This window comes from Arthrobacter sp. D3-16, from assembly GCF_054408515.1.
The window spans coordinates 789932-846668 of record NZ_CP096437.1 but is presented as its reverse complement, the minus strand read 5'-3'; the positions used below and the strand labels follow the sequence as shown (position 1 = coordinate 846668).

The following is a 56737-nucleotide window of genomic DNA, read 5'->3' as shown; positions in this document are numbered from 1 at the left end:
ACGGCCAGCTGGAGCGGGACACCGATGAACACGTAGGTGAAGGTCACGCCGAGGGAGTTGTGCAGCCGGGCGTCGGTGAGCATCCGGGTGAAGTTCTCCAAACCAACCCATTCCGGGGGCTGGAGGAGGTTGTAGTCCGTGAAGGACAGGTAAAGGGACATCAGCATCGGGCCGATGGTGATCGCGACGAGGCCTACCAGCCACGGCAGCAGGAAGATATAGGCAGCCTTATTATCGCGGCTGTTCGCCTTCTTCTCTTCCGGGGTCGCTTTACCCTTCTTCCGGGAAATCGAGCTGAGCTCGCTGATGGCGCTCACTGCGGCAACCCCGTTCCGTGCAGTCGGCCCGCTGCAGCCGGCATTCCAGCCGGGCGCGGTGCCCTGGGTATGTGTTTAGCGGCCATGTGGGCTCCTTTGGTCATCGTGGCCTCCACGTGTTGGTATCGCCTGAGCGATATAGGGACGGCGCCGTTCCGGCCGCACTTCCGGAGAAGCGGACCAGGAGTGGCGATCATCCGTTGCGCCACCTGGCGGGTGGTCCGGTTTCAAAAGCGGCTCGGTACCAAAGTAAACGGTTTCTTGACTCTTGTATAGCCCTTTGTTAGTTTTTGAGAAAACGCTTTCTGTAGCGGGCGTCGCTTCAACCGAAAACACTAACTTAGGGGCAGGACAATGCGGTTTAGTCTCAAGAGGTCGTCCATGGCAGTCGCCGGGGCATCAGCAGCGCTGGCACTGGTTCTCACCGGCTGCGGCAGCAACCCGGAAGCCGGCAAAGTGGGGACGGTTGAAGATCCCGTCACCATCCGCTTCGCTTGGTGGGGCAACGATTCCCGCGCGAAGACCACCCTCGAAGTCATCAAGGACTTCGAGGCGGCCAACCCCACCATCAAGGTGCAGGGCGAGAACACTGAATTCAGTTCCTACTGGGACAAGATGGCCACCCAGATCGCCGGCGGCACTACCCCGGACGTCTTCGCCATGAGCGGCGCGTACCCCAGCGAATACGCGAGCCGGGGCGTGCTACTGGACCTGGACAAGGTCAAGGACCAGATCGATACGTCCAAGTTCGCAGAGGGCACGGTGGACCTCGGCAAGATCGACGGCAAGCAGTACACCATCACCGCCGGCGTCAACGCCATGTCCATGGTGGTCGACCCGAAAGTCTTCGAGGCCGCCGGGGTGGAGCTGCCCGACGACGAGACCTGGACCTGGGATGACTACGCCGAAATCGCCGCAGAGATCACCAAAAAGTCGCCGGCGGGAACCTTCGGGACCACCCCCATGACCAACGACTCCTTCCTTGCAGTATGGGCACGCCAGCACGGCGAGGACCTCTACACTGATGACGGCAAGAAGCTGGGCATCAGCGAGGACACCGCCACCAAGTGGTTCGAGATGAACAAGAAGCTGATGGAAACCGGCGCCGCTCCCTCGGCCTCCCAGACTGTTGAAGACAACTCCGCCCAGCCCGAGTTGACGCTGATGGGCCAGGGCAAGCAGGGCATGAAGATCTCCTGGAGCAACCAGATGAACTCATACTCGGGGTCGCCGCTGGTCATGATGAAGCTGCCCAACGAGAGCAAGCAGCCGGGCACGTGGTTGCGGTCCTCCATGGAATACGCCATCTCCTCGAAGTCTGCCCACCCCAAGGAAGCAGCCCTGTTCATCAACTACCTGGTGAACAACGTGGACGCGGCGACCAAGATCAAGAGCGACCGGGGCATGCCTGCCAACACCGAACTCAAGGCCGCCATCACGCCTCTCCTCAAGGAATCCCAGCAGAAGGAAGCGGAATACCTGGACCGCGTGGCTGAAATGAAGATCGAACCGCCGCTGCCCTTCCCCGCCGGATCGTCGGCCACCATGGAGGTCATCAACCGGCTCAACACGGATGTGCTGTTCGGAAAGACCTCCCCGCGGGACGCTGCCAAGGCCTTCATCCAAGAGGTCAATTCGAACCTGGGCTGACCCCGGCCCAGCGCATCCCGCACTACACCATCAGAACAGGAGGCAGGCCAGTGAGCCCTGATGCCGAACTGACCGATGCCCGGCCGCCACGGCCGAGCGCGATAGGCGGCTACGGGGACTGGCCTGCCTACGTTCAGCAACACCCCCGGTACCAGGCCGCTAGCCCGGCGTCGCAGGGACTTGCGGACGCGCTCGGGGTACCGGGCGCGTCGCAGCGGCCGGAGGTGACCGTCCACTGGGAGGGAACGCACGACGGCGTCACTACCTCCCAGCTCGGCTGGCAGCTGGGATTTGGTCCCCGCACCACTGGCTGGCTGATCCGGCCGGCCAGCGTTTCCGGTCCCCTGCCGGGCGTCCTTGCCCTGCACTGCCACGGGGGCAACAAGTTCGGCGGGGCGGACCGCCTGGTGGATCTGCCGGAATCCCACCCCTCGGCAAAAAGCGCCCGGGCGGGCCACTACGACGGCCAGGCACTCGCCACGGAGGTCGCTCGAAGGGGCTTCGCCGTTCTCGCGCACGACACATTCGCCTGGGGCAGCCGCCGTTTCGATCTCTCCGTTCCGCCGTGGCGGACGGCCTCTGCACTGGAGGCGCGGCAGGCGCAGTGGCGGCAGGACGGCGTCGTGCCTTCCGAAGCTGATGAATACAATGCCGCCGCTGCTTTCCACGAGGAAACCGTGGCCAAGACCGCTGGCCTGCTGGGTACCAGCCTCGCCGGCATGGTGGCCCACGACGATCTGGCGGCCCTGGACATTCTCGCCGGACTGCCGGACGTGGACCCGGACCGGCTGGGCTGCATCGGCTTCTCCGGTGGCGGTGGCCGTTCCCTGGCCCTTGCCGCCCTGAGTCCGCGGATCCGCAGCTACGTGGTGACCTGCATGATGGCCACTTTCCAGTCCCTTCTTCCCGCCTACCTTGACGCGCATTCGTGGCTGCTGCAGACCCCTGGCCTGTGGCAGCTGGGTGACTGGCCCGAGCTCACGGCAAGATCGGGCGCGCGCGACCTGCTGGTCCAATACGCGCTGGCCGACGAGCTTTTTCCAGACGACGGCATGCGCGATGCCCACCGCATCCTGGAATCACTGCACCGTCCCGGGAGCTACACCGGAAGCTTCTGGCCCGGGGGCCATGTTTTTACGGCCCGCATGCAGGAGGAAGCACTCGACTTCCTGTCTTCCAGGCTGCACGGCAAGCAAGCGGACACACCTGGTCCGGCAGATGCCGGCACACTCGACTTCCAGACCACCTTCAGCCCTCAAGGAACTTCCTGATGACTCAACAATCCGCCACCGCGGAGAACAGCACCGGCCAGACTGGCCGTGCAGCGCCAGCGCCGAACCCTGTAGCGGTTCCACGGATAGCCCTGGTGGGCGTCCACGGATTCGGGGAACGCCACCTTGCCAACCTTGCCCGGCTCGAGGAAGCCGGAGCCCTGGAACTGGTCGCTGTCGCGGACCCCAATCCTCCCGCAGAGGGACGGCTGGCAGACCCGGTAGCGGTCTTCGATGACTTGGGACAGCTGCTGGCAGCGGACCCGGGGGTCGACATCGTTATCCTTGCCACCCCCATTCAGACACATGCCCCCCTGGCCCTCGCGGCCTTGGCAGCAGGTAAGGACGTCTACGTCGAAAAGCCGCCGGTGGCGTCCCTGGCCCAGTTCCAGGAGGTGCTGTCCGCCGCAGAGACCGCCGGGCGGCTGGTCCAGGTGGGATTCCAAAGCCTCGGTTCCCACGCGTTGCCTGCCATCCGTGGCCTGGTGGAAACCGGCAGCATCGGTGACGTCCTCGGCCTGAGCGCCAAAGGACAGTGGGTGCGGAACAAGGCCTACTTCAAGCGTTCCCGTTGGGCGGGGAAGCGAAGCCTTAACGGCATCGACGTGGTGGACGGCGTGGCAACCAACGCCCTCGCCCACGCCGTAGCCACCGCGCTTCACATGGCGGGAGCACACACGCTGGCCGACGTGCAATCGGTGGAGACAGACCTTTACCGGGCACACGGCACCGAGAGCGATGACACGTCCATCATCCGCGTCCGCACCGCTGGGGGCACCACGTTGCTCTGCGGGTTGACGTTGTGCGCCCCCGAACAGCAGGATCCCTCCGTCACCGTGCACGGAACTCGCGGCGAGATCACCCTCTTCTACACCCGGGACGAGGTGGTCATCAGCACCGCGGACGGCGAGCGCCGCGAGAGGTTCGGCCGCACCGACCTGCTGGAAAACCTGCTGGACGCCCGCTCCACCGGGGCCCGGCTGCTGTCTCCCCTGCCCAACACCGGCGCTTTCACCACTGTGCTGGAGGCCATCCGAACGGCGCCGGCGCCCCAAGCCATCAGCCCCCGCCACATCACTTGGGAAGGCGACGGCGACGACGCCCATCCTGTAGTCCACGGAATTGGCACCTTGATCGAACGCGCCATCAAGGCGCAGGCCACCTTCGCCGAACTGGGAGTGCCGTGGGCTAGGGCCCTCCCGCCTGTCCGCACTTTGACGCTGGACGGCCAGGCCATCGCCGGGTACCAGGACGGCAGCCGTATCCGCGCTGTCTCGTCGCCACGGCCCTACCTGCACCCGGTACGTACCCTTCAAGGCACCGTGGTGACGGACCACCAGCCGCTGGACCACGTGTGGCACCTAGGTGTTGGCGTTGCCCTGCAGGACGTGGACGGCATCAATTTCTGGGGCGGCCGCACCTACACACGCGAAGCCGGACAATACGTCTGGCGCCCGGACCACGGCAGCATCACCGGCACCGGAACCTCCATCGAAGAAACGGCCGCCGTATCGGGTGGCCAGGACGGCCGGCTGCAGGAGACCCTGAGCTGGAACGGGCCCGACGGCGCCCCCGTCCTGGTGGAGGACCGTACCTGGACCTGGTCCGGCGTCAGCTCCTCCGCGTGGCAGCTGTCTCTGGACTTTGCCCTCTCCCCCGCCGGGGACCAGCCGGTCAGCCTCGGGAGCCCCGGTTCCAATGGCCGCCATGAAGGTGGCTACGGCGGGTTCTTCTGGCGGCTGCCCGCCTGCGACAGCGCCGCTGTCTGGACACCCGCCGGCGCGGGCGAGTCCGAGGTGCACGGCTCTGTAGCGCCGTGGCTCGCCTGGGCGGGGACGTTCGACCCGGAAACCTTCGACGCCGGCACGTCCGATGCCGGCATTTCCATCGGCAGCACACCAGAAGGCAGTGCCACCCTCGTTTTCGTGGCAGCGGAGGGTTCCACCGACCCCTGGTTCGTCCGGGTGGACGGTTATCCGGGAGTGGGCCAGTCGCTCGCGTGGGACACCCCGGCCATCACAAAACCGGGCACTCCCGTGAAACGCAGCATCACCGTTTTTGTGGCCAACGGCATCCTGGACACAGCAGACATCGAAGCATTGATCAACCGGCAGGGGAACCGTTCATGAGCCAGACAACAGCAGACACCACACCGCTTGCGGGCAGAGGGAGCGGCACCGCGATGATGGACTCCACCCCATCAGAACCTGCAGCGGTGCAGGCCGTCCGGGTGGCACCGGCCTCAACCGAGGACCGTGCCATCAAGCGGAGCCGGGTCCTGGACATTCTGGACGCCAAGGGCCAGGATTCCCTGCTGCTCACCACGCACACGGCGCTGACCTGGTACCTTGACGGCAGCCGCGTACACATCAGCCTGGCGGGCGATCCCATCGCAGCCGTCCTCGTTGACCGCGACGGCGACCACCTGGTCACCTTCAACAATGAAGCCGGCCGCATCGCTGCCGAGGAGCTGCCCTCCGGCGTCACCCTCCACTCGGTGCCTTGGTACGGCAACCTGCACGAGGCGGCTGCCGCCGTCGGCACATCCGGAAAGGGCACTCCGCTGGCCGAAACAGCCGTGGCCGCTGAGCTGCGCGCAGCCCGCCAGCAGCTGCTCCCGGCTGAAAGTGCCCGCTATGCCCTCCTCAGTGCTGATGTCGCTGCCATCATGACCGACGTGCTCTCAACGGCCCGGCCGGAAACCACAGAATTCGAACTGGTGTCCGCGCTGGCCGCCCGGGTGATTGCCGCCGGCGCCGAGCCGCTGGTCCTGTTGTGCAACGGCAGCAGCCGGAGCGAGTTCCGGCATCCGCTGGCTACCCACTCGCCCCTGGGGCGCCGGGCCATGGCGGTGGTGTGCGCCCGCCGGGACGGCCTGGTCGCCAACATCACCCGCTGGGTAAGGTTCGACGCCGGCGCCCCGGAAGAGCGCGACGCCGAGGCACGCATCGCAGCAGTGGAAGCTGACATCTTCGACGCCACTGTCCCCGGCGCCCGGCTGGACCGGATCTTCGCCGAGATCCAGGCCGCTTACGCCCGGCACGCTTTCGGCGCGGAGCAGTGGGAACTGCACCATCAGGGCGGGCCTGCAGGCTACGCGGGACGCGATCCCCGGGTAACCGCCGCCGCAACGGATACGGTGGTCCTGAACCAGGCCTTCACCTGGAACCCGTCCGGGCCCGGCGTCAAGATCGAGGACACTGTCCAGCTCACCGAATCCGGCCTGCAGGTCCTCACCGTTGACCCGCGCTGGCCAACCACCACCGTGAACGGGCTCGAGCGCCCCGCCACTCTCCAGCTCTAGGCCGAACGCTCTCGCAGTTTGAACTGCTCCCCGGAAGTTGGACTGAGAAATTCAGTTCCGACTTCCGGGGAGCAGTTTTATGCGTGCAAGTAGTTCATTATCTGAGGCGCAGCGTGAGGCGGCTGTAGCGTTGTTTGAGAGGGTATCGGGTATCGGGCGGTGGCTCGGTTGCTGGATGCGCCTTGGGTGCCGGTCAGGGCACTGTATGGGCGGTGGAGGATTCATGGGCAAGGAGTGCTGGTGAGCAGGCCGGTGAAGTCATACTCTTTCGAGTTCAAGCTGGCCTTGGTGCAGCGGTTCCTCGCGGGCAAGCCCGGTCCGGATCTGGCAGTGGAGGCTGGTTTGGCCTCCCGTGAGCTGCTGCAAAAGTGGGTCCGGGCGTATCGTCTGGAGGGTGAGGACGGGTTGCGGCCAAAGCCCAAAGGCAGACCGCGGAAACCTGATGCCCTGCCGCCAGCGGAACTGCCCGAGCTTGAGCGGTTGCGGCGGGAGAACGAGCGGCTGCGCGCCCAGGTGGCGTACCTGGGAAAACTGCGGGCCTTGAGGGAACAGGGACGACGGTAAGGTTCAGGCCGTCGTTGCCCTCAAGGTTGACTATCCGCTTGGTGTCCTGTTTGGACGTCGCCGGGCTGGCGAGATCCACGTTCTTCTATCACCAGCTCCGGCTCCATGGGCCCGATCCGAAAGAGAAGCTCAAAGCGGCGGTCACGGAGATCTTCGAAATGAACCATGGCCGGTACGGGCATCGGCGGGTCCATACGGAGCTACTCAAGCAAGGGTGGACGGTCGCGAAGAAGACCGTGCTGAAGCTGATGCAGGCACTCGGGTTGGCCTGCAAGGTCCGGCGCAGGAAGCGCTACAACTCCTACCAGGGCGACCAGGGCGCGGTAGCGCCCAACGTGCTGAAGCGGGAATTCGAGGCTGATGCACCGAACCAGAAGTGGGTAACCGACGTGACGGAGTTTCGCGTCGGTGACCGGAAGCTTTACCTCTCACCGGTCATGGACCTCTTCGACCGGCAGATCATTTCTTACTCGCTGGGCTTGTCCCCGAACCTGGCGCTCACCAACGATTCACTGCGTGAGGCCCTGACCTGCCTGCAGCCGGGTCAGCAGCCGCTGGTGCACTCGGACCAAGGTTTCCAATACCGCCATGCCTCCTGGCGCACCCTCATCGAGAACGCCGGCGGGGTCCAATCCATGTCCCGCAAGGGCAATTGCTACGACAACGCCGTCATGGAGAACTTCTTCGGCCACCTGAAGGAAGAACTCTTCCACCGCGTCCGATTCCTCAACACCGATGCACTGGCAGCTGCAATAGAGGAATACATCCACTGGTACAACAACAAAAGAATCTCCACAAAGCTCAAGGGCCTGAGCCCGGCGCAATACCGGGCCCAGACCCTTGCAGCCTAGAATCCCATTTAGCCAGTCCAACTAACGGGGACCAGTTCAGTTCCTGCGGTAAAACGCAAAACGCTCTCTCAGTTGTAGCCGTAGTCCCGGCACCAACTGAGAGAGCGTTTTGGTTAAAGCGACATCAAGTGAGAGAGCGTTACCGGGGGAGCACCAGTTTCCCGTCGACCCGGCGCGGGATGCCCAGCGGGTTGTCTTCGTGCAGTGCCGGGTGCAGGACCGTCTCGGGCGCATCCTGGTAGGCAACGGGGCGCTGGAACCGGCGGACCGCCGTCGCACCCACCGAGGTGAAGAGCGAGGTGGTGGCCGGGTAGGGACCGCCGTGCTGCTGGGCCCAGTTGACGGCCACGCCCGTGGGCCAGCCGTCGAACAGGACGCGGCCGGCCAGGTTGGACAGCTGCTCCACGAGCCTGGAAACGTCCTCGCCCGGCTGCGCGTGCACCGTGGCGGTCAGGCTGCCCGGTACCTTGGCCAGGACTGCAGACAGCTCCTCCTGGTCCGTGTACTCGATCAGCATGGTGGTGGGGCCGAAGCACTCCTCCAGCAGTTCCTCGGGACGCTCAAGAGCCTTCGCCGCGGAGGTGGAGAAGACCACCGGGGCTGCCCCATCGGACACCGCATCCTGGTCCACGCTGCCGCTCATCACATCAACGCCTTCCACGGAAGCGAAACTGCGCAGCCCGTCCGGGTATGCCTCGGCAATCCGCGTGGTCAGCATGCCGAGCGCCGGCTTGTCCTTGCTGGCTTCCGCCACTTTCGCAGCGAAGTCCGTTCCAGCCGGAATGAAGACCAGCCCGGGCTTGGTGCAGAACTGGCCGGCGCCAAGAGTGAAGGATCCGGCCAGACCCTCGGCGAGTTGCGTGGAGTGCTCCGCCAGAGCCCGCTCGGTAACGACGACGGGGTTCAGGCTGCCGAGTTCGCCGTAGAAAGGGATGGGCTCGGGACGGGATGTGGCGAGGTCGAAGAGGGCTCGGCCACCGGGGATGGAGCCGGTGAAGCCAACCGCTTTGATGGCGGGATCCTGCACAAGTGCGGTTCCCACCTCGCGGCCGGATACCAGGGCGAAGAGGCCTTCCGGCGCTCCTGCCGCGGACAGTGCGTCAGCCATAATTTCGGCGGTCCGCTCCGAGAGGCGCAAGTGGCCCGAGTGGGCTTTGACGATGACGGAGCAACCGACGGCAAGGGCGGAAGCGGTATCTCCGCCGGCCACCGAGAAGGCGAACGGGAAGTTGGAAGCGGAGAATACCGCAACCGGGCCGATGGGCCGCAGGATACGGCGAAGGTCAGGCTTGGGTGGCGTGGAGTTGGGGTCGGCGTGGTCGATGACGGCTTCGAGGTAAGAACCTTCGGTGATCACGCGGGCGAACAGTCGCAGCTGCCCGGTTGTCCGGGCCACTTCGCCAGTGAGGCGGGTTGCGCCAAGGCTCGTCTCGGAATCGGCAATCTCCACCAGTTCCGCGGCGTTGGCGTCGAGCGCATCGGCCACGGCCGTGAGCCAGGCGGCCCGTTCCGCGTCGGAGGCGGCCGCGGAAATTTTGGCTGCCTCTGTGGCGGCGGCCGTGAGCTCGGACAGGGTAAGGGTTGCAGTTGTCACTTGAGGTACCTGTTCTTCGTGTCTGGACTCATCGAGTCTGCGTTGATCTGCTTTAGCCTGCGTCGTGGAAGCGGAAGCCGAGTCCGGGCTGGTCGGTGAGCGTCAGGCGGCTGTTGCTGAACTGGACCGGCGAGGGGCCGGCCAGGATCCCCAGCTGCTCAAAGGACGCCTCCTCCACATCCTCCACCAGGGTGGGCTCGGCGAGCGTGAGCGCCAGCTGGCCGGACAGCTCGGGGAGCAGGTGCGGCATCACCTTGATGCTGTTGGTGCGGGCCAGTTCCACGATGCGCCGGAAGGACGTGATGCCACCCACGCGGATAATGTTCGGCTGGATGATGTCCACTGCTTCCGCCTCTATGAAATCGCGGAAGCGGTAGATGGTGTGCAGGTTTTCACCGAGGGCGATCGGCACGGGCGAGTGCTTTCGGAGCCTGCGGTAGGCCCAGAGGTCGTCCGCGCGGATGGGTTCCTCAAGCCACTCCAACCCGAATTCGGACAAAACATCGAGGGCGCGGAGCGTGGTGGGCAGGTCCCAGCGCTGGTTGGCGTCAATCATCAGTTTCCGGTCAGGTCCCAGGACGGAGCGGACCGCGGCCACCCGTTCGGCGTCCTCGCGGATGTCCGGCTTGCCCACCTTGATCTTCACTGCCTGGTGTCCTGCGGCAACCCACCGCTCAGTCTGGGCAGCCAGCTCTTCGAGGCTGTAATGCAGGTTTACACCGGATCCGTACACCTCCGCGGACTCCTGGCGCTGCCCCAGGAGTCCGGCGACGGAAGTGTTGGCGCGGGAGGCCTGAAGATCCCAGAGGGCCAGGTCCACCCCGGCCATCGCAATCGTGGTCAGTCCCCCGCCGCCGGCCTCGTGCAGCCGTTTCCACACCGCGTCCCAGACAACCTCCGGGTTGGCGGGCAGCCCGGTGATGAACGGGGCGATGTCGTAGTCGAGCAGGGCCTTAACCGCCTGCGGACCAATGGTGGGCGTCCAGGAAAAACCATGCCCCGCGCCGCCGTCGTCCGTGTGGATTTCCGTGGTGATCACGTGGTTTTCCGGTGCCTCAACACCCCAGCTCCGGCGCAACGGAACGGTGATGAGCCGGGTGCTCAGGCCCGTGATGCGCGGTTCCGTGCGGACGGCAACAGTTGCGGGGGAGCTCATCAGCGGCCAGCCAGCTCGTAGCCCTTGGCGAGGATGGCCTTCAGCTGCACCAACTGCTCCTCGGTGGGGTCAACCAGCGGCGGGCGCACGGAGCCGACGGGCAGTCCGCCCAGCCGCAGGCCCGCCTTGATCAGCGAAACGCCGAAGCCCGGTGTTTGGTCGCGGAGGCGGACCAGCGGTGCGTAGAAGCCTTCCAGCAGGGCGTTGCGGCGGTCCTCGTCACCGGCCATGTACGCGTCGTAGTAGGCCTTGGCAATCTCCGGGGCCATTGCGAAGGCTGCCGAGGAGTAGAGCGGGATGCCGAGGCCGCGGTAGGCGCCCTGGGTCAGTTCGGCGGTCAGCAGGCCGTTGAAGAACGCAAAGTCCTCCCGTCCGGTTGCACGGACTGCGGATACGATCTCCTGGGCCAGGCCCACGTCGCCCAGCCCGTCCTTGAAGCCGACCACCTTGGGGTTGGCAGCCAGCCGCGCCATGGACGCGGCGGTGAACTTGGCGTTGCCGCGGTGGTAAACGATCACCGGCAGGCTGCTGGCGCTGGCCACAGCCTCGATATAGGCCACGAGCCCATCGGTGGGGCCAGTGACCAGGTACGGCGGCAGCACCAGGAGTGCGTCCGCGCCGGCTTCTTCCGCAGCGCGGGCGGCAGCAATGGCATGGCCCAGCGGACCGCCGGCGCCGGCTACTACCGGAACCTTTCCTGCGACAACCTCGACGGCGGCCGTCACCACGGTGCGGACTTCCTCGATGCTGAGGGCATGGAATTCGCCGGTGCCGCAGGCCGGGAAGACGCCGCCGGGCCCGAACGGGAGGCGGGAGCTGATGTGTTCCTTGAGCATCTCTACGTCAACGGCGCCTTCGGCCGTGAACGGGGTGACGGGGAAGAACAGTACGCCGTCGAATTTCATGGTGTCTCCTTGGCTCCGCTGCCGGCGGTAACCAGCGCAGAGTTCTCGTCGTTGAGGGTGGGGTGGGACTTCAGTTCAGTGCGCCAGCTGCGCGTGGGGTGCCAGCCCAGGAGTTCCTGTGCTTTCGCGATGGAGAAGGCCGGGCTGGTGCCGGCGAGTCCTGCGCTAAGGGCCTCGCTTCCAGGCAGGAACTTAGGCATCAGTTCCGCCAGCGGCGCGGTGGCCAGGGCATCCGCGGCTCCGACGAAGAAGGTTTCCCCGTTGGGGATGGACGGCATCTTCTCCAGCAGCAGGTCCAGGAAGTCCGCCACGTCCCGGGCATCCACGTAGTTGAACAGTGCGGGCGCGGACAGGGCGGGATCGGCCAGCCGTTCGGCGAGCGTGTGGCCCTGCTGTGTCGGTGCTCCTTCCCATTCCTCCGGCGAGATCACAAAGCACGGGCGGAACGCCGCGTAGCGGATCTTCTCGCCCTGGGCGGCAGCGAAAGTCTGCATTGTCTGCTCTGCGATCAGCTTCGACAGCGCGTATGCGTTCCAAGGCCTCGGCGGGGTCCGCTCGTCCAGCGGGAACGACGGCGGCAGCCAGCCTGCGGGCGAACCGTAGCCCAGGACGGTGGGGCTGCTGGCGGTCACGATCTTCTGCACGCCCACCTCCGTCGCCGCACTGATCACGGCAAAGGCGAGCCGCGTGTTCGTGGCGAAGATGACGTCCTCGGGCGCGCTGAACGGTACCGCTATAGCCGCAAGGTGGATGACGGCGTCGGGCGTGGTCTCCCGGAGGAGGCGCAGCGCCTCCCCCGGGGCCAGGAGGTCGGCAGTTTCCTGCACGACGCCGGCCGGCAACTGTTCAGCGGGGACGGCTTCGCGGTCCACCGAGATGACCTGGTGGCCCTTGCCAGCCAGCCCGGCCACAACGCTGCGGCCCAGGCGGCCGGAGCCGCCGGTGACAAAAATTCTGCTCATGGTTGTTCCCAGCCCGCGCTTCAGTGGCCGCGGCGGAGGTCGACGCCGAGGTCAAGGTCCTCGATGCGTACGGGCAGGGAGGACTCGAGGGAGCGGTTGCCGGCGATCCCGACAGAGACGGAACGCAGCCCGTCCAGGTACCCCGAGGGACGTCCCAGCGGATCCTCGCCCGGTCCATTGAAGAGGTCCGAGAGGAGGAGCTCATCACCGCCGCCGTGACCGCCTTCCCCGTTGACGATCGGCACCTCGTAGGCCGCTTCCCAGTGGCGCTGGACCACCAGGCGTTCCCCGTTGCGGCGGATGGCGTCATCCTCTTCGATCGGGGTTGCGCTCGGGTCCACTACAGTCTTCTTGTCCGTGCTGCTGGTGACCGCGGCGCGTTCCACGACCTCCAGCTCGGCACGGCCTTCGGTGCCGTTGACCGCTACCCGGTAGCCCTCCCAGGGGCTGTGGGCGTTCAGCGAGTAGCTGAGGCGGGGGCCGCCCTGGTACTCCACCACCAGCGCGAGGTTGTCCTCAATGGTGATGCCGCCGGTGAAGACGTCCTGGTCACGGCGGTAGCCGTCGTAGTGCTCGTTGTCGAGGAAGAGCGCCTTGAGCCGCTCGTCTTCCCGCAGGTCGAGTGTGAACGGATCCTTCTCTGCAGCAACAGGCGCATCGGCATCGGGCGTGCCGCGCTCGGGGCGGGGGCCAAGGCCGCGTTCGGCGGCGTTCTTGTCGCCGTAAAACTTCAGTCCGCCCGAGGCGAACACGCGCTCCGGAACGTCGTCAATCCACCAGTTGACGAGGTCGAAGTGGTGGGACGCCTTGTGGATCAGCAGGCCGCCGGAGTTCTTCTTCTCGCGGTGCCAGCGGCGGAAGTAATCGGCCCCGTGCACGGTGTCCAGGACCCAGCTGAAGTCGATGGAGGTGACTTTGCCGATGACGCCGCTCTGAATGATTTCCTTCAGGGCGCTGTTGCGCGGCGAGTAGCGGTAGTTGAAGGTGACCACTACGTTCCGGCCGGTCTCGTGGACGGCCTGGGTGATGCGGCGGCAGCCTTCTGCGTCGATGGTGAGCGGCTTTTCAACGACGACGTCGGCCCCTGCGTGGAGTGCCTCGACGATGTAGTCGGCGTGGGTGTAGTCCGGCGTGGTCACCACAACGCGGTCGATATTGTTGTCCTGGATGAAGGCGGTGAGGTCCGCAGGATCAAATGACGCCACCGGTCCCGGTGCGCCGAGCTCCTGGATGAGCTTCTGGTAGAACTCCACGCGGCCCGGGTTGATGTCTGAGAATGCCACCAGTTCCGCGGTCTCGGCATGCTTGCCGAAGATGGCGCGGATGTACATTTCGGAGCGGCCGCCGGTTCCGATCAAAGCGATGCGGGCTTTGCCGCTCCGTCCTGCAGCACCGACAGCGGCGGCGGTGTCCGCGGCAGTTGTTGCCGCCTCTGCAGCAGTACTCGACTCGGCTGTGTTGACCATGAGGGTCCCTTTCGAAAGCTATTACCCGGCCGCCACGGGCGGCCTCTGACGTTCGACAATCGGTGCACTGCTGCACCAGCCTAAGAAAGCGTTTTCTCAGGTCGCTATTAGATTTGTACCAACCGGAAGAGGCATCCGTCAACCATTATCAGCGCTAGGAGAAAGCGTTTTCTAGTGCTTGAAGTGACGAAGTCCCTCCCATCAGGCCGAAAGTCGTGGGAAAACTTGGGAAAACAGTAGAAATCGCTTTCCCGGGGCGGTATATGCTTTGACTCAATAGACCGCCGGAGAACCCGGCAGACACTTGCCGGCAGGCAGCAAAACGGCTTAGGGCAGGGCCCCGCCGTGTTCAGGAAGGGACCACCATGGCCAGGAGATCGGCAACCGGCAGGATCGGGATCGCGGATGTTGCCGTCAAGGCGGGGGTATCCCATGCCACGGTTTCCCGCGTGATGAACGGCAACTTCACAGTGGACCCGGACATCGCCTCCCGCGTCAGGGCCGCTGCCGCCGAGCTGAAGTACCAGCCCAACCCGGTAGGGCGCAGCCTGGCGCTGGGCAAGACCGACACTATCGGCATCGTCGTGCCGGACCTGGCAAACCCAACGTTCCAGGCCATCCTGCGTGGCCTCAGCCGTGCCGCCGCCCAGGACGGATACCGCGTCCTGATCGCCGATTCGTTTGAGGTCTCCAGCGAAGAAACCATCCTGGCCGGCGAAGCCCGCCGGCGCTGCGACGGCCTGGTCCTGTGCGCTCCCCGCATGAGCGATTCTGAGCTGGAAGAGATTGCGCCGTCGCTCCGGCCCCTGGTACTGATAAACCGCACTACCGCGGCGGCGGACGTACCAAGTCTGGTAGTGGACTACGGCCAGGGGGTGCAGGACCTCGCCGAGCACCTGGTGGACCTGGGCCACACCCGCCTGGCATTCCTGGCCGGTCCGCCCCGAAGCGCGTCCAACGGCATGCGGCTCCAGGGCCTCGAAGCATTCAAGGCCGCCCACCCGGACGTGGACGTCCGGATGCTTGACGGCGGCTCGGACTTCGACACCGGGCATGAAGCCGTGGACGCGGTGCTGGAAAGCGGCGCCACCGGCATCCTGGCATTCAACGACCTGGTGGCCATGGGCCTCATGAGCGGGCTCCACGAACGCGGTCTCGACGTTCCCGGCGACATCTCGGTGACGGGTTTCGACGATATCCCCTTCGCCAGGTACACCACGCCTGCACTCACCACCGCTGCCGTCCCGATCACCGAACTGGGCGAGCAGGCCTGGCAGCAGCTCCGCGCGCTGATCCGCAAGGAAGACAATGACGCGCCCGGCAGCCGGTACCAGCCGCGCCTCCAGGTCCGCGCCAGCAGCGGCCCGGCCAAGGCTCCCCGCTCAACGGTGCACGGCTAGACCCGCGCTTCACCATCGTTCGGGCCCACTCCGGCCTCGCGGTAGTAGCCCTCGATGTGGGCAGCCACCAGCTTGGCCGCCCTCTCGCCGTCGTTATGTTGAACGGCGGCGAGAATGTCGTGGTGCTCGGCCCGCAGCCGCGCTGCGGTGGCATCCCAGTCCGGCAGGTTGGCAGTGAGCCGGGACGCGTAGCCGGTGATGGACTCCCGCAGCGATCCCATCATCGCGCTGACCACCGCGTTCCCGGCTGCGTCCGCCAAGGCAAGGTGGAAGCGAACGTCCAGCGACAGGAACTCATCCACCTCCACCGCTTCGGCATCCATCTTCTCCAGGAGCCGGGAGGCGCCGGCGAGCTCCGGAGAATCAGGCCTGGCGTGGGACACCGCCCACGATTCCAGGAGCACACGCGTCTCCACAATGTCGGCCACGGGAAGGTGTTGGGTGGCAACGTGCAGCCGCAAGGCCGAGCCAAGGGCCGCCGTGGGATCCGAGATGACTACTGTCCCTGCCTCGGGGCCGGACCCTACTCCCGCCCGTACAACTCCCATCGCCTCAAGAATCCGGATGGCCTCCCGAACGGAGGTCCGGGACACCTGGAGCTGCTCGGCCAGTGAACGCTCAGCCGGGAGGCGGCCGCCCACTGCCAGCCGCCCCTCGGAAAGCTCGTTCTCAATCCAGGACAGGACAAGCTGGTGGGTCTTCATGGGGCAATAGTAGTTGATGTGGTTGGACCACATGGCCTACAGTGTGGTTAGACCACAGGACGGTTTGTGCGAACGCCACCCGTCACCGCCCAATGGAGGACGCCATGACCCACACCATCCAGCCCAACAATCCGGAGACCACGCCCGCGCCGGACGCCACCGACATTCCCGCAACAGCCGCGCCCGCAGCGGCCGCGGCTCCTGCCGGCCAGGCCTCCGCCGTGCCGGCAGCGCTGAAGCGCCGCATCCCCAAATACTCGGACCTGGCTCCCCTGATGCAGTTCAAGAAGCCGGAGTTCAGCAAGGAAGCCCGGCTCAAGCGCGCCAGCACAGTGTGGGAACTGCGCGACATCGCCAAGCGCCGCACCCCGCAGGCGCCCTTCGATTACACCGACGGCGCGGCTGAAGAGGAGATCACCCTCCGCCGTGCCCGCCAGGCGTTCCTGGACATCGAATTCCGTCCCGGCATCCTGCGCAACGTATCCACCATCGACCTCAGCACCGACATCCTGGGCAAGCCTTCCCGCCTCCCGGTGGGCATCGCCCCCACCGGTTTCACCCGCATGATGCAGTCCGAAGGCGAGTACGCCGGTTCCCAGGCCGCCGAAGCTGCCGGAATCCCCTACACCCTCTCCACCATGGGCACCGCCTCCATCGAGGACGTAGCAGCCGCCGCCCCGAACGGCCGCAACTGGTTCCAGCTGTACCTGTGGACGGACCGCGACCGCTCACTGGAGCTCATTGAGCGTGCCGCCAAGGCAGGCAACGACACCCTGATGGTCACCGTGGACACCGCCGTGGCCGGTGCCCGCCTGCGCGACGTCCGCAACGGCATGACCATCCCGCCGGCACTCACCATCAAGACCGTCCTGGATGCTTCCTACCGGCCCGCCTGGTGGTTCAACTTCCTCACCCACGAACCGCTCACGTTCGCCTCCCTGTCCCGCTACACAGGTACCGTGGCTGACCTGATCAACTCGATGTTCGACCCCACCCTCACCTTCGAGGACCTGGACTGGCTGCGCGAAACCTGGAAGGGCAAGCTGGTGGTCAAGGGCATCCAGACCGTGGAGGACGCCCGCCGGGTGGTCGATCATGGAGCCGACGCGGTGGTCCTCTCCAACCACGGCGGCCGCCAGCTGGACCGCGCGCCCATCCCGTTCCACCTGCTCCCCGAGGTCAAGCAGGCGTTCACCGCGGACAACACCGACGCCGCGATCATGCTGGACACCGGCATCATGAGCGGCGCGGACATCGTGGCAGCCCTGGCCCTCGGCGCCGACTTCACCCTGATCGGCCGCGCCTACCTCTACGGCCTCATGGCCGGCGGCCGGGCAGGCGTTGACCGCACTCTCCAGATCCTGGAAAAGGACATGGCCCGCACGTTGGCCCTGCTGGGTGTCAGCAAGCTCTCCGACCTGACCCCTGACCACGTGCGCCTGCTGAACAAGTAGGTCCCCGCCCACGTAGGCAGCCCCCATGTCCTTGCTGGACATGGAGGCTGCTTACGTGGTTTCAGGGTTATTTCTTCCGGCCGAACTTCGGCAGGTTGGGCAGGTTCGCGAGCAGGTCTGCCGCCTTGGTGGCCGCGCGGCCCACGGTCCGGCCAATCTGCTGGGGCACGCTGTCGTCGCTGAGCGGGGCAGCGGTTCCGCCGGGAATGACGACGGCGGGACTCAGGTCAGCACCGTCGGGTGCCAGTACGCCGGCCGAGACAGCCTCTGCCGCCACCGCATCCGCTGTGACGTCCTCGCGCCTTGCTGGAGCCGGAGGCGCCTCGGAAGCGCCGTCCGGAATGGAGGCAACGGGGGCCGGTGACGTGGCAGCGGAAGCCGCAGAGCCGACGTCGAAGGTTTCAAGCCAACTGGCGATGCCCTCCAGCGGCTTGCGGTTCAGCGCGTAATAGCGCTTTTGGCCCTGCGCCCGCATGCTGACCAGCTGGGCTTCCCGCAGGACTTTCAGGTGCTTGGAAATAGTTGGCTGGCTCGCCGCCAGTTCCTCCACGAGCTCCCCCACGGCCTTGTCTCCGGAACGAAGGGAGGCCAGGATGTCCCGCCGGGTCGATTCCGCAATGACGGCAAATACGTCGTCTGTCACCATGCCTTCAACCCTAGCGACATATGCCCCGAAAGGCATCACTATTTCGCCGGCCCGGTGCCATCGGAGGACACCTCTTCAGTCGAACCAGGGATCCAGTCCGTGCAGGGGAAAAACTGCCTTCCGGGTGGCCATCACCGTGCGGTCCACTGCATCGTTGGGGTCGAACCCCACTTCCCAGGACCGCCACCAGAGCTCCACGTCGTCGCCCATCAGTCCCGGCGCCGCGGACCCGAATTTCTCCTCGACGTACCGCCGCCAGTCTTCCGGGACCGCGGTCCGCAGCGGCACCGGCCTCCCCGCGGCGATGGCAATCAGGTGGCTCCAGGACCGCGGGACCACGTGAAGCACGTTGTACCCGCCGCCGCCCGTGGCAATCCAGCGGTTGTCGCAATACCGGGAAGCGAGATTCCCGACGGCGGTGGCCGCCTCCCGTTGCCCGTCGATGCTGAGGTTGAGGTGCGTGAGCGGATCGGTCCGGTGCGAGTCACAGCCGTGCTGGCTGACGATCACTTCGGGCTGGAAGGCTGCCACCAGTTGCGGCACCACCGCGTGGAACGCCCGCAACCAGCCGGCGTCACCCGTCCCGGAGGGCAGTGCGAGGTTGACGGCACTTCCCTCGGCCTTCGGCCCACCGATCTCGTTGGCGAACCCGGTGCCGGGGAACAGGGTGAGGCCACTTTCGTGCAGGGATACGGTGAGCACGCGCGGATCGTCCCAGAAGATACTCTCCGTCCCGTCCCCATGGTGGGCGTCGACGTCGATGTACGCTACTTTGCGGATGCCGCCGTCGAGCAGTTTCTGCACGGCCAGCGCGGCGTCGTTGTAGATGCAGAACCCGCTGGCTTTGGAACGTGAGGCATGGTGCATGCCGCCGCCGAAGTTCACCGCGTGCAGCGCCGATCCGTCCAGGATCCTGGAGGCGGCCAGCAGGGACCCGCCGGCCAGCCTCGCGGCGGCTTCATGCATACCGGCGAAGGCAGGATCGTCTTCGGTTCCCAGGCCGCGGGCTTCGTCGGCCGCAAACGGATCTTCACTGACTCTGCGGACTGCAGCCACGAAGTCAGCCGAATGGACTGACTCCAGCTCGGCGTCGGTGGCGACGCCGGGCTCTGCGATGGCAAGGTGGTCGAGGTCGAAGAGTCCCAGGCTTCGGGCCAGGCGCGCCGTAAGGTCCATCCGTTCGGGCGCCATGGGGTGGCCCGGACCGAAGTTGTATGCGGTCATGTCAGTGCCCCACACCACCGTCGTCGGCGGCGCGGGCTGGCTCAGACCGGGCAGATATGTCATCAATCACAGGCTACCCGAGCCCGCACCCCTTCCAGCCCGGCCATTACGCCGGCATAAGTGGTTTACTACTGAGGGAAGCAGATTCGACCGAGGAAAAGCCACACATGACGCAAAGCCAGTCGAGGCCCCGAAACCCGGCCAGCTGGCATCCCGCGCAGGAGCGGGAGGGCCTCTGGGTTCTGACGCGGCTCCGCGACTTCATCGATGAGATTGCCAATACCTCCCCCGCCCGGCTGGCGCTGAGTGCGTTCGCCGGCGTGTGCCTCGTGTTCACGCTTCTCCTGTCCCTGCCCATCTCCTCCGCCACCGGTACTGTCACACCGCCCCACCAGGCGCTGTTCACGGCCGTCTCCGCAGTCTGCGTTACCGGGCTGACAGTCGTTTCGACGGCGGTGCACTGGTCCTTCTTCGGCCAGCTCGTCATCCTCATCGGCATCTTCATCGGCGGCCTCGGCACCCTGACGCTGGCGTCATTGCTGGCCCTGATGGTCAGCAAACGCCTCGGTGTCCGCGGAAAAATCATCGCAGCGGAATCGATGAACAACGCAGGCCGGCTGGGCGAGGTGGGTACCCTGCTGCGGATCGTCATCACTACGTCGGTGGTCATCGAAGGAATCCTTGCGCTGGCCCTTATCCCGCGGTTCCTCACTTTGGGTGAGCCATTCTGGCAATCCGTCTGGCACGGCATCTTCTACGCCATCTCGTCCTTTAACAACGCCGGCTTCACCCCGCACTCGGACGGCATCGTGCCCTATGAGACGGACCTCTGGATCCTCATCCCCCTGATGCTGGGCGTCTTCCTGGGCAGCCTGGGTTTTCCCGTGGTGATGGTCCTGCAGCAAAACGGGCTGAACTGGAAAAAGTGGAACCTGCACACCAAGCTCACCATCCAGGTTTCCCTGATCCTGCTGGTGGCCGGCACGTTCCTGTGGGGACTGATGGAGTGGGATAACTCCCGCACGATCGGGGGGATGGAATTCGGGGACAAGATCACGCATGCACTTTTCGCCTCCGTGATGACGCGGTCCGGCGGATTCAACCTGGTGGACCAGAACCAGATGGAGTCCACCACCATGCTCCTGACCGACGCGCTGATGTTCGCCGGCGGCGGGTCGGCCTCGACGGCGGGCGGCATCAAAGTGACAACCATCGCCGTGATGTTCCTGGCGATCATCGCCGAGGCGAGGGGCGACGCCGACGTCAAGGTCTACGGCAGGACCATCCCCCAGGGCAGCATGAGGGTGGCTATTTCTGTGATTGTCGCCGGCGCCACCCTGGTGTCCGTGTCCGCATTTCTCCTGCTTCACATCAGCGGTGCTTCGCTGGACCGGGTGCTGTTCGAAACCATCTCGGCTTTCGCCACGGTCGGGCTCAGCACCAACCTCAGTGCCGAGCTGCCGCCGTCGGGCGTTTATGTCCTTAGCGCCCTGATGTTTGCCGGCCGTGTGGGCACCGTGACCCTCGCCGCCGCCCTGGCCCTGCGCCAGCGCAGTCAGCTGTACCACTACCCCGAAGAGAGGCCCATCATTGGCTAGTTCCCCAGACGCCCCCCGGCGGCCCGCACACAACGCCCCGGTGCTGGTCATCGGGCTTGGCCGCTTCGGTTCCTCCACCGCCGAGCAGCTGGTCAAGCAGGGCCGGGAAGTGCTCGCGATCGAACGGGACCGGACCCTCGTGCAGAAGTGGGCGCCCCTCCTGACGCACGTTGTCGAGGCCGATGCCACCAACATCGACGCACTCCGCCAGCTGGGCGCGCAGGAGTTCAGCTCCGCCGTCGTAGGAGTTGGCACGTCCATCGAGTCCTCGGTGCTGATCACCGTGAACCTGGTGGATCTTGGCATAGAGCATCTGTGGGTGAAGGCGATTACGCCCTCGCACGGCAAGATCCTCACCCGCATCGGCGCCAACCACGTGATTTACCCGGAGGCAGACGCTGGGGTCCGGGCCGCCCACCTGGTGTCCGGGCGCATGCTGGACTTCATCGAGTTCGACGACGATTTCGCCATCGTGAAGATGTACCCGCCGCGAGAAACGGTGGGGTTCACCCTTGACGAATCCAAGGTCCGGTCCAAGTACGGCGTAACGATTGTGGGCGTCAAGTCACCCGGTGAGGACTTCACCTACGCCCGGCCGGAGACGAAGGTGTCCTCCAGAGATATGCTGATCGTGTCCGGACACGTGGACCTGCTGGAACGCTTCGCCGCCCGGCCTTAGTCCCCAACCGCACCCTAACCCCGCAAGCCCGGCCAGGGAACCGTGCGGCCGTGGGCCCATATCAGCCCAACTGCCGGGTGATCTCCGCTGCCCTGTCCGCTGCTGCCCGGGCTCCGGCGGCAATGATGGACGGAATGCCCCGCTCATCGAAGGTGGCGATGGCCCGTTCCGTGGTGCCGTTGGGGCTGGTGACGGCTTTGCGCAACGCCGAGGGACTGGCTCCGGGTTCGGCAAGCATAAACCCGGCGCCAGCTACCGTTTCACGCGCCAGGAGCAGGGACAGCTCGGCGTCCAGCCCCAGCTCCTCGCCCGCGGCCGCCATGGCCTCAGCAAGATAGAAGGCGTAAGCGGGGCCCGAGCCGCTGATGGCCGAGAGGGCGTCCACCTGTTCTTCCGGTACCTCAACAACGGTCCCAGCGCCCTTCAGGATGTCCTTGACCTTCTGCAGCTGTTCCGGGGTGCAGTTGGTTCCCGGCGAGACCGAGACAACACCGCGTCCCAGCTTGGCCGGAGTGTTGGGCATGCTGCGGATCACCGGCTGGCCGGCGGGCAGGGCAGCCTCAAGTTGGGCGATGGAGACAGCGGCCGCCACACTCACCACCACGGTGTCACGCGCCAAAGAGCCGCTGATCTCACGGGCGAGGTCGGTGATGCCAGCCGGCTTCACCCCCAGGATCACGACGCCCGATCCCTTGGTTGCCTGCTTGTTGTTGTCCGGCTCTTCCTCACCGGCGATCGCGGTGATGCCGTGATGGCGCTCGGCGAGTTCCGCGGCCCGCTCCGCACGCCGTACGGTGGCCACGATGTCAGCCGGATCCGTCCCGGCCTCCAGCAGTCCGCCGAGGATAGCTTCGTTCATGGACCCACAGCCAAGGAATGCGATTCGGTTGCTCATGGCTCCATCATTGCAGTTTGGTCCTCCCGGCGCAGAAATCAGTGAGCAAACATTCCCTGAACGGGAACTGGCCGAAACAGGTTCACAGGTTGCTCACATGTTTGACGCAGCTTCCTCACAAGTGGGATCCCTACAGTGGTTATTACCTCATTGAGGGTGCGAGTGATGCGGCAGGCATGGGGATGTCTGCCAGGGCACCGGCGTACGGAACAGGTTTTCCCCCATTTTCCTGTTGCGGCCGCCGGTGCTTCCGCTTTTAATCGCCGTTTTGGGATCCCGGCGCGGACCTTCAGACGGCAGCTTCGATAGCCTCCGGTGCAACGTGGGGAGCAGGCTCCAGCGGCCCGGAGAACACCAGCTGGTCGAGGCGGCGGAGGATCAGCCCCTCTCGGAGCGCCCACGGGCAGATCTTGATTTTCTTGAACTTGAAGAGCTCCAAAGCTGCCTCCGCCACGAGCGCCCCGGCAAGGAGCTGGTGCGCCCGCGCTTCTGAAACGCCCGGCAGGTGGAGCCGGTCTTCGGCTTTCATGGCCGAGATACGCTGCGCCCAGACCCCGAGATCCGACCCGTGCAGCTCGCGCTTGACGTAGGGCCCTGCGGCGCTGGGAGCGGCACCGGCGATCCGGGCGAGGGACCGAAAGGTTTTGGAGGTTCCTGCGACGACGTTGGCCCGGCCCAGCCCGTCGAACTCACGTACCGCGGGCTTGAGTGTGGCACGGATATAGCGCCGCAATTCCTTGACGCTCCTGGCTGAGGGCGGGTCCTCGGCCAGCCAGTCGCGGGTGAGCCGGCTGGCTCCCAGCGGGACCGACGTGGCGACCTCCGGCAGTTCGTCTTGGCCAAAGGCCATCTCGAACGATCCGCCGCCGATGTCCAGGTTCAGGATGGGACCGGCACCCCAGCCGTGCCAGCGCCGGACGGCAAAGAAGGTCATGGACGCTTCTTCGCTTCCGGTGAGTTCCTGCAGTGTGACGGTGGTTTCGTGCTTGACCCGGGCCAGGACTTCGGGGCCGTTGGTGGCCTCGCGGATGGCGGAGGTACAGAAGGCAAGGAGGTCCTCGGCCTTGTGCCGCGCCGCGAACTCCCAGGCTTCCAGCACGAATTCCGTGAGCTCGTGCTGCCCGGCGTCACTGATGCTGCCGTCCGGCTCCAGGTACTGGACCAGGGACAACGGCCGCTTGTGCGATGCAAAGGGCACCGGCCGCGCGCCGGGGTGGGCATCCACCAGGAGGAGGTGGACAGTATTGGACCCGATATCGAGGACGCCTAGCCGCATGCTGCCATTATTCCCCGGCCCGGTCCTTCCAATCCAACTGGCACGTCATTGATGCGGACTTCCACACGCAGGCCGGGGAGGACGTCAGTTTTCGGTGGGACCGGCCGGGGCGTCATCGGGAAGGTCATCGGCACGCTTGAAGTCGCGCTTGATGTTGGCGACGCCTTCGGGGTTGATCTCGAAGCCGTAGGCCGCGCCCGGGTTGATGACCATGCCCAGCTCATCGCCAATGTTCGCGATAATCGCTGCACCCTGGGTGCCCAGGACGTTGGGAGCTGCCTCCAGGTACTGCTGGTCAACCCGGCTGGGGTGCGAGAACACCGCCAGGACAGGGTCGCCGTCGGCGTTGGCCAGGACCAGCGGCTCCACCTGGGAGTCCTCGCCCTCGATGCCGTCCGAGCTGATGATGTAGACCTCGCTGTTCAGGAAGGACAGGATGACGTCCACGGGACTGGCATCAGGCTGTCCGCCCTTGGCGAGCTTCTCCTCGAGGTCATTCAGCGGAGTCTGGTCGGCGATGCCGGGCTGTTCAGTCATGTACCTACTCGACCACGTTGTGCCGTGCACCGCAATTCGCAGCTACTTCTTTGCCGTGGCCTTTTTCTTGGCCGGAGCCTTGCGGGCGGTGGCAGTGCGCTTGACCGGACCCTTGGCCCGCTTCTCGGCGAGGAGCTCAACCGCCTGTTCCCGTGTGAGTTCCTCCAGGGAGGTAGCCCGCGGGACGGTGATGTTGGTGATGCCGTCAGTGATGTAGGGGCCGAAGCGGCCTTCCTTCACCACAATGTTCTTCTCCGACACCGGGTCCGGGCCGAACTCGGCCAGCGGCGGCACGGCCGCACGGGCGCCGCGCTGCTTGGGCTGGGAATAGATTTCCAGCGCCTGCTCCAGCGTGATGGTGAAGATTTCCTCTTCGGAGCCAATCGACCGGGAGTCCGTCCCCTTCTTCAGGTACGGGCCAAACCGGCCGTTCTGCACCGTGATGAGGTTGCCTTCGGCGTCCTCCCCGAGCACGCGGGGCAGGCTCATCAGCTGCAGCGCCTCGTCGAGGGTTACGGACTCCACTGTCATGGACTTGAAGAGCGAACCCGTCCGAGGCTTGGCCTTCACCGGCTTCTTGGGCGGCTTGGGCTTGCCGTTCTTGTAGTACTCCACCGGCTGGTTGGCGATCTGTTCCTCGGTCATCTCGGGGATGATCTCGGTGACATAGGCGCCGTAGCGGCCGTTCTTGGCAACGATGGTGTGTCCCGTGTGCGGATCCGTGCCCAGGACGCGTTCCTCCGGAGCAGCCGTTTCCATAAGCTCAATGGCTTTGGCGGCCGTCAGTTCATCCGGTGCCAGGTCCTCCGGCACGTTGGCACGCGCCGATTCCACGATCTCCCCAGTCTTCGGGTCGACGGTGGCAGCGGAGCTTTCCAGGTACGGGCCGAACTTGCCAACCCGGAGCGTGATGTCGTCCGTGATGGGAATGGAGTTGATTTCCCGCGCGTCGATCTCACCCAGGTTGTTGACGATACTGAGCAGGCCCGGATCGGAGTCTTCCCCAAAGTAGAAGTGCCGAAGCCAGGAGGCGCCGACGGCCTGGCCGTTGGCGATCTTGTCCAGGTCGCCTTCCATGTCTGCCGTGAATTCGTAGTCGACATAGTCGCTAAAGTGCTGCTCCAGCAGGCGGATCACGGAGAAGGCGATCCAGCTCGGAACCAGGGCAGAGCCTTGTTTCCGCACGTAGCCGCGGTCCTGGATGGTGGAGATGGTGGACGCGTACGTAGACGGCCGGCCGATGCCCTTTTTCTCCAGCTCCGCCGTCAGCGACGCTTCGGTGTAACGCGGCGGCGGCGAGGTCTCGTGGCCCACCGCGACGATCTCGGAAGCAGCGAGGGCGTCGCCCTTGGCCACATTGGGGAGGCGGCGGGCTTCGTCGGAGTCCTCGTCGCCGCGGGTCTCGTCCTTGCCTTCCTCGTAAGCTGCAAGGAAGCCGGGAAAAGTGATCACAGTACCGGACGCGGAGAATTCGGCGTCACGCCCGTCGGAGGCAACCGCACCCAGGCGGATAGTCGCCGTCGAGCCCTTGGCGTCTGCCATCTGGGAGGCGACGGTCCGCTTCCAGATCAATTCGTAGAGCCGGAATTCGTCGCCTGAGAGCTGTTTCGCCACCTGGGCCGGAGTGCGGAAGGAGTCGCCCGCAGGACGGATGGCCTCGTGTGCCTCCTGCGCGTTGGCTGCCTTGCCGGTGTACACACGCGGGGACTGCGGGATGTACTCGGGACCGTACAGTTCGGAGGCCTGGCGCCGGGCAGCCGTCACGGCTTCATCGCTCAGCGCGGAGGAGTCCGTACGCATATAGGTGATGTAGCCGTTTTCGTACAGCCGCTGGGCCACCTGCATGGTGCTCTTGGAGGAGAACCGCAGTTTGCGGCCCGCTTCCTGCTGCAGGGTAGAGGTGGTGAAGGGCGCGGCCGGGCGGCGGGTGTACGGCTTGGTGTCAACGGAGCGGACGCGGAAGTCCGCGTTCTGCAGCCCCGCCGACAGGGACGTCGCCAACTCCTCATTAAGGTGGGCAACATTCCTGGACGTAAGCACGCCGTCGTCGTTGAAGTCGCGGCCGCTGGCCACCTTGGCACCGTCCACGGCGGCCAGCTTGGCCTTGAAGGAACCGGCGTCGGCACCGAACTGCCCGGTGAGGTCCCAGTAGGAGGCGGCCTTGAAGGCCATGCGTTCCCGTTCGCGGTCAACCACCATGCGGGTGACCACGGACTGCACACGGCCGGCGGACAGGCCGCGGGCCACCTTGCGCCACAGCACCGGGGAAATTTCGTAACCGTACAGGCGGTCCAGGACACGGCGGGTTTCCTGGGCATCCACGAGCGCCGAATCAACATCGCGCAGGTTGCCCATGGCGCGCTGGATGGCTTCCTTCGTGATTTCGCCGAAGGTCATCCGGTACACCGGGACCTTGGGCTTGAGCACTTCCAGCAGGTGCCACGCGATGGCCTCGCCCTCGCGGTCCCCATCGGTTGCGAGATAAAGTTCGTCGGCGTCCTTGAGCGCAGCCTTGAGCTCGGTCACCTTTTTCTTTTTGTCCGCGGACACCACGTAGTAGGGCTTGAAGTCGTGGTCAATGTCGACGGCGAACTTGCCTACCGAGGTTTTCTTCAGTTCGGCAGGGAGTTCGGACGGCTGCGGCAGGTCGCGGATGTGACCAATGGAAGCCTCTACGATGAAGCCCTCGCCCAAGTACTTGGCGATGGTCTTGCTCTTGGCCGGAGACTCCACAATCACGAGTTTCTTGCCGGTTTTGGCCTTGCTTGGCACGGTGCTCCTACAGAAAAAGGTTTCTCGGGCAGATGCGCCCATACTGGCCTAGTTCACCATATTTTGAAGAATTGTGCGCATCCATGTGGAAAAGACGGGGGTTCTGCGGACTGCTTTCCGCGCCTCAGTCCGTGGCCGGGATCAGGAAGCCGTCCCGGACCAGGTTGGCCACATCGGCGAGCAAACCGCTCCGGAACGAGCCGGCGTTAAACCCCTCTTCCCCGGCAGCACCGCCGCCCAGCAGCGCCTCCAGTGCGCCGGCAATCTGGCCGGCCGAGAGGTCGCCGTCGCAGGCGGAAATAAAGCCGGCAAGTTCAGTGCTGAGCAGGTTGGTCCGGCGGAGGCCTGCGCCCTGGCGGAGCAGGATCACACCGGGGTGTTCGGCGCCGGGACGCTGGTGCCGTTCCTCGGTGACGTCGTCGGCCACCAGCAGGTGCGCGTCGCTGATATTGTTCGCTGCCAGCCAGTCCTGGCGTTCCAGGGCCGCCCCGAGATGGGGGCCGATCGGCTGCTCAATGGGGTAGGTGATTTCCTCGAACCTTTTGAACGCGGCTTGTCCCGGGGACAGGGGCCGGCGCAGCAGCACCATCCCGAAGCCGATCCCCGCCACGTTCCGGGACTCGAAGTCATCGAGATAGGCCGCGTAGGCGTCACGGTAGTGTTGCCGGTCCCGGCTTTCGGACGCGTCGCGCAGCCATGTTTCGGCGTACTCCTCCGGGCCCACCATCTCCCGCTGGATGAACCAGGCGTCCGTGCCCCCGGGCACCCACCCCTGCGGCCGCTCCTGCCAGGCAGTCCCGGCCGGCACCTCCCAGTTGCCCAGCATTTGTGCAGTACCGCCGGGAGCCAGCACAGCGGGCAGCCCGGCCACGAGGGCTGCCACAATCTCATCGCCCGGGAGGCCGCCGTCGCGGTACGTAAACTGCCCGGACGACTCCTCCCCCGCACTCCGCGGAGTGATGACGAAGGGCGGGTTGGAAACCACCAGGCCAAATTCCTCACCGGCGACGGGCTCCAGGAGCGAGCCAAGGCGCAGGCTCACCCGGTCCGCCAGCCGGGCCGGGTCCACGGACAGCGCCTCGGCGTTAAGGAGGATGTTGAACCGTGTAAAGGCCAGGGCCCGTTCTGAAATGTCCGTGGCCGTAACGTGCTCGCAGTGGTGCAGCAGATGGAAGGCCTGGATGCCGCACCCCGTTCCCAGGTCCAGCGCACGCTTGGTGTGGCGGCGGGACGTTGTCTGCACCAGGGTGGTGGAGGCCTGGCCGATACCGAGGACGTGGTCGTGCCGGAGTACCCCCTCCTGCTGATGCGCCGCAAGGTCGCTGGCCACCCAGAGCTCGGCGCCGCCGCTGCCGTCCTCATTTGCGTCCCAGCCGTAGGGCCGCAGGTCTGCTTTTGCTGCCAAGAGGAACCCCTCGGAAACAGGCTCCACCAGCCCCAGCTTCTGCAGGCCCCCGGCACGGATGCCCGGCAGGGCGGAGTCGAGCGTTTCGCTGTGCTGCGGCTCGGCAAGCAACCAGAGGCGGACGACGGCGGCGAGCGCCTTGGCACGGTCGTCCCGCCGTTCCGCGCGCTCGACAGCCAGTAGGGCGGGGATGATCTGGTCGCGGTTCAGTGCGGCGTAGGCCGATTCGCCGAGGAGCCCTGCGACGCCGTCGAGCGTGTAATCCACCTGGCGAAGGTCCGCGGCAAGGGCCGCCAGGAGCTCGGGGAGGTCGCTGCGTGGAGCGTCGGGGATGTTGCCGGCGGTGAACTCGTATGGGGATTCAGGCACCGCTCAAGTTTAGTCCGGCGCCGGCTGCGGAAACCTGGATGGGCCGTAGACGGGGTAGCGTGGAGGTATGCCAACACCGCCTTCCATCCTTTTGCGCGCCCGGAAACAGCCTGCCAAGCCACGGCACTTCCGCCTTACTGCGTGGGCACTTGCCGGGGTGGCGGCGGCGGCCCTGGCGGGGTGTTCGCCCGTGGTCTCGATCGAGAACGCTGACGTTCCCGGATGGCGCGCCACTGCCCTGCCAACGGCCCCCGGCACCCTGATCGAGGACGCAGGAAAGATCCTCAACCGGGACCGCATTGTTCAGGAGGCGGGTGACGTCCCTGCCGGCCGCTACACCCTGACGGCGACGTGCGAGGGCGGGGGCAAGGCCTTTTTTGCGGTGTCATTGGACGGGGAAGCTGTGGTGGACGCCGGAGCGGCCTGCAACGGAAGCAGGGAGATCACCAGGATCGCGCTGCCGCGGTCGGGGACCCTCGAAATCAGCACCTCCAGCGTGGACGCACCCCTGATCTACGCCTATCACCTGACGCCCTCCGAATAGGTATGGCCCGCAGGGGCGCGCGGGCTTAAAGTCGGACTATGCCCAGTGTGCGGACCACCTCCGCGCCTTCCCCGGGGCGGACAGCCCGGGCGCCGCTGACGCGGAGCCCAGTGGCCGCCGTCGTCATCGGCCTTGTGCTGGCGGCAGGGCCGGCGCTCAGCGGCTGTGAATACACGTACGACGACGGCCGGAACTGGGGCGACGCTGCCGAGGCTGCCGAAACGGTGGCCCCTGCGCCGGTGTTCACCAGGGATCCGTTGCAGCGCGAGCCGGTCAGCGAGGCAGAGCTTGAAGCGTGGATGGCCCGGACCCTGCCCGATACCGGGCACCCGGTGGTCCATGCCGCAGCCGGACTGCTGGCCATGGGCGAGGTGCGGACCGAAACCACTGCCGTAATGGGAACCGGCACCTACGCGCTGGCCCTCACATGCCGAAGCCAGCGGCGGGTGACTTTCACGGTCCGGAGCGATTCACTTACCTTGGTGGAGCTGGGGCTGCGGTGCGGGGTCAACCGTGAAAACGTCATCTATCTCTCCTCCGAGACAGCCTTGAGCATCACAGTGGAGGCCAGGACTTCTGCCAACTACGCCTATCGCCTGCGGCGGCTGTGACGCTCACCTGCACGCTTTGGGCTCGCAGCCGCTGTGGCCAGCCGCGCAGGCGGTGTCCTATGCCGCGCAGCCTTCAGGGCATCGCAGGGTTTCCGGGCTGGAGGCGCACTCGGCACAGTACAGGGTGAGGGTGCGGCAGCTGGGGTTGGAGCAGTTCTCGAACTTGCTGGTGGGCGCCGCACAGCGGGTGCATTGTCCGATGGTTTTGGCGTCCTCGCTGAACTCGAGGTGCATGCGCTTGTCGAACACGTACAGCGAGCCTTCCCACAGGCCCTGGTCCTTGAACGTTTCGCCGTACCGGACGATGCCGCCGTCCAGCTGGTAAACCTCTTTGAAGCCGCGGTTGACCATCAGGCTGGAAAGCACCTCGCAGCGGATGCCGCCGGTGCAGTAGGTGACCACGGGTTTGTCCTTGAGGGAGTCGTACTTGCCGGACTCAAGCTCCTTGATGAAGTCGTGGGTGGTGGCAACGTCGGGGACGATGGCGTCCTTGAAACGGCCGATCTGGGCCTCGAAGGCATTCCTGCCATCAAAAAAGACGACCTCTTCGCCACCCTGCTTCTTGGCGTCAACCAGTTCGTGCAGTTCTTCGGGCTTGAGGTGGGTACCCCCGCCCACCACGCCGTTGGCGTCCACCTTGAGTTCACCGGGCGCGCCGAAGGAGACAATCTCATCGCGCACCTTGACGCTCAGCCGCGGGAAATCCTCGGCGCCGCCGTCGGACCACTTAACGTCGATCCCGTGGAACCCCTTGTACTCACGGGTGGTCTTGACGTACTGCTTGACAGCGCCGATCTTGCCGCCCACGGTGGCGTTGATGCCGTCCTTGGAAATCAGGATGCGGCCGGTGAGTCCGAGCTTCTCGCACAGGGCACGCTGCCAAAGCCGCACCGCATCAGGATCTGCGATGGGGGTAAAGCCGTAAAAGAGCACGATTCGGTTCAAAGCCACGTATTTAAGGGTACCGGCTTCAATTCCGGGAGCCTGCCTGCCGAGTGCTCTGCGTCTGACGGGCGTTCGGCCGGTCGTCAGCGGGGCGTTGGGCGGGTCGTCCGGCATACGTGCGGGGGGTGCGGCGTCCCGACGGATCACAATTGCATAAGCACCGGGCTTCAGCCGGGCCAACCCCTGTTGCTTGTGACCGGGCTGGAATAGTCTCATCCCATGAGCCCGGAAACCATGGTTAACGACATCACTGGCCTTCTCGAAGTATGGGTGGCCGGTTGGGCAGGCTGTCGCGGATACCGGACATCCTCGGAAGGCCGTTTCCCCGCCGCACTCCGGGCTGACACCACCGGGGAATGGGAGTTCTTCGCGTCCGAGCCCACGGACGAGGAGTTTGCGGCCCTGGCGGCAAAGACGGCGGAAGTGCCGGCCAGGGTCCTGACCATCCTGACGAACGACCTCGCCCGGTATTCGGACCTGGCCCGGCAGCATGGGCTGAACGTCACCTCCGACTCCCAGGCCATGATGATTGTGGACATGGAAACCCAGGACGCCGAGGATCCCTGGCTTTCGGACGATGACCTGGCACTGACAACCTCCTCACAGGACGGCGTGCACTACGCGGTTGTCCGGTCCGGGGAGGCTGTGGCTGCCAGTGGCCGCGTTTTTGTGGTGGGCGAAACAGCAGTGTTCGACAAAATCATCACCGAAGCGGCTTTCCAGCGTCGCGGCTTGGGCAGCTTCATCATGCGGGCACTGGCGGCGCAGGCTTTTGAACATGACGTCCACAGCGGCCTTCTGCTGGCATCCCTGGACGGCCAGAAGCTCTATTCCCACCTGGGCTGGACCACGGTCTCACGCGTGCTGATGCTTTCGGCATCCCATGATGGATCCGATCTGTCGCTGAGCTAGCCCGACTCCCGGGACCGCCTTGTCCGGGTTACCCCGAGGGCGAACCGGGCCTGCCGGCCTGGTGCGGGGTGAAAGAATATTGGGGTGAACCCCCATGACTCCCTGATTCCCCTGCTGGGCCGCGGCCCGGACCCGGAACAGCTGCGTCATGTCCGCACCATCCCCGCCCGAGAGGCGGTCCGTGAGCCATGGCCCGATTGGGTTCACCCCGATCTCGTCGCCGCCTATGGCTCGCTCGGCGTCCACGAGCCCTACCGCCACCAGGTTGAAGCAGCGAACATCGCCCACGGCGGGGAACACGTTGTGGTTGCCACCGGTACCGCCTCCGGGAAATCGCTCGCCTATCAGTTGCCGGCACTGGACGCCATCCATCGCTCTGAACTTCGGGTTGTTGCCGATCCAGGAAAGATTCACGACGACGGCGCGGTCACCCTGTACCTGTCCCCCACCAAGGCCCTCGCGGCCGACCAGCTGAACGCCATCAGGGCCCTCAAACTGCCTACCGTCCGGGCGGAAACCTACGACGGCGACACCGACCCGGCGTCCCGGCGCTGGATCCGCGATCACGCCAATTTCATCCTGGCCAACCCGGACATGCTCCACTTTGGCATCCTTCCCAACCACGCCTGGTGGGCAGGATTCTTCCGCCGCCTCCGCTACGTGATCATCGACGAAGCGCACAGCTACCGGGGTGTTTTCGGCTCGCATGTCGCGAACCTCATGCGGCGCCTGCGCCGGATCTGCGCGTACTACGGTGCCGGCACCGCTTTCCCCGAGCCTGTGTTCGTCGCGGCCTCAGCAACCGCTTCCGAGCCCGAGGTCTCCTTCGCCCGCCTGATCGGGGCCCCGGTCAAGGCGGTGTCGGAGGATGGCTCGCCGCACGGTGCCACTACCGTGGCGTTCTGGGAACCTGCCTTGACCGAACTCAAGGGTGAGAACGGTGCCAGGGAGCGGCGCACCGCTGTCGCCGAAACCGCGGACCTGCTCGCGAACCTGGTGTCAGCCCAAGTCCGCACCATAGCCTTCATCAAGTCCCGGCGCGGCGCGGAGACCATCTCCTCCATCACCAAACGCCTCCTGGACGAGGTTGATCCAAGCCTTCCGCAGCGTGTGGCTGCCTACCGTTCCGGCTATCTTCCCGAGGAACGCCGGGCGGTGGAGAAAGCCCTGCGCTCTGGCCGGCTCCTGGGTGTTTCGAGCACCTCCGCGCTGGAGCTGGGGATTGACATCTCCGGGCTGGACGCTGTCCTGGTGGCCGGCTGGCCGGGTACCCGTGCTTCGCTTTTCCAGCAGATTGGGCGGGCGGGCCGGGCGGGGCAGGACGCCATCGCGGCGTTTGTTGCCAGTGACGATCCGCTGGACACGTTCCTGGTGAACCATCCCGAAGCGATCTTCGACGTCTCGGTGGAAGCTACTGTCTTCGACCCGTCAAACCCCTATGTGCTCGGCCCGCATCTCTGCGCGGCGGCAGCCGAACTCCCCCTGGGAGTCGGTGAACTTGAGTTGTTCGGGAGCACGGCGGAAATGCTCCTGGACCGACTGGTGGCCCAAGGCTACCTTCGCCGCCGCCCTGCCGGCTGGTTCTGGACCCATTCCCAGAGTGCCGCCGCAATGGTCAACCTGAGGGCCGACGGGGGCGGGCCGGTAAGCATTGTCGATGCCGATACTGGTTCCCTGCTGGGAACAATGGACTCCCCCCAGACCCACTACCAGGCGCACACGGGTGCCGTCTATATTCACCAGGGCGACAGCTACGTGGTGGAGGATCTCAACGAGGACGACCATTGTGTGGTGGTACGCCGCGCCAATCCCGACTACTACACCACGGCCCGGGATGTGACGCAGATCGAGGTACTGGAAACGCAGCGCACAGCCACGTGGGGTGACGTTTCCCTGCACTTCGGCGACGTCAAGGTCACCACGCAGGTGGTCTCCTTTCAACGCAAAGCCCTGATTTCCAACGAGATCCTCGGCGAGGAACCGCTCGATCTTGGCGCCAGGGAGCTGTTCACCAAGGCCGTGTGGTTCGTGGTGGATAACCGGTCCCTTACTGCTGCCGGGCTGATCGAGGCCCAGTTCCCGGGCGCCCTGCATGCGGCGGAACACGCAGCAATCGGATTGCTTCCCCTGGTGGCCTCCAGTGACCGGTGGGATATTGGCGGTGTATCCACTGCCCTGCATGCCGACACCGGAGTGCCCACCATTTTTGTGTATGACGGGCACCCCGGCGGGGCCGGCTTTGCCGAACGGGGTTTCGACAAGGCGAAGGTGTGGCTGGTCGCGACGCGGGACGCCATCAAGGCCTGCGAGTGCGAATCCGGCTGCCCCTCCTGCGTCCAGTCACCCAAATGCGGGAACAAAAACAACCCACTGGACAAGGCGGCGGCGGTCACCCTGCTCGATGTCCTGCTCAAGGACGCCACCGACGCCAGCGCGATGAGCGTGGACGTCCAGCGCTGACGGTCGCTACGCGCCAGGTCAAACACTCGTCAACAGCCGAGGGGAAGCCGGTCGACGAGGGGAAGCCGGGCGACGAGGGCAGGTTGCGGGCTATGGAGGAGGTCCCGCCCGGGCATGGCCGGTTGCTGCACCAAGGATGGTCCTCTCCGTCAGCTCGGTGCGAACCTCAAGCGTGTGACCCTCCCCCTCCAAGCAGCTAAGCACAGAGGAAGCATGCCGGGCAGCTACCTCGGCAGCCACCGTGCATGGTTCCCCGTCCGTGATGCCCCGCAAGGCGTCGGCCCCGGCGAGCGCAGCAAGATCAGCGGCGGAGGCTGCCCTGCTGGCCATCACGGCCGACTGCGCAAGGAGCAGCAGCAGCGCCATGGCCATCATCACCACCAGGGCCAGTCCTGCGGCCAGGACGGTCCCGGACCCGCGTTCCCGTCTGTCCACAAGGTCCTTCGCCTGTGTGCTGAATGACCTCATCCGGCGCCTCTCCCGGCACCAACAGCCAGCCGCAGATGCAGCTGACCGGCGGCCCCGCCGCCATGGGCGCTCCCGTGGTTCGGCCGGCGCTCACTTGCAGTTGCCGTTTCATTGCGGGTCGAAGCACGGGCAGTGAGCGTCCAGGGAATCGACGCCCCCAGTGGGCCGTCTACCCGGTCCGTGACCGTCACGCTCAGCCACTCCCCGTCTGCTGTGACAACGGCGGAGGCTGACGCCCCGGAGAGGGTCCTGACGATCCTTTCCACCGCGGCGGAATCGTCACCGCGGGCCAACGCCCGGGCGCCGGCCCGTGCTCCCTCTTCCAGGCGCAGCTGGGTAACACCGGCCGCGGCGCCCGCGAGGAGCATGGCCAGCAACAGGATGACGGCAGGCAGGGTTACGGCAAACTCCGCGGTGACTGCCCCGCCGGACCCAAAAGCGTGGCGGCCGCTCTTGCAACGGCAGTGATGTCTTGGCCTGCAGTGCCCAACCGCACCCGAATCTGGCCAGGGACGTCTCCGGCTGTCTGGAGCCGGAGGCAGCCGGAGGGGCAACACGTCCGGTGCACAGGTCAAGGCAGTGCCAGTGCCGTGCGGATCAGGTTCAGCAGGAAGCCCCGTACTTCCTCGCTGCGAAGGATGAAGACCAGGAGCCCGGCGAAGCCAACGGCTGCGAGAGTCGCGATGGCGTACTCAGCGGTGGCCATGCCTGCTTCCGACCCCATCAGCCGGCGCACGCCCGAACGTTGACGCGGGACAGTTGCTTGAGGGTAGAGCTCCACAACGTTGGCCGGCAGGGCTCCGATGCCGGCCTGTTGGGCATACGTGGAACGGCCGCCGGCTAAGCGCCGCCTGGTGTTTGATCGGGATGCTGCGAGTGCTGCAGCTCCGGCAGCGTAGTGGCGGTCCTGGTTGATGGACATGGGCTGTTACCTTTCTGTAGGCCGGCAGGGTTGCCGGCTGCTTCGACTCTTCCGGGCCCGGCTACGGGCGGTAAGCCTCGAGCTGGGGTAAGTGGAAAAGTCAGTCCTGATCCCCGCTGTGGAGGGAAAGAGCGTGTCTTTCGACTCCGGCCGGCACCCGTGTTCCGGCTAGGATCCGGACGGCACCAGGGCAAGCAGGACGGGCACGACGCCCAGGCAAATGAAGGCCGGAAGCGAACACAGGCCCAGTGGGACCACCAGCTTCACGCCCAGCGAGGCCGCCCGCTTTTCAGCAGCACGAAACCGTTCGCGGCGGAGCCTGGCAGCCTGCGCATAGAGAATGGCGGAGGACGGCGCACCTGTGAGTGCTGCGAACCCCAGCGCGTCCCGCAGCTCCAGGATCTCGGGAAGCCGGACAGCCGAGCTGCGCCACGCAGTTTCCCAATCCGCTCCAATAGCGAGCGCTGAAACAACCGGCCGGAGGGAATCCCTGTACTGGGTGGAGGCAGAGGCCGACACGAGTTCGAGGGAACGCCCAATGCCGGACCCGGCGTCCAGCATGGCGGCCACAAGTTCGAGCATCATGGCGGTGTCCCGCAGGCCATCGGGACCAGCTCTGTTCCGCGGCCGTCCATCCTCACCCGGCGGAGCGGTTGCCGGACCGCGCAGGGCAGCCGATGGCAGGTTTATGAGCCTCTTCCGTGGGTTGCCTTTGCCAGGACACAGGAGCCACGATGCCGCGGCCATGGCAAGGAAGAGCACAATTGCCAAAACAGCATTTTCGGTCATGGCACTCCCGCGCCGGCGGCCGCTGCCACCAGTTTTGCGGACCACACCCTGCCCGCTACGGTCAGGGCAATCCCGGCGGCAAGTGCCGCGAGCCCCAGCGGAGTGCCCAGCAGGATGGCCAGCGGGTCCACACCCAGGGCCATTCCCAGGCCCAGCCCCATGAGCGGAAGCCAGGTCAACAGGCTGACTGTGGCCTTGGGTCCTGCCAGTGCTGTCTGGCGGGCTGCGTCGGCGTCGTCCTCCACTTCGAGCTGCGAAGCGAACCTGGTGAGTACGTCAGCCAAGGGGCAGCCGCTGGCTTCTGCGATGTCAAAGCATGCGGCCAGTTCCGACCAGATCCGGAGTTCCCTGCCGCGCCGCGGGAAGGCTGCAGGCAAGGAGCGGCGGATGGCGTCCGAAACCGGAGTCCCGGTGCTGGCGGCCGCACGGGCTGCAGCAAGCACCGCGGCTGACCCACCGCTCAGGCCACTGGCCGGCAGCCCTCCCGTTTCTCCATGCAAGCGCCCGGGCGCTGACAAGGATGGAGCCCCGGAACCATAACCGGCCCCAGTCAAGACCGCGACCCCGGGTCCCGTGGCAGATCCATACAGAAACCACAGTTCGTCCCAGAGGCGGGCGGGCGTCCGCCCGCCTTTAAGCAGGGCGGCCAGTTGCTGAACCACGAGAGTCATGGGTACCGCGGAACCAGATATCGCGGCTTCCTTGGCGCCGGGCCTGATCCTCCCGGACAGGCGGCCCAATAGACTGCCTTTTGCTGCTGGGTCAAAGCCGCCGGCTGTGCGGCGAAGCCTCGCTGCCGCGCCCCGGGGCGGACGAAGAACCAAGACCGCAGCCAGCATCAGGACGGCTGCAAGATAACCGGTCACAGGGGGTTCCCCGGTTCAAGTCCGAGCCGGCCGGCGAGGGAGGGCCATGCCGGACCCGGTACGGGCGTCCCCTCCGTTACTTCCAGTGCGGACAGCACCCGAAGGCCGGTGGGGCCGTCGGCAATGACTCCGATGCACGACACTTCCCTGCCGCGGATGGTCCTGTCGACGTGGATTACGACGTCAAGGGCACTTGCCGCCTGAAGCTGAACACCTTCCGGACTCAGCCCGGCGAGCGCGCCAAGCGCCGTGAGCCTTGCGGGAACGGCCGAAGCAGTATTCGCGTGGATGGTTGCACCCCCGCCGCTGTGGCCTGTGTTCATTGCCGTCAGTAATTCGCGTACCTCGGCGCCGCGGCACTCACCTACCACCAGCCGGTCCGGCCGCATGCGCAGTGCCTGCCGGACAAGCTCGCCCAAGCTCACTTCCCCGCCGCCTTCAAGGTTTCCATGCCGGGATTCGAGGCAGACCACATGCGGATGGACGGGGTTCAGCTCCGACGCATCCTCAATGAGGACCAGCCGCTCCTCCGGGGCACAGAGACCGAGCAAGGTAGACAGCAGGGTGGTCTTGCCGGAACCGGTGGCACCGCTGATCAGAAAGCTCAGCCGGAGTTCCAGCACCTTTGCCAGCACTTCCTTCACGAGGGGGCCGAACATGCCGGCAGCCTGCAACTCGTCCAGGGTGAAGACCCGCTCGCGACGGATCCTGATGCTGAGCAGCGTTCCCGCTGTGGACACCGGCGGGAGCACGGCATGGACGCGGTAGCCGCCTGGCAGCCGCACATCCACGCAAGGTGATCCGTCGTCCAGGCGGCGCCCTCCTGCCGCCACCAGCCTGCAGGCAAGCGCCCGCAACTGTGTCTCGTCGGCGAATGCCACAGCGACGCGTTCAATGCCCCGGCCGCGGTCCACCCAGACGGAATCCGGAGTATTTACGAAGATGTCCGTAACTGCCGGATCCCGGGTGAGCTCCTGCAGCGGTCCCAGCCCGTTCAGCTCCGCACTGATCCGCTCCACCGCCGCGAGAGACCCCGCGGTGCCCAGCAACTTGCCGGTAGCCTGCACGGCGGCTGCCACCCGGGAGGGGGTCACCGCCCCGGCATCAGCCATCATGGACTCACGGACCGATTCCAGCAGTCCCGTGTCCACCGGAAGGCGGGCATCCCGGCGCGGATCACGGCGCTGGCTTTCAATGTTTCGGGCTCGCCGCCGCAATCCGTCCACCGGCCCCGCATAGGGGGAAGGTTGCTGCTTCATCCGAACTCGCCTGCCGGCAAGTCGTCCCCGAGGGAGTCCAGCACGGAGGCAGCAAAATGCCGGACTTTCCGCCGCTTGCCGAGGTCCAGGAGGCGGCCGGACTCCGTGGCCGCACTGACACCGCGAAGCTCAGGAACGCGTCCCTGCACGGGAAGCCCGATGGCCTCGGAAATGAGGGATCCGTCCAGTGCCGCCCCCGGCCTGCCCCGCACCAGAAGCGCAGCTTCAATCGGTGGGAACTCCTGAAGCAGGCGTACGGCTGCCACCGCGGCCTTCAGCTGCGCGGGTACCACCATCATGATGCGGTCGCAGTCCCATGCATAGGACTGCAACGGTCCGGTTCCCCTGCCAACGTCCACGACAACCAGCTCGTACCCCCGGCGCGCGGCATCCAGAACCCCTGCGGTGGTAGCAGCCGCCACCGGAACGGGTTGTTCCCGGCTGGCAGGCCAGGAAAGGAACGAGAATCCCCCCGAGACCGGAAGCGAGTCAGACAGTTGGCCGGGATCGATGCTGCCACGGGCTTCAGAAAGATCAGGCCAACGCAGGCCCGGCGTCTCTTCCGCAGCGATGGCCAGTTCCAGCCCGCCGCCCCACGGGTCGCCGTCAACGAGCAGCACCCGGGCACCCATCCCGGCGGCCGCCTGGGCTATCCAGATGGCCGCGGTGGTGGCTCCGGCCCCGCCGCACCCGCCGGTGACGCCCAGGATGAGTCCGCCAGGGCCCGGGGATCGGGAGCGGCTCAGGTGATCGGCCAGCCAGGCAGCGGCGTCCGGCAGCACGGCAACCCTCTCCGCGCCGAGGGCCGCAGCCAGGTGCCACAGGCTGTCACCCTCACCATCGAGTCCCACGAGGACGGCTGGTGCCCGCCGCCGGGGCGGCAGTTCACGGACGTCACTCCCCACCAGGGCTGCCGCTGCACCGTCCCAGTACCTGCCGGCTTCAAGTGCATCGGCCACAACGCGAAGGTGGGCTCCGGCAGCGGCCACAATGCGCTCCACTTCGGCCCGCAGGAAGGCGGAGGAGGTAACCAGGAGCACTTCCTCCGCACCGTCCGGCAACCAGGCTCCGTCATCCCCGCCCTGGTCCCCGCCGAAACCCACCCCCTCCGGCAGTGCCGCAGGAAGCTCACCGGCAATCCGCCGGGACGGGGGCGCGGACCGGGCGGGATCAACGTGGGACGGGGTCAGCTGGTGCCTGCTCATGAAGCCACTGTCCCCCCACGAACCGGAAGGGATAAGGGGAGCACGTCCGTATGTGAACAACGCGGCTGGCAACAGCCCTGTGCAGGAAGAGTCGTGCGGCATCAGGACTTTCGAAGACAGGGCAGAATTGGATCATGTACCTCCTGCTGGCCGCCCACCCCCAGGGCGCGGTCCTGCAGGAACTCACGCAGGCCGGCCAACCCCATCCGTCCAACCCCGAACCCCGGCCTGTCGGCGCAAGTGAACTGGCCGCCGTCGTACGCCATCTGGAACGCCGGGCCCGGGGCGGGCAGCCTCCCCGCTGGATCTGGCACCGGACCCAGGACTGGTACCCGTCCCTGCTGGCGGCCGGAGTGGAACTGGACCGGTGCTACGACCTGAGTCTGTGCGGAAATATTCTTGCCCACTCGCAGTTCACCGCCCACACTGACTACGCCGTGAACTCGGACAAGGTCACGCTTGATGACCCACAGCAGCCGCCCCGGGTCCTGCAGCCGCCTCCGCCGCCACCGGAACAGGACGCGCTTTTCGATGCGGACACTGGCTTCAGCCCCCGGCACACCATTGAGGACCTCCGGGAGGAATACGCCGCACAACAGGTAGCCCTGGCGTCCGTGAGCCTTGAGGAGAACAAACGCAACCGGCTGCAGCTTCTTCTGGCCGCCGAATCCGCCAGCGCCATGGTCGCCGCTGAAATGCAGCATGCCGGGGTCCCCTGGCGGGAGGACCTGCATGAGGAGATCCTGGCCGATTATCTCGGCCCCCGCCCGCCCGTTGGCCACCGGCCGGCAAAACTGGAGGCGTTGAACCTCGAATTGCGCGGCCTCCTGAACGCGCCCACCCTGAATCCGGATTCCCCGCAGGACCTGATGCGTGCCCTGCACCGGAACGGGATCGAGGTGAAAAGCACCCGGCAGTGGGAGCTGAAGGAATCGAACCACCCCGCCATCGCCCCGCTCCTGGCCTACAAGAAGCTTTCGCGGCTGCACGCAGCCAACGGCTGGGCCTGGCTTGATGCCTGGGTGGCCGGCGGCCGGTTCCGCCCTGAATATGTGGTGGGCGGCGTCGTTTCGGGCCGCTGGGCGTCCAGGGGCGGCGGCGCCCTGCAGATTCCGCGCCAGATCCGTGGCGCCGTCCACGCCGACCCCGGGTACAAACTGATCGTCGCGGACGCCTCCCAGCTCGAGCCCCGGGTGCTGGTGGCCCTGGCCAAGGACTCAATAATGGCGGAGGCCGCCCGGGACCAGGACCTCTACGCAGGCATTGCCGCCAAGGGGTTCGGTGGCGACCGCGCCAAAGCGAAAATGGCGCTGCTGGGAGCCATGTACGGAGCCACCTCCGGTGAAGCAGGGCGGCTTATGCCACAGCTCGCTAAAACCTACCCCCGGGCTGTGGACTTCGTGGAACGGGCCGCCCGCGCTGGTGAGTCCGGCGGAGCGGTCAGCACCCGTCTAGGCCGCAGCAGCCCGCCGCCGTCGGGCCGGTGGTTCCAGAGCCAGCGCTCGTCGTCGGCCGAGGAGCAGCGCCGGGCGGAATCGATCGCACGTTCCAGGGGACGTTTCACGCGCAATTTCGTGGTCCAGGGCTCGGCGGCGGACTGGGCCGCGTGCTGGCTCGCGGAATTACGACGGCGGCTGCGTACCTTGCACGCGGAAGGTTCCGGCAGGGCGGAACTCGTCTTCTTCCTCCACGACGAGGTGATGGTCCATGCGCCTGAGCACTTGGTCGGTGCAGGCATCAGGGCAATCGAGGACGCCGCCAACGCCGCCAAGGAACTGCTGTTCGGACCTATTCCCGTGGAGTTTCCCGTGAGCGTCGCAGTGGTTGATTCGTACGACCATGCAAAGTAGGACTCCTCCCGGGTGCTACCCAAAGGGGCCCGCACCGCGACATTTGTCGAGAAATGTAACCTACCCGGCAGTAGCTCGCCGGGCTGCCGTGACGCGGGTTACAGTCTTGTGGTGACTGAAACAGATCGGTCCAAAGGTTGATGCAACGACGCACACCAAGGGGAGGTCCGGCATATGGCGGGCAGGTTTGAAATACATCGGGTAGGGGACGAGTCGTACCGGCTTAGGCTGACGGACGCGGACGGCAACATCGTTGCCGTTTCACCAAACTTCAAGTCCCTCAACACCTTAATTGAGGGCATCAACGCCATGCGGGAGAATGCGGCCACAGGCATCGTGGTGGATCTCCGCCACCAGCAGGCCTGACACCAGCGGGGATGCAGGCCGGGCGGGGCGAACCCAGGCAGGCAGAGTCAGACGCCCATGGGGTGGACCCGGCTCCGGTCCCAGGGCACAGCCCAGCCGAGCTGTTCAAAGAGTCCGTTCAGGACTATTCCGGTAAAACCCCAGACCACCACACCGTTGACGGTGAAAGCCGGGCTGTCAAAAGTACGCCCGGCCCGGTGGACCGTGGCCATAACCCTGTTGTCCGGGTCCAGCAGGTCCCGGACGGGGACCCGGAACACCTGGGCGGATTCAGCGTAGTCCACCACCCGGACCGGTGACGGCGACCGCCACCACCCCAGCACGGGAGTGACGAGGAAGTTGCTGTGCGCAAGGCCGAGCTCCTGGAGGGTGCCAAGGACTTCAACACCCGTTGAGTCCAGGCCTGTTTCCTCCTCCGCTTCACGTAAAGCTGCCTGTACCGGCGTTTCCCGCCCGTCAATGCTGCCGCCCGGGAAAGCCATCTGCCCGGGATGGGAACCCAGTGTGTGGGCGCGCTCCAGCAGCAGGACATCAAGGTCTGCCGGTGCCAGCGGTTTCCCGGAGACAGCCGGAACATCATCCAGCGCACCGAAAAGCATCAGGACGGCAGCCCTGCGCGCCCGTTTTGCATCTACGGTGAGGGCCGCCCACAGGGGATCGGGGGAGGTAGAAGATCCGGCCTCTGCCCTGCGCGCCAACCCGATCAGGTCCTCGCGGGCGCTCATGGTGTCCTCTTTTGGGATGCCATCCTGATTTCGGCTGCCCGATGCGTCTCAGCCAGCAGTTGTGCCAGCAGGGCTTCATTTCCCGGTGCCAGTTCGTACTTCAGCAGCTTGGCCGCCTTGACGGGATCTGTTTCGCCCAAGCCGTAACTGGGGCACCAGTTGGCGACCGGGCACGCCCCGCACGCCGGCTTCCGGGAATGGCACACCCGCCGCCCATGGAACACCACCCGGTGGGAGAGCATGGTCCAGTCCCGTTTCTCGAAAAGCTCGGAGACGTCGTACTCGATCTTGACCGGGTCCTCCGACTGCGTCCAGCCGAACCTTCGCGCGAGGCGGCCGAAGTGGGTGTCCACCGTGATGCCGGGGACGCCAAAGGCGTTGCCCAGCACCACGTTGGCAGTTTTCCGCCCCACGCCCGGCAATGTCACGAGGTCCTCCAGCCGTCCCGGGACCACGCCGTCATACTCATCCACCAGCCTGGTGCACAGTGCGACGAGGCTCCGTGTCTTGGCCCGGAAGAAGCCGGTGGGCTTGATGATGTCCTCGATCGCTGCCGGATCGGCTTCGGCCATGGAGCGCGGGTCCGGATAGCGGGCGAACAGCAGCGGCGTGATCTGGTTGACGGTGACGTCGGTGGTTTGCGCCGACAGAACGGTGGCCACCAGCAGTTCAAACGGGTTGCGGAAATCGAGCTCCGCATGGGCATAGGGATACTTCTCGGCCAACGCCTTGTTGATGCGCCTCGCCCGGCGCTTCAGCCCCAGCATGGACTCCTGGGACACTACGGGCATGCCTGCAGCCTGGCCGGCGGGTGCTGCCACTCCGCCGGCCTTGGATGCCCGGGGCGGGGCCATCTGTTAGCCGCGCTCGATATTGCTGAGGTCGCGCAGCACGCCCAGCCGTCCGTCGGTGTGCTGGACCAGGAACTCATGCCCGCGGTCCTCGAGGGCAAGCACCCAGCCGCCCGGTTCAATGACAAACGCCGGCGCCCCGGTGCGGGGGTCGAAGGCGGTCCGGTGCTGGGCCACAGCAAACCAAAAAGCCTCGTGGATGGGCTGTTCCCCTGATTCCTCAGGCCGGTTCGCCGGGTCCACTGTTGCCCCGATGGGCTCCTCGGTACGGACCTGCTGGTGCACGGCCGTAGCGGCGGGCGGTTCCCACGTACCTTGGGCCGCCGAACCAGCGGGGGCGCCGCCGTCATGATGCGGAGCGGCAGAGGAACCACTTGCGCCGCTGCCCCTTACGGGCACATCCCCGAACTGCGTCTCTTCGGCGGCGGGCGCCGAGGCGGGGCGTACGACGTCGGCTGCCTGGGTTGGCGGACCGGCATCACCTTCCGGAGCCCGATCGGAAACTTCTGGGGCGGTGGACACGGGTCCATCGGCTGCAGGCCCGCCCGCCGCAGGAACGCCTGCGGCCGGGACAGCAGCAGTGGCAGGTGAAGGGGACGCGGCGGCGGCAGGAACCGCGGCGGTCGCCGGCGTCTGGTGCGGGGCTCCGCCCTGGACTGCGGAAGAGCCGGCCCCGGCACCGCCAAACAGCTTGCCGCCGGCAGCTCCGAGCAGCTTCCCTCCCCCAAGTTTGGACCCGGAGGCTGCATCGCTCGAGCCTGCCATGCCGGCTGCGGCCTTCGGCGCTGTGGGCACCTTCGGCTTCTGCACGGGAACGGCAGCTTCACGGGCCACCACGTGGGCGGGGCTTTCCGCACGGCCCTGGAAATCTGCCGAGACGAACGGAAGGAAGCGTCCCAGGACGGTCGCGGCGAACAGTATTACTGCGCCGATCAGGCCCACCAGGAGGCTGGGAACGTACGCTCCGGCTACGGAGAGGAAGAAGAAGGCGACGGCAAACGAGGCCACCACGGACGCGAACTGGTCGACGGACAGCGAACCGATCCGGACCTTTGTGCCGGGCGCCAGCCTCCGCGCGGCGAAGAGTGCGGTCACTGCCAACGGCAGGACGATGCCCAGTCCCAGGAAGAAGAGGTTGTTGAGGTTCCAGAGGTTGTAGCGGCCGCCGAACATGGGGAGCAGCGAAGCGACAAACAGGATGACGGTAGCCGCAAACACGGCCAGGTCCCGGATGGTGAAAGGACCAAGCACCGCCTCGGTGGCGTTTGCGCCCTTGACTCCTGTGGTGGCCTCCCGTCCTGCCCCGGCAGCCGGAGTGGTGGCGGCCCCTGAGCCTGCCTCTGTGTCGGGGCCGGTTTTCTGGCCGAAGCTCTGCTGGTTCATTCTGTTCTCCTTAGCGTGGCGGCACCGGGGCTGTGGCCCGAAACCGTGCCGTCGTACAGCGGTTCCGGCCCGTCCCGGGCTCTTAGGAAGCCAGGGAAGGACGGTCCGCAGTGAAGTCACAATCCCATCTCAGCCTAGTCAACAGCCCTACTGATCACTAGCTGGGCGCGACGCCGGACGGGCGCCGGGGACTGGGCATGGAACCATTCATCGCTTAATAAATGCCGTTCGCGGGCTCGTCTGTGACACCGCACACATCCGCTGCCGCCACGCATTAGTCTTGATTCCGGAACAGCTCTTTGCGGAAGACCCGTGACCAGCCGGTGCCCGACGTCGTGCAGGCGGCGGAGCCCGGCGGGCCGCGGATCTCCGCGCAGCAAAGATCGATGAATGATGAGGTTCACATGTCCCAGGACACTTCAAGCAGCACCGCCACCGCGCACTCAGGTTCCGGGCAGGGCGGCCAGCAGGGCGATGCCTTTGAAAACCTGCTTCACGAAACCAGGGCGTTTCCGCCGTCCCCCGAGTTCGCCGCTGACGCCGTTGTCACCGCCGCGGAATACCAGGAAGCGGACGCCGACCGGCCGGCTTTTTGGGCGAAGCAGGCGCGAGAGCTGCTGACCTGGAGCAAGGACTTTGACCAGGCGCTGGACTGGTCGAACCCGCCGTTCGCCAAGTGGTTCGTGGGCGGGGAAGTCAATGCCGCCTACAACGCGCTGGACCGGCATGTGGAGGCCGGACGCGGTGACCGGGTGGCCATCCATTTCGAGGGCGAACCCGGCGACACCCGTACCTACACCTACGCGCACCTGACCGAAGAGGTGAAGAAGGCTGCAAACGCTTTCGAATCCCTCGGCGTGGCCAAGGGCGACCGGGTGGCGGTGTACCTGCCGATGATTCCCGAAGCGGTCATCACCCTGCTGGCGTGCGCCCGGATCGGCGCGGTGCACTCCGTGGTGTTCGGCGGTTTTTCCGCCGATGCGCTGCGCTCCCGCATCGAGGACGCCGAGGCCAAGCTGGTGGTAACCGCGGACGGCACGTACCGCCGAGGCAAGCCCAGCGCCCTCAAAACAGCCGTTGACGACGCCCTTGCCAACGACGGACACACCGTCCAGAACGTGGTGGTGGTCAAGCGCAACGGCCAGGACGTGGACTGGCACGAGGGCCGGGACCACTGGTGGGCGGACACCGTAGACGCAGCCTCCACCGAGCACACCGCGGTGGGCCACGATTCGGAGCATCCGCTGTTCATCCTCTACACCTCCGGCACCACCGGCAGGCCCAAGGGAATCCTGCACACCACCGGCGGGTACCTCACCCAGTGCGCCTACACCCACAAGGCGGTGTTCGACCTGCACCCGGACACGGACGTGTACTGGTGCACGGCCGACGTCGGCTGGGTCACCGGCCACTCCTACGTCACCTATGCACCGCTCATCAACGGTGCCACCCAGGTGATGTACGAAGGCACCCCGGACTCCCCGCACCAGGGCCGCTGGTGGGAAATCATCGAAAAGTACAAGGTCTCCATCCTCTACACCGCCCCCACCGCCATCCGGACGTTTATGAAATGGGGCCGGGAGATCCCGGACAAGTACGACCTGTCCTCCCTCCGGGTCCTCGGCTCCGTGGGCGAACCCATCAACCCCGAGGCGTGGATGTGGTACCGGAAGGTCATCGGTGGGGACCGGACCCCCATCGTGGACACCTGGTGGCAGACCGAAACCGGCGCGCAGATGATCGCCCCGCTGCCCGGAGTCACGGCCACCAAGCCAGGATCCGCCCAGGTCCCGCTGCCCGGCATCGCCGTGGACGTAGTGGACGAGATGGGCGAATCCGTGCCCGACGGGCACGGTGGCTTCCTGGTGATCCGCGAACCGTGGCCGGCCATGCTGCGCGGCATCTGGGGTGACCCGGAACGGTTCAAGGACACCTACTGGTCCCGCTTCGAAAGCATGTACTTCGCCGGGGACGGCGCCAAGAAGGACGAGGACGGCGACATCTGGCTCCTGGGCCGGGTGGATGACGTGATGAACGTTTCCGGGCACCGGCTTTCCACCACGGAAATCGAATCCGCCCTGGTATCCCACCCCGCCGTGGCAGAGGCCGCCGTTGTGGGTGCAGCGGACGAGACCACCGGCCAGGCCGTCGTCGCGTTTGTCATCCTCCGCGGGGACGCGGTCGATTCCGGCGATGAGATCGTTCAGGAACTCCGGAACCACGTGGGCAAGGAAATCGGCCCCATCGCCAAGCCGAAGAACATCCTGGTGGTCCCGGAACTGCCCAAGACGCGGTCCGGCAAGATCATGCGCCGCCTGCTCAAGGACGTCGCAGAAGGCCGCGACCCCGGCGACGCCACCACCCTGTCCGACCCCACGATCATGCAGCAGATCGCTACGTCCCTCCGTAAGTAAGAAACGACGGCGGCGCCGGCCACCCTGGTGGGCGGCGCCGTCGCCGTATGCTGGGAGCAGACTTGTCCCCCGCCCCGAAGGATCGCCCAGATGCTCGCCGTCGCCCGCCACCAGGCTATTTTGGACGCTCTTCAGCGGGAACGGGTTGTCCGGGTCTCGGACCTTGCCCACCAGCTGGGGGTATCCCTCATGACCGTGCGGCGCGACATCGAGGTGCTGGAGGAGGGCGGCCGTCTCGAACGCATCCACGGCGGCGCGAAGATTCCGGGCGACACCAGTACCCATGAGCCTGGCTTCGACCTCAAGTCCACGCAGCTGACTGCCGAGAAGCGGGCCATCGCGGTGGAAGCTGCAAGGCTGGTCCAGGAAGGCATGGCCGTGGGCCTCAGCGCGGGAACCACCACCTGGGCGCTGGCCAAGGAACTCACCAACGGGCCCAGGATCACCGTGGTCACCAACTCGGTGCGCATCGCCGACCTGTTCCACCACGGCGCCTCCGCCGGTTCCGCCCGCTTCGCCTCCCCGGTGATCCTGATCGGCGGCGAGCGCACGCCGTCGGACGCGTTAGTGGGACCCATCGCAACCGCCGCGCTGAAGCAGCTGCACCTCGACGTGCTGTTCCTGGGCGTTCACGGCATGGACGCCGAAGCCGGATTCACGACGCCCAACTTACTGGAGGCAGAAACGGACCGGGCCTTCGTGGCGGCCGCCCGCAAAACGGTGGTCCTGGCGGACCACACCAAGTGGGGACTGCTGGGCATCAGTTCCATCGCCTCGCTGGAGGAAGTGGACGAGGTCATCAGCGATCCCGGTCTTGGTGCCGAGGCACAGCGGATCCTCGAGGAGCACGTGGGCCGGCTGCGGCTCGCCGCCCTTGAGTAGCACGCCCCCGCCAGGGGCAGTGTTCGCCCTGGTCAGCACACGCACCGCGTTCGCCGAGCAGCCCGGCAGGTCACCATCCCAGGGCACGGGAACCGAGAGAATGCGCGGCAGTCCAGCGCAGGCGATAGATTTGCACGCATGACCGAACCCACTTCATCAATCAGCCGCGGCACCATCCTGGTAATCAACGGGCCAAACCTGAACCTGCTGGGCACCCGCGAACCGGAAAAGTACGGTACGTCTACCCTGGCTGACGTGGAGGAACTCGCCGCCCGGACTGCAGAGGCACATGGGTTCGTGGCCGAGTGCGTCCAGTCGAACCACGAGGGCGTCCTGCTGGACACGATCCATGCGGCCCGTGGCAACGCCGCTGGCATTGTCCTCAACGCCGGAGCCTTCACGCACACTTCCGTTGCCCTGCGGGATGCCCTTGCCGCCGTGCAGCTGCCGGCAGTGGAAGTGCACATCACCAACGTGCACCAGCGCGAGGAGTTCCGGCATCACTCGTTCCTGTCGCCGGTGTGCTCCGCGGTGATCGTGGGCGCAGGCGTATTCGGCTACAAACTGGCCATCGACTACCTGGCTGAGGTCCTCTAGGATTCCTGCCGTTGCCAATTCCGGAGGTCTACTTCTGGATGCACTGCCCCGAGGAGACGGGGGCGCTCAACGACGACGCCCGTGCTGCGACCGGGTTGAGGTCGTCCATGGTGATGGCGAATCCCATCTCTGCGTCCGACGTCGCCTTGGCGAAGATCACTCCCGCAACCTGGCCGTCGGTGGTCAGCAGCGGCCCGCCGGAGTTCCCGGGCTGGACGTTTCCGGCCAGCCGGTAGATCTCTTCGGGCGAGGGGTTGCTGCCGTAAATATCCGGCACCAGCACCGTGGTGATGTCCTGGACGGTGGCGGGGCGGGACTGGAAAGGCCCGCCGTGCGGGTAACCTGCGAACGCTGCCGGGCTGCCGCCGGGCAGGTCCGAGCTCAGGGCCAATGGCTGCGCAGGCAGGTTTTCCACCGCCAGCACCGCAAGATCGTGCCGGGTATCAAAGTAGACGACGCGGCCCGGCATCGCGCCGCCGTCGCGCAACTCCACGACAGGCTGCGACACGCCCGCCACGACGTGCGCATTCGTCACCACCCTGTCCTCGGACACAACGAAGCCTGTACCGGTCTGGTTCTGGCCGCACTGGTAAGCCGTGCCGGCAATTCTCAGGACTGATTCGGCCGCCCTGTTCAGGGCCGGGGTGTCAGTGCTGACGTCCGGCACGGGCACTGCCAGGCCCTGGTCCAGCCCCTCGATGAGGGTAGGAATGCCGTTGCCGATGACCGTTGAGCGCAACTGCGCCATGGTGGCTTTCACCGGGTCCGGCGTCAGGCCGTCGATGAAACGGATGACCCTGGATTCGGCCAGCTGCTGGGAAACAAAGGGCACGCCAAGGGAGCTGACGCTGAAGGCCAGCATGGACATGACCAGCGCGGAGACCACCAGGTTGACGGCGCCGCCTACCAGCCGGTCAACCGCCCTGAGGGGCCGAATCCGCACGGCGCCACGGATTTGGCGGCCGATCATGGTTCCGAGGCCGTGCCCCAGGACCACCAGTGCGACGGCGGCGGCCACAATGGCGGTCAGCCTCCACCCGGAGTCTTCAACGAAGCCGCTGACCAAAGGGACCGCGAAGAACGCTGCCACGGCTCCCGCAGCGAATCCGGCAATGCCACCCACCGTTACAAGGAATCCGTTCCGCAGACCGTAGATCAGGTAGGACAGCAACGCCAGGATCAGGACCAGGTCCAGGACAGTCAAGCCGGGCACTAACGCTCCTTATAAGCAGTTGAAACCTCATTCTAGTGGCGTACGCTGACAATCTTCTGTGGGTTCCCTTCGCCAACGGCACCCGCCGTGTGGGCGTTTGGCTGCCAAGTTCGTCACAGAACCTTGAAAATTCTGAAACAATGGCACAAGCGCCACAGCCGACACTTTTATTCAGGAGATTTTATGGACATCGAGGTACTGCGCCGAGCACCACTTTTCGCCACGCTCGACGACGACGCATTCCGTCTGCTGACGGACGAGCTGACCGAGGTGGACCTTTCCCGCGGTGCTTCGGTTTTCCGTGAGGGCGACCAGGGCGACCAGCTCTACTTCATCGTCTCCGGCAAGGTGAAGCTTGGGCGCACCTCCCCCGACGGCCGCGAATCCCTCCTCGCCATCCTCGGGCCAGGTGAACTCTTCGGCGAAATGGCCCTGTTTGATCCCAGCCCGCGCACGGCCACGGCCACCGCCGTCTCCGAAACCCGCCTGGCAGGGCTGAAGAATGAAAGCCTGAACAACCTGCTGCGAACCCGTCCCGAGGTTTCCGCACAGCTCCTGCAGGCACTTGCCCGCCGGTTGCGCCGCACCAACGATTCCCTGTCTGACCTGGTGTTCTCAGACGTTCCCGGCCGCGTCGCCAAAGCCCTCCTGGACCTCGCCGACCGCTTCGGCCGCCCCGCCACCGACGGCGTCCTGGTGGCCCATGAGCTCACCCAGGAAGAGCTGGCCCAGCTAGTGGGCGCCTCCCGCGAGACCGTCAACAAGGCCCTGGCCGAATTCGTCCAGCGCGGCTGGCTGCGCCTCGAGGCCCGCGCCGTCGTCATTCTGGACATGCAGCGCCTCCGCCAGCGCTCCCGCTAGTCCCAGCAGCACGAAGGCCGCCCCCAAGGGGCGGCCTTTTGCGTTTAACGCCGGAACGCCCCATCAGGTCCCGCAGCCTCCCACCCAACGCTCCATCACATAAAGCGGCCTCCCACCCGGCGGTTCAAGGCGCCTCAAGTGAGAGAGCGTTCGGGTTGAGAACGCGTTAAGTGAGAGAGCGTGTGGGCTGCTGGCGCGCCAGGATGGCGCCGGCGATTTCATCGGCGTCGCGCAGGGTGCGCTGGCCGCTGCGGTAGTTCGGGCCTCCGGACTGGACGGCTTCGGCCGCGATGGCTGTGCCCCATTGCGTGGAGGAGAGCTGCAGTCCGAGCACGTAGAGACCTTCCGTCACGGAACCGTTCGCTGCCAGCGGGCGGTAAGGGTGCGGCTCGACATCCAGGCCGGTGGACTGCACTGGCGCGCCTTCCACCGACATCATGAGGCGCGGCCGCACCAGGCCGTCGGCCAGCAGTTGCTCCAAAACCGGTGAATCGTTTGCGGAGACCCTGTTCCCGGGCGCCAGCGCCTCCACCATGGTCCGTGCAGCCACCGGCGCATCGTCCACCCACGGCGAGAAGGCAGTGAAAACACCCTTCCGGCGGTCCACCCCGAATTTGGGGTCGGGCCCCACGAAACTGACCACTCCTGCCCTCGCCAGCGCCGCGAGCTGTTCGGCCCGCAGCGCAGGAGGCCCGCTGGCCAGTCCTTCCACAAACGACTCGAACCAGCCACGCAGGCCCGCAACCCAGGATTCATCGGTGATGCCGCCGTCGGCTACTGCTGTCTTCAGCACCGCCCGGCCATGGTGCAGGGCACCGATGGCCATCTTCACCGGATCATCTTCTCCAAGCGCGGAGCGGCGCGCATCGTCCAGCAGATACTCAACAACCGCGGCGTCGAGTTCAGCGCGGGACGCAAAGGACCGTCCGGCCAGCGGCGCAGCGAGCCCCGGAAGGTCCAGCCGGTGCCGGGGCCCCACGTGGACAGCGAGGACGCTCTCCACGCTGTCCTCCCAGTTCGCGGCACTGTGCGCGTGCGGGTGGAGGGCCTCGTCCAGGGCATCGAGGAAGGCAGCCGAATCAGGCACGGCATTCGGCTGCGAGCGCACCAGGGTGGAGTAGTAGGCCCAGAGAGCATCACGGTGCAGGAGGGGCCAGAAGTCATGGTCGAAGGCAGGGCGGATACCGGCCTTGTCGAAACGTTGCAGCGCAGCCTCGGTGAAGTAGCGCAGGGTCACGGATGCCGGGTAGTAGCCGCTCAGCGCAGCCTTGGCGCGGTAGGGGGTTCCCCTGCGGGAGGCAGCAATGATGTGGGGTTCCTGACCCGACGGCTCATAACGGAGCACGGACCCGTTGCTGATGAATTTGCCGCCGCGGGCCTCGGTCAGCTGGCCCATGGTGTCGAAGAAGTTCAAGCCCATGCCCCGGACCAGGACAGGCTCCCCGGGCGGAACCTGGGACCAGTCCACGTCCGCCGGCACCGCGGGAGGGAAATACCGCAGGCCCAACTGCTCCGCCGAGGACTGCAGCTCCCGTTGTTCAGGATTCAACCGGGACGGGATGTGGCCCAGTGCCAGCACCACGGATCCGGTGCGGATCGTGGCTCCGGTGGCCAGGCCGACGTCGAACGTTCCGTCAGCGGAAGGGCGCACCGACACCGCGGAGGTTTCGTGGAAGTCGATGGTCACGCCGTCGGGCGCGTTCTGCGTCAGGTCCTCCACGGTGCTGCGGAGGTACCGGCCGTACAGTGCGCGGCTGGGGAAATCGCTGGAGGTCAGGACTGACAATTCAGCGAGTTCTTCTTCGTTCAGGCACGGTGACGGGTCCTTCTGCTGCCGGGCCCGCCACTGGTCAAAGGTGGTGCCGGCGACCGGCGGCGCCAGGGCAGGGTCCTGCGGAATAAGCGTGGGATAGAAGGACTGCGTGTTCATCAGGAACAGCCGGGACTGCCCCGGCTGCCACACGTGCCCGGGACCTGCCGGGTAAGGGTCGACGACGTCGATATGGAGCCGCACCGGTCCGGCTCCGGCCACGGCCAGCGCGGCCGTGCGGGCAAGCAGGCGTTCCAGGACACTGGTGCCCCGGGGACCGGCCCCGACAATGGCGGTCCGGATGCTCTGCGTTTTTTCCACGGCATCCAGAGTACGGGCTGAAAACGAAGTATGCGCTGGACGCTTGACTTGCCAGCCGTCCGCGGATGTTGTTTGGATGGGCGCATGACCACCACTGCAGCTGATCCAGCGCCCGCCTCCGGTTCCGGCGATACCACCGGCACCACCCCCTCAGGCATCGCGCCCGAGCCCACTGACGAGAATGTCTGGCTCGAGGAGATCTACGGCGAACAGCAGCTGGCCTGGGTGAAGGAACAAAATTCGCGCACTGAGGACCTGCTGGAGGACGCCGACTACGTGGAACTCGAGGGCAGGATCCTTGAGGTGCTGGATTCCACGGACAGGATCGCGATGGTGGGCAAGCGCGGCGACTGGTACTACAACTTCTGGAAGGACCAGCAGAACCCCAGGGGACTGTGGCGCCGCACCACCTGGGACAGCTACTGCACGGATACGCCGGAGTGGGATGTCCTGCTGGACGTCGATGCCCTGTCCGCCGCCGAGGGCGAAGAATGGGTCTTCCACGGGGCAACCTTCCTCCGCCCGGCCGCCGGTGAGCCGTACCGCCTGGCGCTGCTGGCGCTTTCCCCTGATGGCGGTGACGCCAACCGGTACCGGGAATTCGACGTGGAGTCACGCACGTTCGTGGACCCCACGACGGGTGGCTTTGACCTGCCGACGGCGAAGGGGAACGTGTCGTGGCTGGATGCAGACACACTGCTGGTTGCCTCCACGGCTGAGGAACTTCCACGGACGGCGTCCTCCTACGCCCGGACAGCTGTCACCCTCAAGCGCGGCACCTCCCTCGCTGAAGCGCCCCGCCTGTTCGAGGTGCCGGAGAACCACATGATGGCAGTGGTGGCGCACGACTCCACACCCGGGTTCGAAAGGACCTTCGCGGTTGACTACATCGACTTCTACAACAGGAGCAATTCCGTCCTGCGCGACGGTTCCTGGCTGGCCATCGACGTCCCGACCGACGTCAACGTCAGCGCACACCGCGAATGGCTGCTGTTCCGTCCCCAGCAGGACTGGGTGGTGAACGGATCAACCTATCCTGCAGGATCGCTCCTTGCCGCCCGGTTTGAGGAATACCTGGCCGGTGCGCGCGACATCGCCGTGCTCTTCACCCCGGATGCCAACACCTCGCTGCAGTCCTGGAGCTGGACCCGGAGCTTCCTGCTGCTCAACCTGCTGAAGGACGTATCCTCCGAGATTCGCGTCCTCAATCCGTCGCAGCCAACGGACGTCGCCAACGAAGCCTGGGAGTCCACTCCCCTGGACGCATGCCCCCCGCTGCACGACGTCAACGCCTACGCGGTGGACGATGAAGACGACGGCGGCGCCGGCGACGATTTCTGGCTCGTCGCCACCGGCTTCACCACCCCCAGCACGCTCATGCGGGGCAGGTTGGAGCGCGCCGCAACTAGGACCCCCGGGGTGGTGAGCCGGCACGCGACAGTCAAAACCTCGCCGTCGTTCTTTGCCGATGAAAGCTATGAAGTGCAGCAGCACTTCGCCGTTTCCGACGACGGAACCCGGGTTCCCTACTTCCAGGTCGCCTCGCGCGACCTCCCGCTGGACGGGCAGAATCCCACCCAGCTTTCCGGCTATGGCGGCTTTGAAGTATCCCGCACTCCTGCCTACAGCGGCACCGTGGGCAGGGCCTGGCTGGAACGCCGGACTTTCACTTCCACCGGCGCCAACGGGGAAGCATCCCACTCCAGGGGCGGTGTGTATGTGGTAGCCAACATCCGGGGCGGCGGAGAATACGGCCCGGGTTGGCACCGGGCGGCCCTGCAGGAGAACCGGCACAAGGCCTACCAGGACTTCGCGGCCGTGGCGCGGCACCTGATTTCCCGCGGCGTCACCTCACCGGAGCGGCTGGGGTGCGTCGGCGGCTCCAACGGCGGACTCCTGGTGGGCAACATGTTGACGCAATACCCGGAACTGTTCGGAGCGGTATCCTGCGGCGTGCCGCTGCTGGATATGCGCCGCTACACCAAGCTGTCCGCGGGCCATTCGTGGATCGCGGAGTACGGTGACCCGGACGTCCCGGAGCAATGGGAATACATCAAAACGTTTTCTCCCTACCACCTGCTCAAGGACGGGGTGGAATACCCGGAGACGTTTATCTGGACCGCCACGTCAGATGACCGCGTAGGTCCTGTGCAGGCCCGCAAGATGGCTGCCCGGATGCTGGCCATGGGCATCCCGAACGTCTGGTTCCACGAGGCACTGGAGGGCGGCCATGCGGGAGCCTCCGACAACCGGCAGGCTGCTGCGCTGCAGGCCCGAAGCCAGCACTTTCTTTGGAAGGCGCTGGCAGGCGGGATGGTGTAGCGGTGTCCCTGGCCGTGCGGCGGGCGGTACCGGCTGACGTGGAGCGGCTGGCGGAGGTACACGTCCGCTGCTGGCAGGAGACCTACCGCGGCATGCTGTCTGAGCGTTTCCTGGCGTCACAGGTGCCCGCCAACCGGCTGCCGCTGTGGCACCACCTCCTGGACGGGGCGGAGCCTGCGGAAGCCTGGGTGGCGTGCGACGACGCCCTGATCGTGGGGTTCGCGGGTATCCGGCGTGCGCCTTCCGGAGACTCCCGGCATACATCAGGGCCGCCGTCTTCGGGGGACCTGGAATTGTGGGGACTGTACCTGCTGGCATCGCACCAGGGGCTGGGGTTGGGGCGCCGCCTGCTGGAGGCAGCGCTGGGCGGCACCGCAGCAAGCCTTTGGGTTGCTGCTGATAACGGGCGTGCGATTGGCTTCTACCGGCACTTCGGGTTCGCCCCCGACGGCGGGACAGACGTGATCCCGGACTGGGAAAACCTGCGCGAGATCAGGTTAGTGCGGCCCGGGCAGGCCCCGCGTTTGTAGCCGGCGGGTGATCCCCGGGGGCACTTTGATGGGCAAGGCGGGCCGTTTTGCACTGCGTGCCACGTTCTGCGTATCCTTGGTGGGCTAGGAATAGCAATTGGAGACGTGCCAGAGCGGCCGAATGGGCTTCACTGCTAATGAAGTGTGGGGCACAACTCCACCGGGGGTTCAAATCCCCCCGTCTCCGCGTTTGGCCCCGGTCCAGGACCGGGGCCTTTTGCGTACCCCCAATGGTGGTGCCTGTACTTGGGCTGCCCCCCCGTCCGGGGTACGGACATGTCCACCGAGGTTGCAGCAGCGGTGGAATGATGAACGGATGGCAGCAAGCGACCCCGTGGATGAGAGGCCAGGCAGCACGCAGGCCTGGAGTCCCCGCCTGGCACTGCTGGTGGCCGCCACCTTCTTTATGGAATTCCTGGACGGTACCGTCCTCACCACGGCCATCCCCAATATCGCTGACGCCTTCCGGGTTCCCGCCGCCGATGTGAGCATCACGATGACGGCGTACCTGCTGACGGTTGCCATGGGGATCCCGCTGAGCGGCTGGCTCGCTGAGCGGTTTGGAGCCCGGCGCATCTTTTGCCTTGCGATCGCGCTTTTCACCATTGCGTCCCTGGCCTGTTCGCTGAGCC

50 protein-coding genes and 1 tRNA gene (2 of these 51 cut by a window edge) are annotated in these 56737 nt (G+C 66.0%); 24 read left to right on the top strand and 27 right to left on the bottom strand.

The features are described 5' to 3' along the window. On the bottom strand, positions 1 to 317 hold the start of the coding sequence (locus tag M1D32_RS04095; protein ID WP_458781065.1) for a carbohydrate ABC transporter permease. Its footprint begins 628 nt before the window's first position; the window shows 317 of its 945 coding nt (coding positions 1-317); the start codon lies at positions 315 to 317; the stop codon falls past the left edge of the window. Positions 318 to 698: 381 nt separating this feature from the next. Here M1D32_RS04095 and M1D32_RS04090 point away from each other — a divergent pair, with 381 nt between their 5' ends. The 6 genes from M1D32_RS04090 (at position 699) to M1D32_RS04065 (ending at position 7957) form a co-directional block, all read left to right on the top strand. Then, on the top strand, positions 699 to 1967 hold the full coding sequence (locus M1D32_RS04090; protein ID WP_458781064.1) for an ABC transporter substrate-binding protein: 1269 nt from the start codon (positions 699 to 701) through the stop codon (positions 1965 to 1967). A 50-nt stretch (positions 1968 to 2017) separates the two neighbouring features. Beyond that, positions 2018 to 3238: an acetylxylan esterase gene (locus M1D32_RS04085; protein ID WP_458781063.1), complete on the top strand. Its 1221-nt coding sequence runs from the start codon at positions 2018 to 2020 to the stop codon at positions 3236 to 3238. Beyond that, positions 3238 to 5367 (top strand): DUF6807 family protein, encoded by a 2130-nt coding sequence (locus M1D32_RS04080; protein ID WP_458781062.1) that lies wholly within the window; start codon positions 3238 to 3240, stop codon positions 5365 to 5367. Before M1D32_RS04085 ends, M1D32_RS04080 begins: the two co-directional genes overlap by 1 nt. A gap of 56 nt (positions 5368 to 5423) precedes the next feature. Next, a complete protein-coding gene (locus M1D32_RS04075; protein WP_458782099.1) occupies positions 5424 to 6542 on the top strand; it encodes a M24 family metallopeptidase in 1119 nt (372 codons plus the stop codon). A gap of 240 nt (positions 6543 to 6782) precedes the next feature. After that, positions 6783 to 7106 (top strand): helix-turn-helix domain-containing protein, encoded by a 324-nt coding sequence (locus M1D32_RS04070; protein WP_458778638.1) that lies wholly within the window; start codon positions 6783 to 6785, stop codon positions 7104 to 7106. A 41-nt stretch (positions 7107 to 7147) separates the two neighbouring features. Beyond that, positions 7148 to 7957 carry an IS3 family transposase gene (locus M1D32_RS04065; protein ID WP_458782098.1) on the top strand — a complete coding sequence of 270 codons (810 nt, stop codon included), beginning with the start codon at positions 7148 to 7150 and terminating at the stop codon, positions 7955 to 7957. 139 nt (positions 7958 to 8096) lie between these two features. Here the strand turns inward: M1D32_RS04065 and M1D32_RS04060 are convergent, their stop codons facing one another. The 5 genes from M1D32_RS04060 to M1D32_RS04040 are packed head-to-tail and all read right to left on the bottom strand — an operon-like array spanning position 8097 to position 14040. Next, the gene (locus M1D32_RS04060; protein ID WP_458781061.1) at positions 8097 to 9551 is read right to left on the bottom strand and encodes an aldehyde dehydrogenase (NADP(+)); all 1455 of its coding nucleotides are present in this window, start codon (positions 9549 to 9551) and stop codon (positions 8097 to 8099) included. 52 nt (positions 9552 to 9603) lie between these two features. Then, on the bottom strand, positions 9604 to 10707 hold the full coding sequence (locus M1D32_RS04055; RefSeq protein WP_458781060.1) for a mandelate racemase/muconate lactonizing enzyme family protein: 1104 nt from the start codon (positions 10705 to 10707) through the stop codon (positions 9604 to 9606). Beyond that, positions 10707 to 11612 (bottom strand): 5-dehydro-4-deoxyglucarate dehydratase, encoded by a 906-nt coding sequence (locus M1D32_RS04050; protein WP_458781059.1) that lies wholly within the window; start codon positions 11610 to 11612, stop codon positions 10707 to 10709. The genes M1D32_RS04055 and M1D32_RS04050 overlap by 1 nt, the downstream gene beginning before the upstream one ends. After that, positions 11609 to 12574 carry an NAD-dependent epimerase/dehydratase family protein gene (locus M1D32_RS04045; protein ID WP_458781058.1) on the bottom strand — a complete coding sequence of 322 codons (966 nt, stop codon included), beginning with the start codon at positions 12572 to 12574 and terminating at the stop codon, positions 11609 to 11611. Before M1D32_RS04045 ends, M1D32_RS04050 begins: the two co-directional genes overlap by 4 nt. A 20-nt stretch (positions 12575 to 12594) precedes the next feature. Next, the gene (locus tag M1D32_RS04040) at positions 12595 to 14040 is read right to left on the bottom strand and encodes a Gfo/Idh/MocA family oxidoreductase (protein ID WP_458781057.1); all 1446 of its coding nucleotides are present in this window, start codon (positions 14038 to 14040) and stop codon (positions 12595 to 12597) included. Positions 14041 to 14405: 365 nt separating this feature from the next. Here M1D32_RS04040 and M1D32_RS04035 point away from each other — a divergent pair, with 365 nt between their 5' ends. Beyond that, a complete protein-coding gene (locus M1D32_RS04035) occupies positions 14406 to 15440 on the top strand; it encodes a LacI family DNA-binding transcriptional regulator (protein WP_458781056.1) in 1035 nt (344 codons plus the stop codon). Here the strand turns inward: M1D32_RS04035 and M1D32_RS04030 are convergent. After that, positions 15437 to 16177, bottom strand: coding sequence for a FadR/GntR family transcriptional regulator (locus tag M1D32_RS04030; RefSeq protein ID WP_458781055.1), 741 nt, complete (start codon positions 16175 to 16177; stop codon positions 15437 to 15439). The two genes, M1D32_RS04035 and M1D32_RS04030, sit on opposite strands and share 4 nt — an antisense overlap. Positions 16178 to 16248: 71 nt before the next feature. Here M1D32_RS04030 and M1D32_RS04025 point away from each other — a divergent pair, with 71 nt between their 5' ends. Further along, positions 16249 to 17598, top strand: a complete 1350-nt coding sequence (locus M1D32_RS04025; protein ID WP_458781054.1) for an alpha-hydroxy acid oxidase — start codon at positions 16249 to 16251, stop codon at positions 17596 to 17598. Positions 17599 to 17665: 67 nt separating this feature from the next. Here the strand turns inward: M1D32_RS04025 and M1D32_RS04020 are convergent, their stop codons facing one another. After that, complete coding sequence (locus tag M1D32_RS04020) at positions 17666 to 18244, bottom strand: ArsR/SmtB family transcription factor (RefSeq protein ID WP_458781053.1); 579 nt, start codon at positions 18242 to 18244, stop codon at positions 17666 to 17668. A gap of 75 nt (positions 18245 to 18319) precedes the next feature. After that, a complete protein-coding gene (locus tag M1D32_RS04015; RefSeq protein WP_458781052.1) occupies positions 18320 to 19531 on the bottom strand; it encodes an acetoin utilization protein AcuC in 1212 nt (403 codons plus the stop codon). 104 nt (positions 19532 to 19635) lie between these two features. On the opposite strand from M1D32_RS04015, the gene M1D32_RS04010 reads away from it, so the two are divergent. Beyond that, on the top strand, positions 19636 to 21066 hold the full coding sequence (locus tag M1D32_RS04010; RefSeq protein WP_458781051.1) for a TrkH family potassium uptake protein: 1431 nt from the start codon (positions 19636 to 19638) through the stop codon (positions 21064 to 21066). A gap of 40 nt (positions 21067 to 21106) precedes the next feature. After that, positions 21107 to 21745, top strand: coding sequence for a potassium channel family protein (locus M1D32_RS04005; protein WP_172801511.1), 639 nt, complete (start codon positions 21107 to 21109; stop codon positions 21743 to 21745). Between the two features lie 61 nt (positions 21746 to 21806). On the opposite strand, the gene proC is transcribed toward M1D32_RS04005, so the two are convergent. The 5 genes from proC to M1D32_RS03980 form a co-directional block, all read right to left on the bottom strand. Next, on the bottom strand, positions 21807 to 22640 hold the full coding sequence (gene proC / locus M1D32_RS04000; protein WP_458781050.1) for a pyrroline-5-carboxylate reductase: 834 nt from the start codon (positions 22638 to 22640) through the stop codon (positions 21807 to 21809). Between the two features lie 289 nt (positions 22641 to 22929). After that, entirely contained in the window at positions 22930 to 23916 is a 987-nt protein-coding gene (locus M1D32_RS03995) for a Ppx/GppA phosphatase family protein (RefSeq protein ID WP_458781049.1), read from the bottom strand. Between the two features lie 84 nt (positions 23917 to 24000). Then, positions 24001 to 24453, bottom strand: coding sequence for an SseB family protein (locus M1D32_RS03990; RefSeq protein ID WP_458781048.1), 453 nt, complete (start codon positions 24451 to 24453; stop codon positions 24001 to 24003). A 42-nt stretch (positions 24454 to 24495) separates the two neighbouring features. Further along, positions 24496 to 27225, bottom strand: a complete 2730-nt coding sequence (gene topA, locus M1D32_RS03985) for a type I DNA topoisomerase (protein ID WP_458781047.1) — start codon at positions 27223 to 27225, stop codon at positions 24496 to 24498. 124 nt (positions 27226 to 27349) lie between these two features. After that, on the bottom strand, positions 27350 to 28999 hold the full coding sequence (locus M1D32_RS03980; RefSeq protein WP_458781046.1) for a DUF7059 domain-containing protein: 1650 nt from the start codon (positions 28997 to 28999) through the stop codon (positions 27350 to 27352). Positions 29000 to 29066: 67 nt separating this feature from the next. Between M1D32_RS03980 and M1D32_RS03975 the strand changes: the two genes are divergently transcribed. Both M1D32_RS03975 and M1D32_RS03970 read left to right on the top strand, forming a co-directional pair. Further along, the gene (locus M1D32_RS03975; protein WP_458781045.1) at positions 29067 to 29543 is read left to right on the top strand and encodes a hypothetical protein; all 477 of its coding nucleotides are present in this window, start codon (positions 29067 to 29069) and stop codon (positions 29541 to 29543) included. 38 nt (positions 29544 to 29581) lie between these two features. Beyond that, a complete protein-coding gene (locus M1D32_RS03970) occupies positions 29582 to 30154 on the top strand; it encodes a hypothetical protein (protein ID WP_458781044.1) in 573 nt (190 codons plus the stop codon). Between the two features lie 57 nt (positions 30155 to 30211). On the opposite strand, the gene trhO is transcribed toward M1D32_RS03970, so the two are convergent. Beyond that, positions 30212 to 31105 (bottom strand): oxygen-dependent tRNA uridine(34) hydroxylase TrhO, encoded by an 894-nt coding sequence (gene trhO, locus M1D32_RS03965; RefSeq protein ID WP_458781043.1) that lies wholly within the window; start codon positions 31103 to 31105, stop codon positions 30212 to 30214. Positions 31106 to 31318: 213 nt separating this feature from the next. Here trhO and M1D32_RS03960 point away from each other — a divergent pair, with 213 nt between their 5' ends. Both M1D32_RS03960 and M1D32_RS03955 read left to right on the top strand, forming a co-directional pair. Then, entirely contained in the window at positions 31319 to 32011 is a 693-nt protein-coding gene (locus M1D32_RS03960; protein WP_458781042.1) for a GNAT family N-acetyltransferase, read from the top strand. Between the two features lie 84 nt (positions 32012 to 32095). Next, entirely contained in the window at positions 32096 to 34471 is a 2376-nt protein-coding gene (locus M1D32_RS03955) for a DEAD/DEAH box helicase (RefSeq protein ID WP_458781041.1), read from the top strand. 90 nt (positions 34472 to 34561) lie between these two features. Here M1D32_RS03955 and M1D32_RS03950 read toward each other — a convergent pair whose 3' ends face one another. The 7 genes from M1D32_RS03950 to ssd form a co-directional block, all read right to left on the bottom strand. Next, on the bottom strand, positions 34562 to 34939 hold the full coding sequence (locus tag M1D32_RS03950; RefSeq protein ID WP_458781040.1) for an Rv3654c family TadE-like protein: 378 nt from the start codon (positions 34937 to 34939) through the stop codon (positions 34562 to 34564). Then, positions 34936 to 35307, bottom strand: coding sequence for a TadE family type IV pilus minor pilin (locus M1D32_RS03945; RefSeq protein WP_458781039.1), 372 nt, complete (start codon positions 35305 to 35307; stop codon positions 34936 to 34938). Before M1D32_RS03945 ends, M1D32_RS03950 begins: the two co-directional genes overlap by 4 nt. Before the next feature lie 203 nt (positions 35308 to 35510). Then, entirely contained in the window at positions 35511 to 35861 is a 351-nt protein-coding gene (locus tag M1D32_RS03940) for a DUF4244 domain-containing protein (protein WP_458781038.1), read from the bottom strand. A 168-nt stretch (positions 35862 to 36029) separates the two neighbouring features. Next, positions 36030 to 36650 (bottom strand): type II secretion system F family protein, encoded by a 621-nt coding sequence (locus tag M1D32_RS03935; RefSeq protein ID WP_458781037.1) that lies wholly within the window; start codon positions 36648 to 36650, stop codon positions 36030 to 36032. Further along, positions 36647 to 37321 (bottom strand): hypothetical protein, encoded by a 675-nt coding sequence (locus M1D32_RS03930; RefSeq protein WP_458781036.1) that lies wholly within the window; start codon positions 37319 to 37321, stop codon positions 36647 to 36649. Before M1D32_RS03930 ends, M1D32_RS03935 begins: the two co-directional genes overlap by 4 nt. Before the next feature lie 191 nt (positions 37322 to 37512). Further along, positions 37513 to 38775, bottom strand: a complete 1263-nt coding sequence (locus M1D32_RS03925; protein WP_458781035.1) for a TadA family conjugal transfer-associated ATPase — start codon at positions 38773 to 38775, stop codon at positions 37513 to 37515. Further along, on the bottom strand, positions 38772 to 39836 hold the full coding sequence (gene ssd / locus M1D32_RS03920) for a septum site-determining protein Ssd (RefSeq protein ID WP_458782097.1): 1065 nt from the start codon (positions 39834 to 39836) through the stop codon (positions 38772 to 38774). Before ssd ends, M1D32_RS03925 begins: the two co-directional genes overlap by 4 nt. Positions 39837 to 40114: 278 nt before the next feature. On the opposite strand from ssd, the gene M1D32_RS03915 reads away from it, so the two are divergent. Both M1D32_RS03915 and M1D32_RS03910 read left to right on the top strand, forming a co-directional pair. Beyond that, the gene (locus M1D32_RS03915; protein ID WP_458781034.1) at positions 40115 to 41830 is read left to right on the top strand and encodes a bifunctional 3'-5' exonuclease/DNA polymerase; all 1716 of its coding nucleotides are present in this window, start codon (positions 40115 to 40117) and stop codon (positions 41828 to 41830) included. Positions 41831 to 42004: 174 nt separating this feature from the next. Continuing rightward, the gene (locus tag M1D32_RS03910; protein ID WP_458781033.1) at positions 42005 to 42196 is read left to right on the top strand and encodes a YegP family protein; all 192 of its coding nucleotides are present in this window, start codon (positions 42005 to 42007) and stop codon (positions 42194 to 42196) included. 47 nt (positions 42197 to 42243) lie between these two features. Here the strand turns inward: M1D32_RS03910 and M1D32_RS03905 are convergent, their stop codons facing one another. The 3 genes from M1D32_RS03905 to M1D32_RS03895 form a co-directional block, all read right to left on the bottom strand. Next, positions 42244 to 42921 (bottom strand): NUDIX hydrolase, encoded by a 678-nt coding sequence (locus tag M1D32_RS03905; protein ID WP_458781032.1) that lies wholly within the window; start codon positions 42919 to 42921, stop codon positions 42244 to 42246. Beyond that, positions 42918 to 43712: an endonuclease III gene (nth, locus tag M1D32_RS03900; protein WP_458782096.1), complete on the bottom strand. Its 795-nt coding sequence runs from the start codon at positions 43710 to 43712 to the stop codon at positions 42918 to 42920. The genes M1D32_RS03905 and nth overlap by 4 nt, the downstream gene beginning before the upstream one ends. 66 nt (positions 43713 to 43778) lie before the next feature. Continuing rightward, positions 43779 to 45155, bottom strand: a complete 1377-nt coding sequence (locus M1D32_RS03895; protein WP_458781031.1) for an energy-coupling factor transporter transmembrane component T family protein — start codon at positions 45153 to 45155, stop codon at positions 43779 to 43781. Positions 45156 to 45559: 404 nt separating this feature from the next. Here M1D32_RS03895 and acs point away from each other — a divergent pair, with 404 nt between their 5' ends. The 3 genes from acs to aroQ all read left to right on the top strand — a co-directional run bounded on the left by acs (position 45560) and on the right by aroQ (position 49048). After that, entirely contained in the window at positions 45560 to 47569 is a 2010-nt protein-coding gene (gene acs / locus M1D32_RS03890; RefSeq protein ID WP_458782095.1) for an acetate--CoA ligase, read from the top strand. Positions 47570 to 47659: 90 nt separating this feature from the next. After that, entirely contained in the window at positions 47660 to 48451 is a 792-nt protein-coding gene (locus M1D32_RS03885; protein WP_458781030.1) for a DeoR/GlpR family DNA-binding transcription regulator, read from the top strand. A 138-nt stretch (positions 48452 to 48589) separates the two neighbouring features. Next, positions 48590 to 49048 carry a type II 3-dehydroquinate dehydratase gene (gene aroQ / locus M1D32_RS03880; protein WP_458781029.1) on the top strand — a complete coding sequence of 153 codons (459 nt, stop codon included), beginning with the start codon at positions 48590 to 48592 and terminating at the stop codon, positions 49046 to 49048. A 28-nt stretch (positions 49049 to 49076) separates the two neighbouring features. Here the strand turns inward: aroQ and M1D32_RS03875 are convergent, their stop codons facing one another. Continuing rightward, positions 49077 to 50261 (bottom strand): MarP family serine protease, encoded by a 1185-nt coding sequence (locus M1D32_RS03875; RefSeq protein WP_458781028.1) that lies wholly within the window; start codon positions 50259 to 50261, stop codon positions 49077 to 49079. Between the two features lie 183 nt (positions 50262 to 50444). On the opposite strand from M1D32_RS03875, the gene M1D32_RS03870 reads away from it, so the two are divergent. Beyond that, on the top strand, positions 50445 to 51122 hold the full coding sequence (locus tag M1D32_RS03870) for a Crp/Fnr family transcriptional regulator (protein WP_009359192.1): 678 nt from the start codon (positions 50445 to 50447) through the stop codon (positions 51120 to 51122). A 166-nt stretch (positions 51123 to 51288) separates the two neighbouring features. Here M1D32_RS03870 and M1D32_RS03865 read toward each other — a convergent pair whose 3' ends face one another. Further along, the gene (locus tag M1D32_RS03865; protein WP_458781027.1) at positions 51289 to 53253 is read right to left on the bottom strand and encodes an FAD/NAD(P)-binding protein; all 1965 of its coding nucleotides are present in this window, start codon (positions 53251 to 53253) and stop codon (positions 51289 to 51291) included. An 84-nt stretch (positions 53254 to 53337) separates the two neighbouring features. On the opposite strand from M1D32_RS03865, the gene M1D32_RS03860 reads away from it, so the two are divergent. The 4 genes from M1D32_RS03860 to M1D32_RS03845 all read left to right on the top strand — a co-directional run. After that, on the top strand, positions 53338 to 55575 hold the full coding sequence (locus tag M1D32_RS03860) for a prolyl oligopeptidase family serine peptidase (protein WP_458781026.1): 2238 nt from the start codon (positions 53338 to 53340) through the stop codon (positions 55573 to 55575). A gap of 2 nt (positions 55576 to 55577) precedes the next feature. Continuing rightward, positions 55578 to 56105: an N-acetyltransferase family protein gene (locus M1D32_RS03855; RefSeq protein WP_458781025.1), complete on the top strand. Its 528-nt coding sequence runs from the start codon at positions 55578 to 55580 to the stop codon at positions 56103 to 56105. Positions 56106 to 56204: 99 nt separating this feature from the next. Further along, positions 56205 to 56292 (top strand) — tRNA-Ser (locus M1D32_RS03850). Positions 56293 to 56421: 129 nt separating this feature from the next. Continuing rightward, a protein-coding gene (locus tag M1D32_RS03845) for an MFS transporter (RefSeq protein WP_458781024.1) crosses the window boundary here: on the top strand, positions 56422 to 56737 show its beginning. The gene runs 1124 nt beyond the window's last position; only the first 316 of its 1440 coding nucleotides appear in the window; it begins with the start codon at positions 56422 to 56424; its stop codon lies beyond the right edge, outside the window.

What these genes read in the sequence shown, in the direction of transcription:
- aroQ (WP_458781029.1), top strand. Translation starts at nt 48,590, where the DNA reads ATGACCGAACCCACTTCATCAATCAGCCGCGGCACCATCCTGGTAATC.
- M1D32_RS03860 (WP_458781026.1), top strand. Translation starts at nt 53,338, where the DNA reads ATGACCACCACTGCAGCTGATCCAGCGCCCGCCTCCGGTTCCGGCGAT.
- M1D32_RS04025 (WP_458781054.1), top strand. Translation starts at nt 16,249, where the DNA reads ATGACCCACACCATCCAGCCCAACAATCCGGAGACCACGCCCGCGCCG.
- M1D32_RS03905 (WP_458781032.1), bottom strand. Translation starts at nt 42,921, where the DNA reads ATGAGCGCCCGCGAGGACCTGATCGGGTTGGCGCGCAGGGCAGAGGCC.
- M1D32_RS03930 (WP_458781036.1), bottom strand. Translation starts at nt 37,321, where the DNA reads ATGACTCTCGTGGTTCAGCAACTGGCCGCCCTGCTTAAAGGCGGGCGG.
- M1D32_RS03925 (WP_458781035.1), bottom strand. Translation starts at nt 38,775, where the DNA reads ATGAAGCAGCAACCTTCCCCCTATGCGGGGCCGGTGGACGGATTGCGG.
- M1D32_RS04015 (WP_458781052.1), bottom strand. Translation starts at nt 19,531, where the DNA reads ATGACATATCTGCCCGGTCTGAGCCAGCCCGCGCCGCCGACGACGGTG.
- M1D32_RS03885 (WP_458781030.1), top strand. Translation starts at nt 47,660, where the DNA reads ATGCTCGCCGTCGCCCGCCACCAGGCTATTTTGGACGCTCTTCAGCGG.
- M1D32_RS03870 (WP_009359192.1), top strand. Translation starts at nt 50,445, where the DNA reads ATGGACATCGAGGTACTGCGCCGAGCACCACTTTTCGCCACGCTCGAC.
- M1D32_RS04055 (WP_458781060.1), bottom strand. Translation starts at nt 10,707, where the DNA reads ATGAGCTCCCCCGCAACTGTTGCCGTCCGCACGGAACCGCGCATCACG.
- proC (WP_458781050.1), bottom strand. Translation starts at nt 22,640, where the DNA reads ATGAGCAACCGAATCGCATTCCTTGGCTGTGGGTCCATGAACGAAGCT.
- M1D32_RS03940 (WP_458781038.1), bottom strand. Translation starts at nt 35,861, where the DNA reads ATGTCCATCAACCAGGACCGCCACTACGCTGCCGGAGCTGCAGCACTC.
- M1D32_RS03950 (WP_458781040.1), bottom strand. Translation starts at nt 34,939, where the DNA reads ATGAGGTCATTCAGCACACAGGCGAAGGACCTTGTGGACAGACGGGAA.
- M1D32_RS03995 (WP_458781049.1), bottom strand. Translation starts at nt 23,916, where the DNA reads ATGCGGCTAGGCGTCCTCGATATCGGGTCCAATACTGTCCACCTCCTC.
- M1D32_RS04035 (WP_458781056.1), top strand. Translation starts at nt 14,406, where the DNA reads ATGGCCAGGAGATCGGCAACCGGCAGGATCGGGATCGCGGATGTTGCC.
- nth (WP_458782096.1), bottom strand. Translation starts at nt 43,712, where the DNA reads ATGCCCGTAGTGTCCCAGGAGTCCATGCTGGGGCTGAAGCGCCGGGCG.
- M1D32_RS04080 (WP_458781062.1), top strand. Translation starts at nt 3,238, where the DNA reads ATGACTCAACAATCCGCCACCGCGGAGAACAGCACCGGCCAGACTGGC.
- M1D32_RS04045 (WP_458781058.1), bottom strand. Translation starts at nt 12,574, where the DNA reads ATGAGCAGAATTTTTGTCACCGGCGGCTCCGGCCGCCTGGGCCGCAGC.
- M1D32_RS04030 (WP_458781055.1), bottom strand. Translation starts at nt 16,177, where the DNA reads ATGTGGTCCAACCACATCAACTACTATTGCCCCATGAAGACCCACCAG.
- M1D32_RS04075 (WP_458782099.1), top strand. Translation starts at nt 5,424, where the DNA reads ATGGACTCCACCCCATCAGAACCTGCAGCGGTGCAGGCCGTCCGGGTG.
- M1D32_RS04010 (WP_458781051.1), top strand. Translation starts at nt 19,636, where the DNA reads ATGACGCAAAGCCAGTCGAGGCCCCGAAACCCGGCCAGCTGGCATCCC.
- M1D32_RS03895 (WP_458781031.1), bottom strand. Translation starts at nt 45,155, where the DNA reads ATGAACCAGCAGAGCTTCGGCCAGAAAACCGGCCCCGACACAGAGGCA.
- M1D32_RS04020 (WP_458781053.1), bottom strand. Translation starts at nt 18,244, where the DNA reads ATGGTGACAGACGACGTATTTGCCGTCATTGCGGAATCGACCCGGCGG.
- M1D32_RS03910 (WP_458781033.1), top strand. Translation starts at nt 42,005, where the DNA reads ATGGCGGGCAGGTTTGAAATACATCGGGTAGGGGACGAGTCGTACCGG.
- M1D32_RS03960 (WP_458781042.1), top strand. Translation starts at nt 31,319, where the DNA reads ATGAGCCCGGAAACCATGGTTAACGACATCACTGGCCTTCTCGAAGTA.
- acs (WP_458782095.1), top strand. Translation starts at nt 45,560, where the DNA reads ATGTCCCAGGACACTTCAAGCAGCACCGCCACCGCGCACTCAGGTTCC.
- M1D32_RS03915 (WP_458781034.1), top strand. Translation starts at nt 40,115, where the DNA reads ATGTACCTCCTGCTGGCCGCCCACCCCCAGGGCGCGGTCCTGCAGGAA.
- M1D32_RS04090 (WP_458781064.1), top strand. Translation starts at nt 699, where the DNA reads ATGGCAGTCGCCGGGGCATCAGCAGCGCTGGCACTGGTTCTCACCGGC.
- M1D32_RS04040 (WP_458781057.1), bottom strand. Translation starts at nt 14,040, where the DNA reads ATGGTCAACACAGCCGAGTCGAGTACTGCTGCAGAGGCGGCAACAACT.
- M1D32_RS03990 (WP_458781048.1), bottom strand. Translation starts at nt 24,453, where the DNA reads ATGACTGAACAGCCCGGCATCGCCGACCAGACTCCGCTGAATGACCTC.
- M1D32_RS03970 (WP_458781044.1), top strand. Translation starts at nt 29,582, where the DNA reads ATGCCCAGTGTGCGGACCACCTCCGCGCCTTCCCCGGGGCGGACAGCC.
- M1D32_RS03975 (WP_458781045.1), top strand. Translation starts at nt 29,067, where the DNA reads ATGCCAACACCGCCTTCCATCCTTTTGCGCGCCCGGAAACAGCCTGCC.
- M1D32_RS03945 (WP_458781039.1), bottom strand. Translation starts at nt 35,307, where the DNA reads ATGCTCCTCGCGGGCGCCGCGGCCGGTGTTACCCAGCTGCGCCTGGAA.
- M1D32_RS04050 (WP_458781059.1), bottom strand. Translation starts at nt 11,612, where the DNA reads ATGAAATTCGACGGCGTACTGTTCTTCCCCGTCACCCCGTTCACGGCC.
- M1D32_RS03935 (WP_458781037.1), bottom strand. Translation starts at nt 36,650, where the DNA reads ATGACCGAAAATGCTGTTTTGGCAATTGTGCTCTTCCTTGCCATGGCC.